Genomic DNA, 57,671 nt, shown 5'->3' with positions numbered 1-57,671 from the left:
AACTGGTGACACTGCTGCACAGCGTCGATGAGGCCGTGGCGCACATCAACCAGTTCTACGGCAACTTCCACTCCAGCCGCTGGCTCAAGCATCAGTTCCTGATTCGCATGCATCACGCCCTCAGCGACCAGGCGATCGAACACATGCAAACGGCATTCGCCGACCTGTGCCTGAGTGGTCACTTTCATCAGCACGCCTACAGTGACGAAGACCATGAGGAAGCCCAGTACAGTCATCTGGTGCGGCTGGTGTTCAACTTCACCGCACGCAACCATGGCCGACTGCGAGAGCTGGTGGACTACATCAATCTGCCGGAAAACTGGGCGCAATCCAGCCCTCAGGTACATCAGCGTATACGGGAACCGTCAAAGGTGACCTGAGGCATAAAAAAACGGCCCGCTATCGAAATAGCGGGCCGTTTTTTTTAATCGTCCATCCCTCGACCGCTGAACAAGCGATTGATCATCTCCATGGAATACCCTCGATACGCCAGGAACCGGCCTTGCTTGGCGCGTTCACGAATATCGGTGGGCAATTGCCCGGAGAATTTGCGCTGCCAGGTATCCGCCAACTGCTCCTGCCAGTCGATCCCGCTTTCACGCAAGGCAAGTTCGATATCGCCCCGCTGCAAACCACGTTGGCTCAACTCTTCACGAATACGCAAAGGGCCATAGCCGGAACGGGCGCGGTAGGAGACGAAACTTTCGAGGTAGCGGGTTTCGGATAACAGGCCCTCTTCCGTCAAGCGGTCGAGCGCTGTTTCGATCATTTCAGGGGGGGCGCCGCGCTGACGCAGTTTACGCGTCAGCTCGACTCGACCGTGCTCGCGTCGCGCGAGCAGGTCCATTGCGGTTCGCCGCACCGCGACGAGTGTATCGAGTACGGCGGTCATTGGAGCAATCAGATATCAGCGTCAGCCAGGTCGTCTTCGGTCTCTTTGACCGCAGAGGCTTTGGCGTCGGCTACCGACGCTGGCGACAGCAGTTTGTCACGCAGTTGCTTCTCGAGCTTCGCCGCAACTTCCGGGTTGTCTGCCAGGAACTTGGCCGAGTTGGCCTTGCCCTGACCGATCTTGGTGCCTTCATAGGCGTACCAGGCACCGGACTTCTCAACGAAACCGTGCAGAACACCCAGGTCGATCATCTCACCGTTGAGGTAGATGCCCTTGCCGTAAAGGATCTGGAACTCGGCCTGACGGAACGGCGAAGCCACCTTGTTCTTCACAACCTTGACGCGGGTTTCGCTGCCGACGACTTCATCACCTTCTTTCACCGCGCCAGTACGACGGATGTCCAGACGAACCGACGCATAGAACTTCAGCGCGTTACCACCGGTGGTGGTTTCCGGGCTGCCGAACATCACGCCGATCTTCATACGGATCTGGTTGATGAAGATCACCAGGCAGTTGGCGTTCTTGATGTTACCGGTGATTTTACGCAGCGCCTGGGACATCAGACGGGCTTGCAGGCCCACGTGCATGTCACCCATTTCGCCTTCGATTTCAGCCTTTGGCACCAGGGCGGCCACGGAGTCGACGATGATCACGTCGACCGCGTTGGAACGCACCAGCATGTCGGTGATTTCCAGGGCCTGCTCGCCGGTGTCCGGCTGGGACACCAGCAGGTCGTCGACATTGACGCCCAGCTTGCCGGCGTACTCAGGGTCGAGGGCGTGTTCGGCGTCGACGAAAGCACAGGTCGCGCCAGCCTTCTGGGCCTGAGCGATCACGGACAGCGTCAGTGTGGTTTTACCGGAGGATTCAGGACCGTAGATTTCAACGATACGGCCTTTTGGCAGACCGCCGATGCCCAGCGCGATGTCCAGACCCAGAGAGCCCGTCGAGATGGCCGGGATCGCCTGACGGTCCTGATCGCCCATACGCATTACGGCACCCTTGCCGAATTGACGTTCGATCTGACCCAGGGCCGCAGCCAAGGCTTTCTTCTTGTTGTCGTCCATTAAAGTCCTCACGTAATCAATAAGGCCTGACGGCCAACACCTGTATAAGTAGACAGTATTATTCCACAGCGATTCCGGATCGCCTACCCCTGATTTGAGATTTCTGCCGCGGCATAGCGCAGCAGCCCCTCTAGCGCGGCCTTCACCGTTTGTCGGCGGACCTCATCGCGGTTACCGGGGAAGTGCTGGCGCTCGCTGAACACCTGATCGCCGACGCCCCAGGCCAGCCAAACGGTACCCACCGGTTTACCCGGCGTACCGCCATCGGGCCCGGCAATACCGCTGACTGCCACGGAGAAATACGCACGGTTTTTCTCCTGGGCGCCCCTGACCATCGCCTCGACCACCTCGCGACTGACCGCACCCACCGAGGTGAACAATTCGACCGGAACATTCAGTTGCAGGTTTTTCTGGCGGTTGGAATAGGTGACATAACCCGCCTCGAACCAGGCCGAACTCCCGGGAATACGGGTGATGGCCTCGGCGATACCGCCACCGGTACAGGACTCGGCAGTGGTGACATGGGCATTGAGAAGCTGCAGGCGTCTACCAAGTTCAGCGGCAAGCTGGGTGATATCGTTCACGGTCATCTCCTGATCGGGCGGAATGGGTTAACCGTACACGAGCAGGTGCCACTTGCAAGTGACAGCCTCGATCAGGATGTGAGTGCGCAAGTGCTCTGACATGGGCCTGACAGGCCCATCACCGGACGGGCTCATTATGGGTCAGGATGAGAATCCCGCGATGGCACCTCACAAATCCCTATCCGTTTCGCAGCCCAGCGCTCATAGAGCCCGATGGCCACATCCGCTCCGGCCATTGCCGTGAGGCAGCCCAGAGCCCCGGCGACCCAGATCGACAGGCCGGCGGCATACAACAGCATGATTGCCGAGAACCCGCAGACCACACTGGCGCCAGAGCGCAGAAGCAGGCGCCGCAGCAGCGACCATCCGCGAGCGCCGTCCTTGTCCGCACGCCACATTTCACCGGACACCCCGCCCAGCAAGGCGAGGACGATAACGAACCAGGCCGGGATGTCCAGCAACGCTTGTTGCCCATCTGTCATGTCACGCCTCCTGCGGTACTGGATGAATAGCGGGTATCCGGTTCAACGCAATTCAGTGGGGGGAGGAGCTCAATAGCTCTGTCTTCGAGTTGTCCCGTCGAGCGGATAAAGGCAGATTATGCATCTATGCATATTTTATCAATGCAAAAATGCATTAAATACTTTGCTCATCTTGTATCGAGACAGGGTTTGGCGACCGAAAAAAACCCGCTCAAAGGCGGGTTTTATCGGAACGGGGGAGGATTAGCGCGCGTACATGCCCCACCAGAAGACGTGACCGAGGATGACAATCTGCTCTTCCTGCATACCCTGGAAACTGTAATCCTCATCGGGATGCTCATCACGATTGAAGCTGCGCAGGCGAATACCGGTCGGCAGGCGATAGAGTTGCTTCACCCGCAATTGACCGTTGTGATTGATCGCATAAAGGTCGCCGTCGATGATGTCGCCAATCGCGCATTTGCCAGCATTGACGCCGACCGTGGCGCCGTCGCGTAGCACCGGCAACATGCTGTTGCCGCGCACCGTCACGCATTTGGCCTGGTCGAACTGCACGCCGTTATGGCGCAGGCTGCGCTTGCCGAAGCGCAGGCTGGCGCGCTCGCTCTCTTCGATGACGAATCTTCCTGATCCTGCGGCCAATTCAACCTCGCGAAGAAAGGGCACTGACACCTCGTCGTCATCGACGGGGGTGTCGTCGTCCCACAGACTTATGTCCTTGAGTTCCGAATGCACAGGCGCACGCCCGGCACCGGCGGCAGGCGCGATATCCGCGCGGCCACGCAACTGGTCGGTGCTCACGGAAAAGTAGTCGGCGATCTTCGAGATGTGTTTATCCGAAGGATCGACGATCTTCCCCGCGAGAATGCGCGAGAGTGTGGATTGCGGCACGCCGGTACGACGGTGAAGCTCCGTGGGGGAGATCCCGTGCTGATCGAGCAGTGCTCTTAAGACGGTAGATACGTTGCGTTTTTGCATAACGTGCATAGTGCTGGTTCTTTTCGCGGAAAACAAATGCTGATTCGCATAAACAGCGCATAAACCAGAAGAACGGGACCACATGGCGTTCCTGCCTGCGTGGCACAGACCGCCCGTGTTAATCTTGCGCCCATTGCGGCAACCCCGGGCCATGTCCCCTCTTTTGCCTCACACTTTTTGACGAGTTCTCCGATCCCCGATGAATAAAGCCCTCTCCGACCTGTCCTCCCACACGCCGATGATGCAGCAGTACTGGCGTCTGAAAAACCAGCACCCTGATCAGTTGATGTTCTACCGCATGGGTGACTTCTACGAGATCTTCTATGAGGACGCGAAGAAGGCCGCCAAGCTGCTGGACATTACCCTGACCGCTCGCGGGCAGTCGGCCGGCCAGGCAATTCCGATGTGTGGCATTCCTTACCACGCTGCCGAAGGTTACCTGGCAAAACTGGTGAAGCTTGGCGAGTCGGTGGTGATCTGTGAGCAGGTTGGCGATCCGGCCACCAGTAAAGGCCCGGTGGAACGTCAGGTGGTTCGGATCATCACGCCGGGGACGGTGAGTGATGAGGCCTTGCTGGATGAGCGTCGCGACAACCTGATCGCGGCCGTGCTGGGTGACGAGCGCCTGTTCGGCCTGGCGGTGCTGGACATCACCAGCGGTAATTTCAGCGTGCTGGAAATCAAGGGCTGGGAAAACCTGCTGGCAGAGCTGGAGCGGGTCAATCCGGTTGAACTGTTGATTCCTGACGATTGGCCCAAGGACCTGCCGGCAGAAAAGCGTCGCGGTGTGCGTCGCCGCGCACCATGGGATTTCGAACGCGATTCGGCGCTGAAAAGCCTGTGCCAGCAGTTCTCGACCCAGGACCTCAAGGGTTTCGGCTGCGAGAACCTGACGCTGGCCATCGGTGCCGCCGGTTGCCTGCTGGCCTACGCCAAGGAAACCCAGCGCACCGCCCTGCCCCACTTGCGCAGCCTGCGTCACGAGCGCCTGGACGACACCGTGGTGCTCGACGGCGCCAGTCGTCGCAACCTGGAACTGGATACCAACCTGGCCGGCGGGCGCGACAACACCCTGCAATCGGTGGTCGACCGTTGCCAGACCGCCATGGGCAGCCGCCTGCTGACCCGCTGGCTGAACCGTCCATTGCGCGATCTCACCGTATTGCTGGCACGCCAGACCTCGATTACTTGCCTGCTCGATCGCTACCGCTTCGAAAAGCTGCAGCCGCAGCTCAAGGAGATTGGCGACATCGAGCGGATCCTGGCGCGTATCGGCCTGCGTAACGCCCGCCCCCGCGACCTTGCCCGTTTGCGCGACGCCCTTGGCGCACTGCCTGAGCTGCAAGCGGCCATGACCGAGCTCGAAGCGCCGCACCTTCAGCAACTGGCCACCACCACCAGCACCTACCCAGAACTGGCGGCACTGCTGGAAAAAGCCATCATCGACAACCCGCCAGCGGTGATCCGTGATGGCGGCGTATTGAAGACCGGTTATGACAGCGAACTCGACGAGCTGCAATCGCTGAGCGAGAACGCCGGGCAATTCCTCATCGACCTCGAGGCACGGGAAAAGGCCCGTACCGGTCTGTCGCACTTGAAGGTCGGTTACAACCGCATCCACGGCTATTTCATCGAGCTACCGAGCAAGCAGGCAGAATCGGCGCCTGCGGACTATATCCGCCGGCAAACCCTCAAGGGCGCCGAGCGCTTCATCACGCCGGAGCTCAAGGCCTTCGAAGACAAGGCGCTGTCGGCGAAGAGCCGCGCCCTGGCTCGGGAGAAGATGCTCTACGAAGCGCTGCTCGAAGACCTGATCGCCCAGTTGCCACCGTTGCAGGACACTGCCGGAGCCCTGGCCGAACTCGACGTACTGAGCAACCTGGCCGAACGTGCATTGAACCTCGACCTGAATTGCCCGAGCTTCGTCAGCGAGCCATGCATGCGCATCAGCCAGGGGCGTCACCCGGTGGTCGAACAGGTACTGACCACGCCGTTCGTGGCCAACGACCTGAATCTGGACGACAACACCCGCATGCTGGTGATTACCGGTCCGAACATGGGCGGTAAATCCACCTACATGCGCCAGACCGCGTTGATTGTCCTGCTGGCGCACATCGGCAGCTTTGTGCCGGCCGCCAGTTGCGAACTGTCGCTGGTCGACCGGATCTTCACCCGGATCGGTTCCAGCGATGACCTGGCCGGCGGCCGCTCGACCTTCATGGTGGAAATGAGCGAAACCGCGAACATCCTGCACAACGCCACCGAGCGCAGCCTGGTGCTGATGGACGAAGTCGGTCGCGGCACCAGTACCTTCGACGGCCTGTCCCTGGCCTGGGCGGCGGCCGAACGACTGGCGCATTTGCGTGCCTACACCCTGTTCGCCACCCACTATTTCGAACTGACCGTGTTGCCGGAGGCCCAACCGCTGGTGGCCAACGTGCACCTCAATGCCACCGAGCACAACGAACGCATCGTGTTCCTGCACCACGTGCTGCCGGGTCCGGCCAGCCAGAGTTACGGCCTGGCGGTTGCGCAGCTGGCCGGGGTGCCGAGCGAAGTCATCGTGCGTGCCCGGGAGCATTTGAGCCGTCTGGAAGACACCGCGCTGCCCCATGAGGCACCGAAGCCTGCCAAAGGCAAACCGGCGGCGCCGCAACAAAGCGACATGTTCGCCAGCCTGCCCCATCCAGTACTGGATGAGCTGGCCAAACTGGATCTGGACGACATGACACCTCGTCGTGCACTCGAAATGCTCTATACACTAAAGACACGGATCTAACGCGGCGGCTTGCAAGCTGTTAGAATCTCGCGCGGTTTGGGATGCTGCCGGCTTTTAGCCTGACCGGCAGACTATCGCTCCCGAACCATGCGACCCCCACGTGAAGGGGCGCAGCAAGCCGCGCCTGAGGAGAAAATTAGAAATGACCTTCGTCGTCACCGACAACTGCATCAAGTGCAAGTACACCGACTGCGTAGAAGTCTGTCCGGTGGACTGCTTTTACGAAGGCCCGAATTTCCTGGTGATTCACCCGGATGAGTGCATCGACTGCGCACTGTGCGAACCTGAATGCCCGGCTGTGGCCATCTTCTCCGAAGATGAAATCCCGGCTGGCATGGAAAACTTCATTCAGTTGAACGTAGAGCTGGCGGAAATCTGGCCGAACATCACTGAACGCAAGGATCCATTGCCTAACGCAGAAGAGTTCGATCGCGAGAAAGGCGCTGCTGTGGGCAGCAGCAAGCTGGAACACCTGGAACGCTGATCACCCCCGCGCTCCCGAAAAAGGCCCCAAAAGGGCCTTTTTGCTTTTCTGCAGGCAAAAAAAAGGGGCGGTGTGACCCGCCCACATTTTTTCCCTATTCCCTGTGTTCCTTTTCATCGTCCTGATGAATCGCATCCCGCGATATCCCTTTCCTTCATCCTTGAAGGCTGTGTCTGTCCGTCGACACACCCTGGATACTAGAGGGTTCTACGGCAGGTTCAATCGCTCACTCGTGCGATGGCGATGGGGTTAAAGACTGAAAAGAACAAAAAATAATCTTATGAATCATCAAGATAGAACAACCAGGTGATTTACATAGCCGACTGCCGGGGTGTAAAAATTCCGAACACTTACGCAAGAGTAAGCCAAGGCTTACAACGCGAGACTGAAAAACGAGAACACTGCCAGCGATTTCTCAGGCCATAAAAAAACCCCGAACCAGTCGGGGTTTTTCTTTGGCTTTTGCGAGAATCACTTATTGAAACAGCGACTCGCTCGACAGGCCATTCTTCTCAAGGATTTCACGCAACCGCTTCAAGCCTTCCACCTGGATCTGCCTGACGCGTTCCCGGGTCAGGCCAATTTCCAGGCCTACATCTTCCAGTGTGCTGCTCTCATGACCGCGCAGGCCGAAGCGGCGTATCACCACCTCACGTTGCTTGTCGGTCAGTTCCGAGAGCCATTGATCGATGCTTTGCGACAGGTCATCGTCCTGAAGCAGCTCGCAGGGATCGGTTGGACGATCATCAGTGAGGGTGTCGAGCAGGGTCTTGTCAGAGTCCGGACCCAGCGAGACGTCGACCGAAGAAACCCGCTCGTTCAGGCCCAGCATGCGCTTGACCTCTCCCACCGGTTTTTCCAGCAGGTTGGCGATCTCTTCGGGTGAGGGTTCATGGTCGAGTTTTTGCGTCAGCTCCCGTGCGGCCCGCAGGTACACGTTCAGCTCCTTGACCACATGGATCGGCAACCGGATGGTCCGGGTCTGATTCATGATGGCGCGTTCGATGGTCTGACGGATCCACCAGGTCGCGTAGGTCGAAAAGCGAAAGCCGCGCTCCGGATCGAACTTCTCCACGGCCCGGATCAGCCCGAGGTTGCCCTCTTCGATCAGGTCGAGCAGCGACAAGCCACGATTGACGTAGCGCCGGGCGATCTTGACGACCAGCCGCAGGTTACTTTCAATCATGCGTTTGCGCCCGGCCGGATCTCCACTTTGCGACAGGCGCGCAAAATGAACTTCTTCTTCGGGTGACAGGAGGGGAGAAAAGCCGATTTCATTGAGATACAGCTGCGTGGCATCTAGCGCCCGCGTGTAATCAATGTATTTGTGTTGCTTCAACGAAGCGGAGTGTTTGGATTTGGCACGAACGGAAGGTGGAGCCGCCCCTTCATCATTCGACATCGAATCCGAATCGATGCCGGTCTCCATCAGGAGAACCTCATCGTCGATGTCAAACTCCGGCACTTCTTTACTGAGAGCCATTGTTATAGTCCTTTGGTGAGTTCGACCTCAAGCTCAAGCGGCGCCTTTATCCTTGGCAACGCTGGAGCCTGTCCCCTCTACGTGACGGAACAGGCTGGTAAGCGATCAACGACGCGGCAGGAATTGCAGCGGATCCACAGGTTTACCTTGTCGGCGAATCTCAAAATGCAGTTTCACCCGGTCTGTACCCGTTGACCCCATTTCGGCAATTGTCTGTCCGACCTTGACCTGCTGCCCCTCCCGAACCAACAGCCTGCGGTTGTGACCGTAGGCACTGACGTAGGTTTCGCTGTGTTTGATGATGACTAATTCGCCGTAGCCCCTTAAGCCACTCCCGGCGTAAACCACCGTCCCATCAGACGCAGCTAAAACAGGCTGTCCCAAATCTCCGGCGATATCAATTCCTTTATTCAAACTACCGTTTGAAGAGAATTTTCCAATGAGAATGCCATTAGATGGCCATCCCCAGCCCGTCGGGGCCGGGCCCGGAGGCGGTAAAGGCGCCGGCGCAGGCTTGTTGGCGACGGACGGTGCAACCGCAGTTGTACCGGAATTTGTGCCGTTGACCGGACGACGGATCACCGTGGTTTTACTGGAAGACGAAGGCGAGGAACTGGACGAACTGACCACTGAACTCGACGTTGAATCACCCCGCCCGTCAAAGCGAATCGTCTGACCCGGACGGATGGTGTAAGGCTCGGAAATGTTGTTGCGCGCCGCCAGGGCCTTGTAGTCCCAGCCGTAGCGAAAGGCGATGGAAAACAGCGTGTCCTTGGGCCGAACGACGTATTGCCCGGTTGTCACCGCTTGGCGCTGAGGTGCGGCATTGTTGCGATCGACCACACGTACATCGCTGGATTTATTACTGGAGCAACCGACCAGCAAGGTGCTCAAGACAAGGCCAGTCACCAGGCGCTGAAAGCTCGTTGTACTCATACGCTGCGCAATGACTGTGAGACTCACCCGCCGCTCCCTTTGTGGTGGCTGAAAATGTGAAATGCCGAATCACGGCGTGAAATGTCGCAAGTATAACGGGCGATGCCGGCTTTACCCTGAACGAAGCAAAATGGCTGAGCGCACACGTTTGCCTCCTGATAAAACATCCCGTTTAAAACTTCGACGCCGCTGTAAGACAGAGGCAATCGACGAGAATTCAGCACGTTGAAACAAATGCTCAGGCCAGTGGCCCATTGAGCAAAGGCACGAAGCGTACTGCCCCCAGAACACGCCTGGAAAAACCCTGTTCCTCGCGAATGATCAGCATCAATTGCTGAACTTCGCCGGAGCCCACCGGAATCACCAATCGCCCCCCAGGTGCCAATTGATCCAGCAAGGCCTGAGGTACGTCAGTCGCCACCGCGGTCACGATGATGCCGTTGTACGGCGCCAGTGCCGGCCAGCCCTCCCAGCCGTCGCCCCAGCGAAATACCACGTTGCGCAGGTTCAGTTCGACCAGGCGCTCCTTGGCCCGATCCTGCAGGACCTTGATGCGCTCGACCGAGAACACCCGCTCGACCAGTTGCGACAGGATCGCGGTCTGGTAACCGGAACCGGTGCCGATCTCCATCACCTTGTCCAGCGGGCCGGCCTCCAGCAGCAGTTCGCTCATGCGAGCGACCATGTACGGCTGGGAAATGGTCTGGTTGTTGCCGATCGGCAGCGCCGTGTCTTCGTAGGCACGATGGGCCAATGCCTCATCCACGAACAGGTGGCGCGGCGTGCTGCGAATGGCTTCCAGCACCCGCGTGTTGGAAATGCCTTCTTCGTACAAGCGCTGGATGAGACGTTCACGAGTCCGCTGGGAGGTCATGCCGATGCCGCGACGCAGCATGTCGTCTTGTTCACGCCGCATCAGCGCAAGCCCTCCAGCCAGCCATCAAGACTTCTGAAGGCATCGTTGAAGGTGCGGTCCAGTTGCAGCGGCGTGATCGAAACATAACCCTGCATCACCGCGTGGAAATCGGTACCCGGGCCACCGTCTTCGGCATCCCCCGCCGCCGCGATCCAGTAGCCGGAGCGTCCGCGCGGATCGACCACCTTGACCGGCGCCGCCGCGCGGGCACGATGGCCAAGTCGGGTCAACTGAATCCCGCGGATACGCTCCAGGGGCAAGTTTGGAATGTTCACGTTCAGCACCGTACGGGGCGGAAGATCCAGCTCGCCATGGGCCTCGACCAGTTTGCGCGCGAAGTAGGCCGCTGTAGGAAGATGCTCGACCTGACGTGAGACCAAGGAAAAGGCGAACGAAGGACAGGCCAGGAAACGCCCTTCGAGGGCCGCCGCCACGGTACCGGAATACAACACGTCGTCCCCCAGGTTGGCGCCCAGGTTGATGCCGGACACCACCATGTCGACGTCCCGTTCCAGCAGGCCGTTAAGGCCCAGGTGCACGCAGTCGGTCGGTGTGCCATTGACGCTGATAAAGCCATTGGCCAGGGTGTGCGGGTGCAACGGACGGTCGAGCGTCAGCGAGCTGCTGGCGCCGCTTTTGTCCTGGTCCGGGGCGATAACCACGCATTCGGTGTAATCCGCCAGCGCAGCATGAAGCGCGGCGAGACCGGGTGCGGTTACCCCATCGTCGTTTGAAATCAGAATACGCATGGGCTGTCCGTCTGCCCCACCGGCACCAGATCGACAAGCTCGCGCACCAATACAGTGGCGAAGCATCCGGCCGGCAGGACGAATTCCAATTGCAGAATGTCAGGATCGGGATAATGCCACGTCAACCCGCCAATGGGCAGCCGCAGGATGCGGCGTTCGTGGCTCATACCGGCATTGATCAACCAGTCACGCAGATCCGCCTCGCGTGCAGCGATGGCCTGCTCCAGTTCATGGACAACCCCCGAGGCCGGCGAGTCACCTTCGCCCCACTGCGGGCCGGTCGGGTGCAGGTCGAGGATCGCCAGGCGCGGATCGCTGCATTCGGCTTCGCCCGCCGGGAAAAAGCTGCGACTGTCGGTGAACGCCAGCAAATCCCCAACTTGTGCGCGTTGCCAGCTGCCGTCGGTGACACGCGCCGCCAACACTTGGTTGAAGAGAAAACTGCGCGCTGTAGACAGCAACCGGGAACGCACGTTGCGCTGTTCCGGGAGTGCCTTGCGCGCAGCCCAGGTGCGCGCATCGACGACGTTGCCGCCGTCGAAACCAAAGCGCTGGGCACCAAAGTAATTGGGAATGCCTTGTTGGGCGATCAACTGCAGACGCGCTTCGATCGCGGGTTTATCGCCGGCAAACTGCGTTAAACGCAAAGTGAAACCGTTGGCCGAATGGGCACCCCGTTGCAGCTTGCGCTTGTGGCGGGCGGTCTTGAGGATTTTCAACGTGTCGTTTTCCGCCGCCGACAAATCAGGATCGGCCTTGCCCGGCAACTGCACGCTGAACCATTGGCGTGTCAGCGCCTGACGATCCTTGAGCCCCGCGTAACTGACGGTACGCAGTGACACACCGGCCGCCTTGGCAATCCGCCGCGCCGCTTCTTCGGTGTTCAGGCCGCGTTTCTCCACCCAGATCCACAGGTGTTCGCCGTCGCCGGTCAGGGGAATGTCGAGGACTTCGTCGACCTGAAAATCTTCAGCCGTGGCTTTCAGCACCGCTGTGCCGAGGGCTTCACCGTAGGCGCGCGGGCCGAGCAGTTGCAGTTCGTTCATGCGCGCAACAACAAGGCAACGGAATGCACGGCAATACCTTCTTCGCGTCCGACAAAGCCAAGCTTTTCGGTGGTGGTGGCTTTCACGTTCACTTGATCCAACTCAACTTGAAGATCCGCGGCAATCAGCGCGCGCATCGATTCGATATGCGGGGCCATTTTCGGCGCCTGGGCAACGATGGTGTTATCGACGTTGCCGACTTTCCAGCCTTTGGCGTGGATCAGCGAGACGACATGACGCAGCAGCACACGACTGTCAGCGCCTTTGAATTGCGGGTCGGTGTCCGGAAAATGCTTGCCGATATCGCCCAGCGCGGCGGCGCCGAGCAAGGCATCGCTCAAGGCGTGCAGCAGGACGTCGCCGTCGGAGTGCGCGAGCAGACCGAAGCCGTGCGCAATACGCACGCCGCCCAGAGTGATGAAATCGCCTTCAGCGAAACGGTGCACATCATAGCCGTGGCCAATACGCATAAAAAAACGCCCCGAATTTTGTCAGGGCGTGATTCTACCTGCATTAGCTACCCAGAGCATGTGCGTGATGCCGCAAGTGCTCATCGATAAAACTGGCGATGAAGAAATAGCTGTGGTCATAGCCCGGTTGCAGGCGCAAGGTCAGCGGGTGAGCGGCGAGCTTGGCGGCCTGCTGCAGCGCTTCAGGCTTGAGCTGAGTGGCGAGGAAATCATCCCGGTCACCCTGATCGACCAGCAGTGGCAGCTTTTCGTCCGCCTCGGCGATCAGGGCACAGGCATCCCACTCCCGCCATTTCGAACGGTCCTCGCCGAGGTAACGGGAGAAGGCCTTCTGGCCCCACGGGCAATCCATCGGGTTGTTGATCGGCGAAAAGGCCGACACCGACAGGTAACGCCCCGGATTGCGCAATGCGCAGACCAGCGCGCCATGACCGCCCATGGAGTGGCCACTGATGCCGCGTTTATCCGAAGCCGGGAAATGGGCTTCGACCAATGCCGGCAATTCCTGCACGACATAGTCATGCATCCGATAGTGGCGGGACCAGGGTTCCTGCGTGGCGTTGAGGTAAAAGCCGGCGCCAAGGCCGAAGTCCCACGCCCCGTCCGGATCGCCGGGCACATCGGGACCGCGCGGACTGGTGTCCGGCGCAACAATGATCAGCCCCAACTCGGCGGCCATGCGCATGGCGCCGGCCTTCTGCATGAAGTTCTCATCGGTGCAGGTCAGACCGGACAGCCAGTACAGCACCGGCAGCTTGCCGCCCTGCTCCGCCTGTGGCGGCAGGTACACGGCGAATACCATGTCGCAGCCGAGCACTTCCGAGCGATGGCGATAACGTTTGTGCCAGCCGCCGAAGCTTTTCTGGCAGGAAATATTTTCCAAAGTCATTGGAGGCCTCCCAGCTTCAAGTGACAAGCCTCAAGCTGCAAGAGAAGCGCGACGCGAACGCTCTTGCAGCTTGTGGATTGCAGCTTGCCGCTGCTCTTAGAAATGAATGACCGAACGGATGCTCTTGCCTTCATGCATCAGGTCAAACGCCTTGTTGATATCCTCCAGCCCCATGGTGTGGGTGATGAAGGTATCCAGAGGGATTTCGCCGGTTTCGGCCATTTCCACGTAGCTTGGCAGCTCGGTACGACCACGCACGCCACCGAAGGCCGAACCGCGCCAGACGCGACCGGTAACGAGTTGGAACGGACGGGTCGCGATTTCCTGACCGGCACCGGCCACGCCGATGATCACCGACTCGCCCCAGCCCTTGTGGCAGCACTCCAGCGCGGCGCGCATCAGTTGCACATTGCCGATGCACTCGAAGGAAAAGTCGACGCCACCGTCAGTCATATCGACGATGACTTCCTGGATCGGACGGTCGAAGTCTTTCGGGTTTACACAATCGGTTGCGCCCAGTTGCTTGGCGATCTCGAACTTGGCCGGATTGATGTCGATGGCGATGATCCGCGCAGCCTTGGCTTTGACCGCGCCGATAACGGCCGACAAACCGATGCCGCCGAGGCCGAAGATGGCCACGGTGTCACCAGGTTTCACCTTGGCGGTATTGAGCACCGCACCGATGCCGGTGGTGACGCCACAGCCGAGCAGGCAGACTTTTTCCAGAGGGGCTTCCTTGGCGATCTTCGCCACGGAAATTTCCGGCAATACGGTGTACTCGGAAAAGGTCGAAGTCCCCATATAGTGGAAAATTTCTTTGCCGTTGTAGGAAAAGCGAGTGGTGCCGTCGGGCATCAGGCCTTTGCCCTGGGTCGCCCGGATGGCCTGGCAGAGGTTGGTTTTGCCGGACAGGCAGAATTTGCACTGGCGGCATTCCGGGGTGTACAGCGGAATCACGTGATCACCGACGGCCACGGAGGTCACGCCCGCACCAATGGCTTCAACAATCGCTCCGCCTTCGTGGCCGAGGATCGACGGGAAAATCCCCTCCGGATCAGCACCCGACAGGGTATAGGCATCGGTATGGCAGACACCCGAGGCCACCACGCGCAGCAACACTTCACCCGCCTTGGGCATGGCGACATCGACTTCAACGATTTCCAGCGGCTTTTTGGCCTCGAAAGCAACGGCGGCGCGCGACTTGATCATGATGACTCTCCAGTGAATAAAAACGTGACGGTCAGTGTATTACAGCGCCAGAAAGGGAATAATCCAGGCAAAAGCAAAACATTATTGCCACACAGGGATAATCTTCAATGTCCGAAAACCGCTGGGAAGGAATTGACGAGTTTGTCGCGGTCGCCGAATGCAACCAGTTCACCGCAGCGGCGGAACGCCTGGGGGTTTCTTCTTCACACATCAGTCGACAGATCGCCCGACTTGAAGAGCGCCTGCAAACCCGTCTGCTCTATCGCAGCACGCGGCGTGTAGCGCTGACCGAGGCGGGCCAGACCTTCCTGCAGCACTGCCAGCGCCTGCAGGACGGTCGTGAAGAAGCCTTGCGCGCGGTGGGTGATCTGGCCAGTGAACCTAAAGGCATGCTGCGCATGACCTGCGCGGTGGCCTACGGTGAGCGATTCATCGTGCCCTTGGTGACGCGGTTCATGGGCCTGTATCCACAACTGCGGATCGACATTGAACTGACCAATCGCCAACTCGACCTGGTGCATGAGGGCCTTGACCTGGCGATCCGCCTGGGTCGCCTGCAGGATTCGCGGCTGGTGGCCACCCGCCTGGCCCCACGACGCATGTACCTGTGCGCGTCACCTTCCTACCTGGAGCGTTATGGTCGGCCACACAGCCTGTCGGAACTGAACCGCCACAACTGCCTGATCGGCAGCTCCGATCTGTGGCAACTGCAACAGAACGGGCGGGAATTTTCCCAGCGGGTCCAAGGAAACTGGCGCTGCAACAGTGGGCAAGCGGTGCTGGACGCGGCGCTACAGGGCGTCGGGTTGTGCCAGTTGCCGGATTATTACGTGCTGGAACATCTGCGCAGCGGTGCACTGATTTCACTGCTTGAAGCGCATCAACCACCCAATACGGCGGTTTGGGCGTTGTATCCACAGCAGCGGCACCTGTCGCCCAAGGTGCGCAAATTGGTGGATTACTTGAAGGAAGGGTTGGCCGAGCGGCCGGAATATCGGAGTTAGATTGAGCGTGGCAATGCCGCTAAAAGTAGGCTGACTGGACTATCGCCATCGCGAGCAAGCTCGCTCCCACAGTATCCGGTGCAGATTACAAATCTTGTGAACGCCATTGAACCCTGTGGGAGCGAGCTTGCTCGCGATCGGGGCAACCCGGATTCATGTCAATCAGCGACGATTAGACCAACGCTGCCGCAACCACTCCAGATCTTCCGGACGGGTCACCTTGAGGTTATCCGATCGCCCCTCAATCAAGCGCGGCGCCAGACCGGCCCACTCCATGGCTGACGCCTCATCGGTCACCAGTGCATCGGCGACCAGACTGTCCGCCAATGCCCGATGCAAGGCACCGAGGCGGAACATCTGCGGTGTGTAGGCCTGCCAGATCACGCTGCGATCAACGGTTTCAACAACTCGGCCGTGTTTATCAACTCGCTTGAGTGTGTCCCGCGCTGGGATTGCCAGCAGCCCGCCGACGGGATCATCCGCCAGCTCCGCGAGCAACTTGTCCAGATCGTCACGACTCAGATTCGGCCGTGCGGCATCGTGAACCAACACCCAATCCTCATCATCGGCACCTTGCGCATGCAAATGCAGCAGCGCATTGAGCACCGAACCGGAACGCTCGCTGCCACCCTCGACCCGCGCTATACGCGAATCATCGGCACAGGCCAGGTTCGGCCAATAAGGATCATCAACGGCAAGACTGACCACCAGCCCCTTGAGGCACGGGTGATCGAGGAAACAGCCAAGGCTGTGTTCGAGAATAGTGCGCCCGCCCAGTTGCAAGTACTGCTTGGGACGGTCCGCGGCCATACGGGCACCGACGCCCGCGGCAGGAATTACGGCCCAGAAGGCCGGCAAGTTCGAATTCATTGGGCCAACTGGTAAAGGGTTTCACCGTCCTTGACCATGCCCAACTCATGGCGAGCCCGTTCTTCAACGGTTTCCATGCCTTTTTTCAGTTCGCTGACTTCGGCGTCCATCACCCGGTTGCGCTCCAGCAGTGCCTCGTTCTCGGCATGCTGATCGGCAATTTGCTGAGTCAACTCGGCCACTTGCGCGAGGCTGCCATTACCCACCCACAGGCGGTACTGCAAGCCAGCCAGCAGCAGGAGCAAGATGAGGAACAACCAATTGGGACTGCGCATCGAATATCGGGTATCCAGTGAAAAAAGACAGCCATGCCAAAACGTGAAGCTTTTATAGCACGAAGCCTGGCTGAACCAGGCTTGTGCTTGTAAGGCATCAGATTAGTGGCAAAAACGTCGCTGTAGCGATTTTTCCGACACAATCCGCTGACTTTTTACCATTTAGCAATCAGCCGCGGAACTCGCCACGACCGTTGTACTTGGCCTTGCCGTTCAACTGCTCTTCGATACGCAGCAGTTGGTTGTACTTGGAAACGCGGTCGGAACGGCACAGGGAGCCGGTCTTGATCTGGCCAGCCGAGGTGCCCACGGCCAGGTCGGCAATGGTCGAATCTTCGGTTTCGCCGGAGCGGTGCGAGATCACGGCGGTGTAACCGGCGGCCTTGGCCATCTGGATGGCTTCCAGGGTTTCGGTCAGGGTGCCGATCTGGTTGAACTTGATCAGGATCGAGTTGGCGATCTTCTTGTCGATGCCTTCTTTCAGGATCTTGGTGTTGGTCACGAACAGGTCGTCGCCTACCAGTTGGGTCTTCTCGCCAATCTTGTCGGTGAGGATCTTCCAGCCAGCCCAGTCGGACTCGTCCAGGCCATCTTCGATGGAGATGATCGGGTAACGCTCGGTCAGGCCTTTGAGGTAGTCAGCAAAGCCTTCAGCGGTGAACACCTGGCCTTCGCCGGACAGGTTGTACTTGCCGTCTTCGTAGAATTCGCTGGCCGCGCAGTCCAGAGCCAGGGTCACGTCGGTGCCCAGCTTGTAACCAGCGTTGGCCACGGCTTCGGAAATCACTTTCAGCGCGTCTTCGTTGGACGCCAGGTTCGGTGCGAAACCACCTTCGTCACCGACGGCAGTGCTCAGGCCACGGGCCTTCAGCACGGCTTTGAGGTGATGGAAAATCTCGGTGCCCATGCGCAGGCCTTCCGAGAAAGACTTGGCGCCAACCGGCTGCACCATGAATTCCTGGATGTCGACGTTGTTATCGGCGTGCTCACCACCGTTGATGATGTTCATCATCGGCACCGGCATAGAGTAGACACCCGGGGTGCCGTTCAGGTTGGCAATGTGCGCGTACAGAGGCAGGTCCTGGTCTTGAGCTGCTGCCTTGGCCGCGGCCAGGGAAACGGCGAGGATGGCGTTAGCGCCCAGGGAACCTTTGTTTTCGGTACCGTCGAGCTTGATCATCGCCAGGTCGAGCGCTTTCTGATCGCTTGGGTCCATGCCTTTCAGCAGGTCCTTGATCGGACCGTTGATGTTGGCTACGGCCTTCAGAACACCCTTGCCCAGGTAACGGCTCTTGTCGCCATCACGCAGCTCGAGCGCTTCACGCGAGCCAGTGGAAGCACCGGACGGCGCGCAGGCGCTGCCGATGATGCCGTTGTCGAGAAGCACGTCCGCTTCCACGGTGGGATTGCCACGGGAGTCGAGAACTTCACGACCTTTGATGTCGACGATTTTAGCCATTGTTGTAAACACTCCAAAGTTGACGAAAACGACGCAGCTGTAGGAAATCTTGAGTCGTCGGCAAGCGAGGTGCAGCAGGCAGTCTTGCAGACGACAAGGCTCAGGCCCGAGGGCCTGAGCGTTAAATCGTGCGGTACTTTACCGGAGAATTGAGGATTACGCGGTTTCTACCGTCGGAAAACTCTTCACCAGTTCGTCCAGGGCTTTGAGCTGGGCCAGGAATGGCTCCAGTTTGTCCAGACGCAAGGCGCAAGGGCCGTCGCATTTGGCGTTGTCCGGGTCCGGGTGGGCTTCCAGGAACAGGCCGGCCAGCGACTGGCTCATCCCGGCTTTCGCCAGATCGAGAACCTGAGCGCGGCGACCACCGGCCGAATCAGCGCGACCGCCAGGCATTTGCAGCGCGTGGGTCACGTCGAAGAATACCGGGTATTCGAACTGCTTCATGATGCCGAAGCCGAGCATGTCCACCACCAGGTTGTTGTAGCCGAAACTCGAACCACGCTCGCAGAGGATCAATTGATCGTTACCCGCTTCCACGCACTTGTTCAGGATGTGTTTCATTTCCTGAGGCGCGAGGAACTGGGCTTTCTTGATGTTGATCACGGCACCGGTCCTGGCCATCGCGACCACGAGATCGGTCTGGCGCGACAGGAAGGCCGGCAACTGGATGATGTCGCAGACCTCAGCGACGACCGCGGCCTGGTCAGGCTCGTGGACGTCGGTGATGATCGGCACGCCGAAGGCTTGCTTGATGTCCTGGAAGATGCGCATGCCCTCTTCCAGGCCAGGACCACGATAGGAGGTCACAGAAGACCGGTTGGCCTTGTCGAAACTGGCCTTGAACACGTAAGGGATACCGAGTTTTTCGGTGACCTTCACATACTCTTCGCAAACCTGCATGGCCATGTCGCGGCTTTCCAGCACGTTCATGCCGCCGAACAGCACCATGGGTTTGTCGTTGGCAATCTCGATGTCGCCGACGCGGATGATCTTCTGTGCCATCGGGGTTACGCCTTCTTCTGGTGTTGAGCCAACGCTGCCTTGACGAAACCGCTGAACAGCGGGTGGCCGTCGCGTGGCGTCGAGGTGAACTCTGGGTGGAACTGGCAAGCGACGAACCATGGGTGATCCGGAGCTTCAACCACTTCAACCAGTGCGCCGTCGCCGGAACGACCGGAGATTTTCAGACCGGCCTCCATGATTTGCGGCAGCAGGTTGTTGTTCACTTCGTAGCGGTGACGGTGTCGCTCGACAATCACGTCCTTGCCGTAGCAACCGTGAACCAGCGAACCCGGCTCCAGCAGGCAGTCCTGCGCGCCGAGGCGCATGGTACCGCCCAGGTCGGACGCTTCGGTACGGGTTTCGACAGCACCGGTGGCGTCTTCCCACTCGGTGATCAGGCCCACGACCGGGTGACCGCTGGCGCGATCGAACTCGGTGGAGTTGGCGTCTTTCCAGCCCATCACGTTACGGGCGAACTCGATGACTGCCACTTGCATGCCCAGGCAGATACCCAGGTACGGCACCTTGTTTTCGCGAGCGTACTGAACGGCAGTGATCTTGCCTTCCACACCACGCAGACCGAAGCCGCCGGGTACCAGGATGGCGTCAACGCCTTCGAGCAGCGCGGTGCCCTGGTTCTCGATGTCTTCGGAATCGATGTAGCGCAGGTTGACCTTGGTACGGTTGCTGATGCCGGCGTGACTCATCGCTTCGATCAGCGATTTGTAGGCGTCCAGCAGCTCCATGTACTTGCCGACCATGGCGATGGTGACTTCGTGCTCAGGGTTGAGCTTGGCGTCCACCACGGCTTCCCACTCGGACAAATCAGCACCGCCGCATTGCAGGCCAAAACGCTCGACGACGAAATCGTCCAGACCCTGGGAGTGCAGGATGCCCGGGATCTTGTAGATGGTGTCGGCGTCTTCCAGGCCAATCACCGCACGCTCTTCAACGTTGGTGAACTGGGCGATCTTGCGACGCGACGAAATGTCGATCGGGTGATCGGAGCGGCACACCAGTACGTCTGGCTGCAGGCCGATGGAACGCAGTTCCTTGACCGAGTGCTGGGTTGGCTTGGTCTTGGTTTCGCCGGCCGTGGCGATGTACGGCACCAGAGTCAGGTGCATCAGCATCGCGCGCTTGGCGCCGACTTCGAAACGCAGTTGACGGATGGCCTCGAGGAACGGTTGCGACTCGATGTCACCCACGGTGCCACCGATTTCGACCATCGCCACGTCAGCGTCACCGGCACCTTTGATGATGCGGCGCTTGATTTCGTCGGTGATGTGCGGAATCACCTGGATGGTTGCACCCAGGTAGTCACCACGGCGCTCTTTGCGCAGCACGTGCTCGTAGACACGGCCGGTGGTGAAGTTGTTGTTCTGGGTCATGGTCGTGCGGATGAACCGCTCGTAGTGGCCCAGGTCCAGGTCGGTCTCGGCGCCGTCGTGGGTGACGAACACTTCACCGTGCTGGAACGGGCTCATGGTGCCCGGGTCGACGTTGATGTACGGGTCCAGCTTCAGCATGGTGACCTTAAGTCCCCGCGCCTCCAGGATGGCCGCCAATGATGCCGATGCAATGCCTTTCCCCAATGAAGAAACAACACCGCCCGTGACGAATATGTAGCGCGTCATGAAAAACCCTAGAAGTCTGCGTTAAAGCGGTCCGAGCCGCCGGGGAAAGCGAAGGAAGGCCGAAGCCCCCGATCACCTGCATTAATCACAGTGCACCTTTCAAAAAAACCGCCGCGTTGGGACAGACCGGCAGGTGAAACACCGGTACGTTGCTCGCTACACATTTTTTGGAATCGCCCAGCAAAGACTGCTTGGTAATCGGCAACTCCTGCAATTCAGGCGAATCCACAGAAGTTGTATCAAGAAGGGAGCGTAGTCTACCGGAAAGCCCCTTTCATCTCAAACCTTGATCCGCGATCGGTGGTTGCCAATGCAAACGCCAGCCTTCACTGGCACAGCCATCGAGCCCTGCCAGGTTCGCCACTGCCAGCAATTGCCCGTCTCTGAACAGCAGCGGCAATCTGCCGCGCACGAAGGACGGTACACCGCTTTCATTGAGCAATCGTTTCAAGTCGCGATGACCACGGCCCGGCAACATCATGACCTCTCCCCCTTCACGATAGCGGATCTGTAACGGGCCATAGGGGATTTGCCCGCTCAGCGTCAGCACGCCATTGCCCGGCAGTTTCAGCGCAGAAGCCGGGTCCGGCCAAGTGCCGGCCGCAGAAAAAGGCCGCAGCCATTGGCCAGACAACCACCAGATTCGACCGCCTGCCCGGCGCAGTTCGCCATCGGCCAGTCGCCACACCGGGCTTGCATCACCGACGGCATGGCGCAGGCTCTCCCAGCCCGACCAATGGTCAGTGTCCGGCAGACGGGTCAGGGGTTCGAGCCAGTGACTCAGTGCATTGCGCTGACGAGCGCAGGACAAGCTTGTCAGTGGCGCCATTGCCAATGAGGGCAGGCCAAGCCAGTGGAACTCGCCGGGCTTGTCAGCTGACGCCAGATCAATCTGCGCCAGCTCATCGAGCAGCCCCTGCGCCTCACGCAAATGTGCCGCGCTGCGAGCCATGCTCGCCTGTGCCTGCGGCCAGCGCTCGGTCAACCGGGGCAGCACCTGATGGCGCAGGTAGTTACGGGAGAATTGCCGATCCTGATTTGAGGGGTCCTCGATCCAGTTCAACTGATGCGCCCGGGCGTAGGCTTCAAGCTCGGCACGGGTGACGTCCAGCAATGGTCGCACCAGCATGCCCTGCCCCAAAGGCCGCTGTGCCGGCATCGCCGAAAGCCCGCGAACGCCGGCACCGCGCACCAGGCGAAACAAGAGTGTTTCCGCCTGGTCATCGCGGTGCTGCCCGGTCAGCAGCACGCCATCGGCCTGGGTTAGCGAGGCGAACGCCGCATATCGTGCCTCCCGCGCCGCCCGCTCAAGACTGGCACCGGGCTGCACCGTGACTCGAACGACCTGCAAGGGAACGCCCAGCGCATCGCAAACCGCCTGACAATGCTGCGGCCACGCATCGGCGGCGGACTGGAGGCCATGGTGAACGTGGATGGCACTCAGCGCTGGCAGGGATTCGGTTTTTGCGAGATGTGCAAGGAGATGCAGCAGGACAGTAGAGTCGAGACCGCCAGAGAAAGCGATACCCCAGGCCGGAGCATTGCGCCACGGCTGCAGATTCAGCAAAAGCCTGGAAGGCAGATCAATCACGGGCCGATCCATTTCTTTCCCTTTGCACAAATCAAATGTGGGAGCGAGCTTGCTCGCGACAGCGGATTAACATTCAACTCATTCGTCGACTGTAATACCGCCTTCGCGAGCAAGCTCGCTCCCACATGGGTACAGCGTCTTGCTCAGATCAGAGACCGTAGCTCATCAGTCGATCATAACGACGCTTCAACAGTGCTTCGTTATCGAACTTGTTGAGCATGGCCAGTTGCGAGCTCAGTTCGGCACGGATCGAGGCTGCCGCAGCAGCTGGATCGCGGTGTGCGCCGCCCAGAGGTTCGCCGATCACCTTGTCGACGATGCCCAGACCTTTCAGACGCTCAGCAGTGATGCCCATGGCTTCTGCTGCGTCAGGTGCTTTCTCGGCGGTTTTCCACAGAATCGACGCGCAGCCTTCCGGCGAAATCACCGCGTAGGTGGAATACTGCAGCATGTTCAACTGATCGCACACACCAATCGCTAACGCACCACCGGAACCACCCTCACCGATCACGGTGGCGATGATTGGCGTTTTCAGGCGCGACATCACACGCAGGTTCCAGGCGATGGCTTCGCTCTGGTTGCGCTCTTCGGCGTCGATACCCGGATAGGCGCCCGGGGTGTCGATGAAGGTCAGGATCGGCATCTTGAAGCGCTCGGCCATCTCCATCAGGCGGCAGGCCTTGCGGTAGCCTTCCGGACGCGGCATGCCGAAGTTGCGGCGAACTTTCTCGCGCACTTCACGGCCTTTCTGATGGCCGATGACCATCACCGGTTTGTCTTCCAGACGGGCGATACCACCAACAATGGCGGCGTCGTCAGAGAAGTGGCGGTCACCGTGCAGTTCGTCGAACTCGGTGAAGATGTGTTCGATGTAGTCCAGGGTGTAAGGACGTTTCGGGTGACGTGCCAGACGAGCGATCTGCCAGCTGGTCAGCTTGCCGAAAATGTCTTCGGTCAGCGTCTTGCTCTTGTCCTGCAGGCGGGAAATCTCATCGCCGATATTCAGCGAATTGTCATTACCGACCAAGCGCAACTCTTCGATCTTGGCTTGCAGGTCGGCGATCGGCTGTTCGAAATCTAGAAAATTCGGGTTCATAGGCGTCCGTCTTGGGTCGAGTCCCAAGTGATCTTGGGCCGGCCGGTTGTCTATTCGCGCCCTACCTTAAGGGACAGGCGCGTTGAGGTCGAGATTAAAAATTCTGGTCAAGCTCAGGGCGCGTGATGGCACCCTGACCGTTAACGGTATTGGAGGAAGACGTTGTCTCGCCCGAACTGGTCACGCAGGGCTTGAATCAACGCATCCGCTGGATCGATTCGCCAGCCTTCGCCGAACTGCAACAACGCCTTGGCGTCAGGGCTTGTGTAGTCCATGGTGATCGGGCACGCACCGCGATGGCGCTTCAACAGCTCACCGAGCCAGCGTAGCTGATCCCCCTTGAGATCCTTGGCGTGCAGCTTCAGGCGCAGGCTTTCGGCCAGGTTGGTCCGCGCATCTTCCATGCTCATCACGCGCTTGACCCGCAGTTTCAGGCCGCCGGAGAAGTCGTCATTACTGACCTCGCCTTCGACCACCACCATCGCGTCGGTCTGCAACAGCGACTGCGCAGCATGGAATGCCTCGGAAAACAGCGACGCCTCGATCCGCCCGGAGCGGTCATCCAGGGTGATGAAGCCCATCTTGTCGCCCTTTTTGTTCTTCATCACCCGCAGCGCGATGATCATACCGGCAACAGTCTGGGTGTCGCGCGCAGGCTTCAGGTCAATGATGCGCTGACGGGCGAAACGCCGAATTTCGCCTTCGTACTCGTCAATCGGGTGACCGGTCAGGTACAGGCCCAGGGTGTCTTTCTCGCCCTTCAGGCGTTCCTTGAGGGTCAGTTCCTTGGCCTTGCGATGGTTAGCGTAGACATCCGCGTCCTCGTCGACGAAGAGCCCGCCAAACAGATCAGCATGACCACTGTCCTGAGTGCGCGCAGTTTGCTCGGCCGCCTTGATCGCCTCCTCCATGGCCGCCAGCAATACCGCGCGATTGCGGTCGATGTTGGCCTGGTAGGCTTTCTGCTCGTCATGGAAGTACGGGCCAAGACGATCCAGCGCACCACTGCGAATCAGACCGTCGAGGGTGCGCTTGTTGATGCGCTTGAGGTCGACCCGCGCGCAGAAATCGAACAGATCCTTGAACGGACCGGCCAGACGCGCTTCGGTAATCGCCTCGACCGGCGCTTCGCCCACGCCCTTGATGGCGCCCAGCCCGTAGATAATCCGGCCTTCGTCATTCACCGTGAACTTGAACTCGGAAGCGTTCACGTCCGGCGCGTCGAGGCGCAGCTTCATGGTCCGCACTTCTTCGATCAAGGTCACGACCTTGTCGGTGTTGTGCATATCCGCGGACAGTACCGCGGCCATGAACGGCGCCGGGTAATGCGCCTTCAGCCATGCGGTCTGGTACGACACCAGGCCGTAGGCGGCGGAGTGGGATTTGTTGAAGCCGTAACCGGCGAACTTCTCCACCAGGTCGAAAATGTTACCGGCAAGGTCCGCGTCGATGTTGTTGGTGGCGCAGCCCTCAATGAAGCCGCCGCGCTGCTTGGCCATTTCTTCGGGCTTTTTCTTACCCATGGCGCGACGCAGCATGTCCGCACCGCCGAGGGTGTAACCAGCCATGACCTGGGCAATCTGCATCACCTGTTCCTGATACAGGATGATGCCGTAGGTCGGTGCCAGTACCGGCTTGAGGCCTTCGTACTGGTAGTCCGAATGCGGGTACGCCAATTCGGCGCGACCGTGCTTACGGTTGATGAAGTCGTCCACCATGCCCGATTGCAGCGGGCCGGGACGGAACAGTGCCACCAGTGCAATCAGGTCTTCCAGGCAGTCGGGCTTGAGCTTCTTGATCAGCTCCTTCATGCCGCGGGATTCGAGCTGGAACACCGCTGTGGTTTCGGCTTTTTGCAGCAGCGTGTAGGTCGGTTTGTCGTCCAGCGGGATAAAAGCGATATCCAGCGGCGGCTCGTTGACCTTGGCGCGGTCGCGGTTGATGGTTTTCAGCGCCCAGTCGATGATCGTCAGGGTCCGCAGGCCGAGGAAGTCGAACTTCACCAGACCGGCCGCCTCAACGTCGTCTTTGTCGAACTGGGTCACCAGGCCATCACCGGCCTCGTCGCAATAGATCGGCGAGAAGTCAGTCAACTTGGTCGGTGCGATGACCACACCACCGGCGTGCTTGCCGACGTTACGCACCACGCCCTCGAGCTTGCGCGCCATCTCCCAGATTTCCGCCGCTTCTTCATCGACCTTGATGAAGTCACGGAGGATTTCTTCCTGCTCGTAGGCCTTCTCCAGGGTCATGCCGACTTCGAACGGAATCATCTTCGACAGGCGGTCCGCCAGGCCAAACGACTTGCCCTGCGCCCGCGCCACGTCGCGCACCACCGCCTTGGCAGCCATGGAACCGAAGGTGATGATCTGGCTTACGGCGTTGCGGCCGTACTTCTCGGCCACATAATCGATGACCCGGTCGCGGCCATCCATGCAGAAGTCGACGTCGAAGTCGGGCATCGAGACCCGTTCCGGGTTGAGAAAACGTTCGAACAGCAGGTCGTATTCCAGCGGATCGAGGTCGGTGATCTTCTGTACGTAGGCCACCAGCGAGCCGGCACCCGACCCACGGCCTGGACCTACGGGCACGCCGTTGTTCTTGGCCCACTGGATGAAATCCATCACGATCAGGAAGTAACCGGGGAAGCCCATCTGGATGATGATATCCAGCTCGAAATTCAGCCGGTCGACGTAGACCTGGCGCTTGGCCTCGTAGTCTTCGGTGGTGTCCCTGGGCAACAGGACCGCCAGGCGTTCCTCCAGACCGTCGAAGGACACCTTGCGGAAGTACTCGTCGATGGTCATGCCATCGGGGATCGGGAAGTTGGGCAGGAAGTGCGTGCCCAGCTTTACTTCGATGTTGCAGCGCTTGGCAATCTCGACGGTGTTTTCCAGCGCTTCGGGAATGTCGCTGAACAGCTCGGCCATTTCCTCGGCGCTTTTGAGGTATTGCTGATCGCTGTAGTTTTTCGAACGACGCGGATCGTCGAGGGCACGGCCCTCACCGATGCAAACACGGGTTTCGTGGGCAGCGAAGTCTTCCTGCTTGATGAAGCGCACATCGTTGGTCGCCACCAGCGGCGCACCGAGCTTCTCGGCCAGGGCCACGGCGCCGTGCAGTTGTTCTTCATCGTTGGGGCGGTTGGTGCGCTGGATTTCCAGATAGAAACGGTCCGGAAACACCGCCATCCACTCACGGGCCAGGGTCTCCGCCTCTGCCGGGTTGCCACTGAGCATGGCCTGGCCGATCTCGCCCTCTTTGGCCGCCGACAGCATGATCAAGCCTTCGTTGGCTTCGGCCACCCACTCGCGCTCGATAATGATCGAGCCGTTGCGCTGACCGTCGATAAAACCACGGGAAATCAGTTCGGTAAGGTTGCGATAGCCTTGGGCGTTCATCACCAGCAGGCTGATCCGGCTCAGCGGGTTATCCGGATCCTTGTTCGACAGCCACAGGTCGGCGCCGCAGATCGGCTTGATCCCGGCACCCATGGCGTTTTTATAGAACTTGACCAGGGAACACATGTTGTTCTGATCAGTGACCGCGACGGCGGGCATGTTCATGCCGACCAGGGTCTTGACCAGCGGCTTGATCCGCACCAGACCGTCGACCAGGGAATATTCAGTGTGCAGGCGTAGGTGAACGAATGAAGCCGGCATAGTGATCCTGTGAGCTCGAAAACAACAAGGCCCGGATTGTACCGGGCCTTGGCAGAAAAAATCAGCCTTGCGACTAACTCTCGATAAGACTTTCCCGCGCCTCGTAAGCCAGGCGTACCGGAGCAAACGAGCGTCGGTGAATCGGTGTCGGCCCCAGACGGGCGAGCGCTTCCAGATGAACGGGAGTCGGGTAGCCTTTGTGGCCACCGATGCCGTAGCCCGGGTAAATCAATTCGAAAGCAGACATTTCACGATCCCGGCTGACTTTGGCCAGGATCGAGGCTGCCGCAATCGCCGGCACTTTGCTATCGCCCTTGACCACCGCCTCGGAACGCATCGGCAGTTTCGGGCAGCGATTGCCGTCGATCATCGCCAGCTTCGGCTGGACATGCAGCCCGGCCACGGCACGCTGCATGGCCAGCATGGTCGCGTGGAGAATGTTCAGTTCGTCGATTTCTTCGACTTCTGCACGGGCGATGCACCAGCTCAAGGCCTTTTCGCAGATCTCGTCGTAGAGCTTTTCACGACGTGCTTCCGTGAGTTTCTTCGAATCGTTGAGACCCAGGATCGGGCGGTTCGGATCGAGGATCACGGCAGCAGTCACCACCGCGCCGCAGAGTGGGCCACGCCCTACTTCATCGACACCGGCAACCAGCTCTTCTACTTCAGCGACCAAGGTAAAATCCAGGCCCAGCTGCGGGTTTGCTTTTTTGCTCATTGTGCTTGGCCGATCAGGTTCAGTACCGCGTCAGCCGCCTGATTGGAGGCATCCCGACGCAAGGTACGGTGGATTTCGTCGAAGCCGCGGGTCTGTTCTTCGCCACCTTCGATCAATGGCGACAAGGTTTGTGCCAGCGCCTCAACCGTCGCGTCGTCCTGCAACAGTTCTGGCACCAGCAATCGTTGAGCCAGCAGGTTCGGCAAGGATACGTAAGGACTCTTCACCATGCGTTTGAGAATCCAGAACGTCAGCGGCGCAAGACGATAGGCGACCACCATCGGCCGCTTGTATAGCAGGGCCTCAAGGGTTGCCGTGCCTGAGGCGATCAACACCGCATCGCAGGCGGCCAGCGCCAGGTGCGATTTGCCATCGAGCAAGGTCACCGGCAGATCGCGCCCTGCCAGCAATTGTTCCAGCTGGGCTCGACGCTCGGGATTAGCGCAAGGTATGACGAATCGAATGCCAGGGCGCATCGCCCGCAGACGCTGGGCGGTATCAAGAAACAGCCCGCCCAGGCGACTGACTTCACCGCCGCGACTGCCAGGCATCAATGCGACCAGCGGCCCGTCCGGCAAGCCCAGCTCAGCGCGCGCGGCAGATCGATCGGCTTCCAGCGGAATGGTATCGGCCAGGGTATGACCGACAAAGCGCACCGGCACGCCCTTTTCTTCGTAGAACTTCGCTTCGAAAGGAAGCAGCGTCAGCATCAGGTCGCAACCTTCGCGAATCTTCAGCACCCGCTTCTGCCGCCACGCCCAGACCGACGGGCTGACGTAGTGCACGGTCTTGATCCCGGCCTGACGCAGCTTGAGTTCGATATTGAGGTTGAAGTCCGGGGCATCGATGCCGATGAACACATCGGGTTTCGCGGCAATCAGGTCGGCGACCAGTTTCTTGCGCCGAGCCAGCAGTTCACGCAAGCGACCCAGCACTTCCACCAGACCCATGACCGACAGGCGCTCCATGGGAAAGTATGACGTCAGGCCTTCAGCCTGCATCAGCGGACCGCCGACACCGATGAACTCGACCGCAGGGTGACGAGCCTTGAGTGCGCGCATCAAACCGGCACCCAGAATGTCACCGGAAGCCTCACCCGCTACCAGCGCAATACGCAGATTGGCCATGATTAGCGGGTGATGCCGCGAGTCGAGGACTGGATGGAATCACGGAACACCGCAACTTCCGGGAACTGCGCCGAGGGCTCGGCCAATTCGGCCAGTGCCTGCTCCACGGTCAGACCCTGGCGGTAAACCACCTTGTAGGCACGACGCAGTGCGTGGATGGCATCCTCGCTGAAACCACGACGGCGCATGCCTTCGAAGTTCATGCTGCGCGCTTCCGCCGGGTTACCGAACACCGTGACGTAGGCCGGAACATCCTTGCCGATAGCCGTGCCCATGCCGGAAAAGCTGTGGGCACCGATGTGGCAGTACTGGTGAACCAGAGTGAAGCCCGACAGGATCGCCCAGTCTTCAACATGAACGTGACCGGCCAATGCGGTGTTGTTCACCAGGATGCAGTGATTGCCGATGACACTGTCGTGACCGATGTGGGCATAGGCCATGATCAGGTTGTGATCACCCAGGGTCGTTTCGGAACGATCCTGAACGGTGCCACGGTGAATGGTCACGCCCTCACGGATGACGTTGTGATCACCAATCACCAGGCGGGTCTCCTCGCCTTTGTACTTCAAGTCAGGTGTGTCTTCACCTACCGAAGAAAACTGGTAGATGCGATTGTGCTTGCCGATGCGGGTCGGGCCTTTGAGGACAACGTGCGGCCCGATGACTGTTCCCTCGCCGATTTCCACACCTGCGCCGATGATCGACCACGGGCCGACCTCGACACCGTCAGCCAGTACAGCTGTCGGATCGATGATTGCACGAGGGTCAATCAAACTCATAGCTTGCGTTCCGCGCAGATGATTTCAGCCGAGCAGACAGGCTTGCCATCGACCGACGCCTGGCATTCGAACTTCCAGATCTGGCGCTTGCAGCTGATGAACTTGGCTTCAAGGATCAGTTGGTCGCCCGGCAATACCGGCTGGCGGAAGCGCAGCTTGTCGGAACCGACGAAGTAGTAAAGCGTGCCATCGGCAGGCTTCACGTCGAGCATTTTGAAACCAAGGATCCCGGCAGCCTGAGCCATGGCTTCGATGATCAGTACGCCCGGCATGATTGGATGCGCAGGAAAGTGACCATTGAAGAACGGCTCGTTGATGCTGACATTCTTGTAGGCGCGAATGCGCTTGCCTTCAACATCCAGCTCCACTACCCGGTCCACCAGCAGGAACGGGTAACGGTGAGGCAGGTATTCGCGAATCTCGTTGATGTCCATCATTTCGGGGGGAAGCCTATGTAAAGATTGGGAGCGCGCGACGGACGCGCACTCCGCTAGCAAATCAAGGAAGCACGCTAGCGGCTGTGCACACTTGATATGGAAATGGTATCAGCCATCTGATGAAGCATTACCGTCAGGGGTCACTTCCCCAACCTGCTTTTCCAGTTGGCGCAGACGTCGCGCGATGTCATCGAGCTGACGAAGGCGGGCCGCGCTTTTGCGCCACTCGGCTGCCGGCTGCATTGCCGTACCGGACGAATAGGCACCCGGCTCGGTAATCGAGTGGGTCACCATGGTCATGCCGGTGATGAAAACGTTATCGCAAACTTCGATATGCCCCACCAGGCCGACACCACCGGCGAGCATGCAATGCTTGCCGATCTTGGTGCTGCCGGAGATACCCACGCACGCGGCCATGGCGGTGTGATCACCGACCTGGACGTTGTGCGCGATCTGAATCTGGTTATCCAGCTTCACGCCGTTGCCAAGGATGGTATCGGCCAACGCGCCGCGGTCAACGGCGGTGTTCACGCCAATCTCCACATCGTCGCCGATCAACACACCGCCGACCTGGGCAATTTTCTGCCAGGTGCCTTTCACGTTGGCAAAACCGAAGCCTTCACCCCCGAGCACGGCACCGGACTGGATCACTACCCGCTTGCCGATGCGCACATCGTGGTACAGCGTAACCCGAGGTGCGAGCCAGCCACCTTCGCCGATCACACTGCGCGCGCCGATGAAGCAGTGCGCGCCCACGGTGGTGCCAGCAGCGATGTGCGCGCCACTTTCGATCACTGCAAAGGCACCGACATTGGCTGCTGGATCGACAAACGCATCCGCCGCAATCACCGCCGTTGGATGAATACCGGCAACCGCCACGGGCTTGGGATCGAACAGGTGGGACACCCGCGCATAGGCCGCGTACGGATCAGGCACCAGCAGCGCATCCCCGGCAAATCCTTCGGCATCGGCAGGCTTCAGCAACAAGGCTGCGGCCTGACTGCTCGCCAGGTATTTACGGTATTGGGGGTTTGCCAGAAAGCTCAACTGAGCTGGGCCAGCCTCCTGCAAGGTGGCTAGCCCAGTAATGTCTTTCTCGGGGTCGCCACGTAGCGTGGCGCCGAGGAACTCGGCCAACTGGCCGAGCTTAATGGTCACTGTCATGGATTACTTCAGCTGATTCATGCGCTCGATAACCTGGCGCGTGATGTCGTACTGAGGCTTGACGTCAATCACTGCACCACGCTCGAAGACCAGGTCAAAAGCACCTTTCTTGATGACTTCTTCCACAGCGCTGTCCAGTTTCGGCTTCAGCTGCTTCAGCATTTCACGGTCGGCAACGGCTTTGGCTTCGTTCAGCTCCTTGGACTGGAACTGGAAGTCACGGGCCTTTTGCTTGAATTCCAGTTCGAGACGCTCACGCTCGCCCTGTTGCATCTTGTCGCCGCCAGCCATCAGACGATCCTGAATGCCCTTTGCGCTGCTTTCGAGGGTTTTCAGCTTGGTCAGTTGCGGACCGAACTTCTTCTCGGCATCTACAGCGTATTTCTTGGCTGCATCAGACTCCAGCAACGCCATCTGATAGTTCAGAACCGCGATCTTCATGTCGGCAAACGCCGGGCCTGCTACCAGTACGGAAGCCAGGAGAACCAATTGAGTCAACTTACGCACGATGCACTCCTACAAAATCCATTGTCGTTATCTTGGGTCAGACGCTTAGAACGTCTGGCCGAGGGAAAATTGGAACACTTGAGTTTCAGCTTCGTCCGGTTTCTTGACTGGCATGGCCAGCGCAAAACTCAAAGGACCCAACGCGGTAACCCAGGTCACGCCTACACCGACAGAGCTGGCCATGTTGCTCAGGCTGATGTCGTTGCACTGCGTGTTGGACTTCGAGCCATCGGCGTTGGTGATGTCTTTGCACTTGGAATCGAACACGTTACCCACATCCCAGAATACCGAGGTACGCAGGGAGCGCTGATCTTTAACGAACGGCAGCGGGAACAGAACCTCGACACCACCCTGGATCAGGACGTTACCACCGAACGGCAGCGGATCCTGGTCCGGGTCAAATTGTGTACCGGCGTTACCCGTGATCGCCTGACCACGACTCGGCGTACTGCGAGGACCCAGGGTGCTGTCCTTGAAGCCACGAACCGAGTTGAAACCACCAGCATAGTAGTTTTCATAGAAAGGCAAGCCATCGGTCGAACCATAACCATCGCCATAACCGAGTTCGGTATGCAGGCGCATGGTGTAGTTCTCGCTCAGCGGCTGGAACAACTGGCCACGGTAGTCGAGCTTGAAGAACGACAGGTCACTGCCAGGCGTCGTGGTTTCCAGCACCAGGCTTTGCGAGTGGCCACGGGTTGCCAGTACGCCCTTGTTCAGGGTCGACTCGGACCAGCCGGCCGAAGCCTTGAAGTTGAGGTACTGGTCGCCTTCCTTGTTAACGAAGTCGAAGATTTCGTCGACGGTGTAAACGCCGGTCTTGATCTTGTCCTGTTGCGCAGTCAAACCGAAGGTCAGGCGCGAAGTCTCGCTGATCGGGTAGCCGACGCTGACGCCCGCACCCAGGCTGTCCACCGCATAGCTGGCTACGTCGACGTCGAGGTCTTTGTAGTCAGTGGTGCGATAGAACGCGTTGTAACCCAGGCTCACGCCATCAGCCGTCCAGTAGGGGTCTACGTAACCGAAGTTGTAGCGGCTCTGGTACTGGCTGCGAGTCAGGCCGATGCTGACCTTGTTACCGGTACCGAGGAAGTTGTTCTGGGTGATCGAACCACCGAGGATCAGACCGGCACTCTGGGCGAAACCGACGCTGGCGGTAATCGAACCGGAAGCCTGCTCTTCCACGCTGTAGTTCACGTCAACCTGGTCGTCGACGCCCGGTACGGCCGGCGTTTCAACGTTGACTTCCTTGAAGAAGCCCAGGCGTTCCAGACGGGTCTTGGACTGGTCGATCAGGTAGGTCGAAGCCCAGCCACCTTCCATCTGACGCATTTCACGACGCAATACTTCGTCTTCCGACTTGGTGTTGCCACGGAAGTTGATACGGTTCACGTAGGCACGCTTGCCTGGATCGACGGCGAACAGGATGTCTACGGTGTGATCTTCGTCGTGCGGCTGAGGCACGCCGTTGACGTTGGCGAAGGTGTAACCCTCGTTACCCAGACGACGGGTGATCAGCTCGGAAGTAGTGGTCATCAGCTTGCGCGAGAACACTTGGCCTTTCTGCACCAGCAACAGCGACTTGACCTGGTCTTCAGGGACTTTCAGGTCACCGCTGAGCTTGACGTCACGAACGGTGTACTTCTCGCCTTCGTTGACGTTGACAGTGATGTAGACGTGCTTCTTGTCCGGAGTGATGGACACCTGGGTCGAAGCGATATCCATGTTGATATAGCCACGGTCCAGGTAGTAGGAACGCAGACGCTCCAGGTCACCGGACAGTTTTTCGCGGGCATACTTGTCGTCGTTCTTGAAGAACGACAACCAGTTGGTGGTCTTGAGTTCGAACAGGTCGATCAGGTCTTCATCAGGGAATACGGTGTTGCCCACCACGTTGATGTGCTGGATGGCCGCGACCGTGCCTTCGTTGATGTTGACCTTCAGGCCCACGCGGTTGCGCGGCTGCGGAATGACCTCGGTGTCAACGGTGGCCGAGTAACGACCCTGGGCAACGTACTGGCGTTGCAACTCGTTACGCACACCTTCCAGCGTTGCGCGCTGGAAGATTTCGCCTTCGGCCAGACCGGACTGCTTGAGGCCTTTCATCAGGTCTTCAGTAGAGATCGCCTTGTTGCCTTCGATCTCGATACTCGCGACCGACGGGCGCTCGACTACCGTGATGACCAGGACGTTGCCATCGCGGCCCAGTTGGATATCTTGAAAGAAACCGGTTTTGAACAACGCACGAGTGGACTCCACCAGGCGCCGATCATCCGCCTGTTCACCGACGTTCAACGGCAAAGCACCAAAGACACTACCCGCGGAGACCCGCTGGAGGCCATTGACGCGAATATCAGAGATAGTGAAGGACTCGGCGTGAACTTCGGCGATCATCAATACGGTGAGAACCGCAGTTAGCAGCAGACGTTTCATGAAGTCCTTTCTTATTCCAACTGGCAATAAACAAACTGCCGCAAAATGCGGCAGATTCGCAATTCAACGAAGCGTTACAGTCGACCCAGATCATTGACCAGAGCAAGCAACATCACCCCGACCACCAAACTGATACCGATCTGTATCCCCCAACTTTGCACCCGATCCGACAAGGGACGACCACGCGCCCACTCGATCAGATAAAACAACAAGTGTCCCCCATCCAGCACAGGAATGGGCAACAAATTCAGAACCCCCAGGCTAATACTCAGATAAGCAAGGAAATTCAGGAAATCAGCAACACCCGACTGGGCCGAAGCGCCCGCCACTTTAGCAATGGTTATCGGTCCACTCAAGTTTTTTACCGAGAGCTCACCGAACAACATTTTCTTCAGCGAATCGAGGGTCAGCACGCTCATGGTCCAGGTGCGTCGAGCGCCTTCGCCAATCGCCGCCAACGGCCCGTAACTGACTTCGCGGATCATTTCCGGCGGCCAGTCGACAGCCCTCACGCCGGCCCCCAGATATCCACTCGGCGCCTTGCTTTCACCACGGGACGCCAGGGTCACAGGGACGTCGATTTGAGCACCGTCGCGCTCGACCCGCAGCAGAATTTTGGTATCAGGGTGCATACGAACGGTGTCGACGACCTGCTGCCAATCATCCAGCGCGCGACCATCCAGCGCCAGCAGACGGTCGCCAGTCTTCAACCCGGCAGCCTGTGCCGGGCCCTTTGGATCGAGTTCTGCCAACACCGGCGGCAATGCGGGACGCCACGGGCGGATACCCAGCGAACGAATCGGATCAGGTTCGTCTGCACCCTTGAGCCATTTATCCAGCGCCAGCTCACGAGGGGTATCGACCGTCGAACCCTGATCGCGCACCATGACTTTCAGTGAACCACTTTCACCCAGGCGACGGACCAGCTGCAAATTCACGGCAGCCCAGCCGGTAGTGACTTCGCCGTCGATGGCGACGATTTCCTGCCCCGGGCTCAGACCGGCCTTCTCCGCGATACTGCCGGACTCGACCGCGCCGATCACCGGACGCACCTGCTCGCTGCCGAGCATCGCCAGCACCCAGAAAAACACCAGGGCCAGTAAAAAGTTGGCAATCGGACCCGCGGCCACAATCGCAATGCGCTGACGCACCGATTTACGATTGAAGGATTGATCGAGCTGATCGAGCGGTACTTCGCCTTCGCGCTCGTCGAGCATCCTCACGTAGCCACCCAGCGGGATGGCGGCCACCACGAATTCAGTGCCCTGCTTGTCGTGCCAGCGCAACAACGGCATGCCGAAGCCCACGGAGAAGCGCAGCACCTTGACCCCACAGCGACGCGCGACCCAAAAGTGGCCGAACTCGTGGAAGGTAACCAGCACACCCAAAGCGACCAGGGTGCCGACAATCATATAGAGCGCGCTCATCTACTTTCTCCGCATTCCTATCTGTCGTCACAAAGGCCTGTGTTTCGACAGCATTTATCGCCCGTGGCGACTCAGCCATTGTTCGGCGAGCAATCGCGCTTTCGCGTCTGCCGTGAATACCGCGTCGAGATCATCGACCGGCACCACAGGCTCAAGATTCAATACTTCCTCGATGATACTCGCGATTTCCGGGTATCGAACCCGCTCGTCGAGAAATGCCGCTACCGCTACTTCGTTCGCTGCATTGAGCATGGCCGGCGCACTGTTTCCAGCTTCCGCAGCTTGCCGCGCCAAGCGCAGGCAAGGGAAGCGGTCTTCATCCGGCGCTTCAAAGTCCAGACGCGCCACCGCAAACAGATCCAGAGGCGCCACGCCGGAGTCGATTCGCTCCGGCCAAGCGAGCGCATTGGCGATGGGCGTGCGCATATCCGGATTGCCCAACTGGGCCAGAACGGACCCGTCTACGTAATCGACCAAGGAGTGAATCACGCTTTGTGGGTGAATCACCACCTCAACCTGCGATGGCCTGGCATCGAACAACCAACAGGCTTCGATCAACTCGAGCCCTTTGTTCATCATGCTGGCCGAATCCACGGAGATCTTGCGACCCATGGACCAGTTGGGATGAGCGCAGGCTTGCGCGGGGGAAACATGCGCCAGTTCCGCCATCGGCGTCTGTCGGAACGGACCGCCGGAAGCCGTCAGCAAAATCCGCCGAACACCGACCGCCTCAAGGCCCTGGGCAAAATTGCCGGGCATGCACTGGAAAATCGCGTTGTGTTCACTGTCGATCGGCAGCAATACCGAGCCGCTCTTGCGCACCGCCTGCATGAACAGGGCGCCGGACATCACCAGCGCTTCCTTGTTGGCCAGGAGGATTTTCTTGCCGGCCTCGACTGCCGCCAGCGTCGGACGCAGCCCTGCCGCACCGACGATCGCCGCCATCACTGCATCGACCGCAGGATCGGAGGCAATCCGGCACAGGCCCTCCTCGCCCACCAGCACCCGCGTCGAAAGACCGGCTGCACGCAGATCATCCTGCAAACGGCGAGCAGGCTCGACTTCGGGTACCACGACAAACTGCGGGGAATGACGAACGCAGAGTGCAAGCAGCTCAGCCAAGCGGCTGTAGCCACTGAGGGCAAACACTTGGTAACGCTCAGGGTGACGCGCGATGACGTCGAGGGTGCTCAGACCGATCGAACCGGTCGCCCCGAGGACGGTAATCTGTTGCGGACGGCTCATGGAGCAGCCATCCATAGCAATACGGCAAACACCGGAATCGCCGCGGTCAGGCTGTCGATCCGATCAAGCACGCCGCCGTGTCCCGGCAGCAGGTTGCTGCTGTCCTTGATCCCGGACTGGCGCTTGAACATGCTTTCGGTCAGGTCACCGACCACCGAGATAAACACGATCAACGCGGCGCCGATCAACGCCATGAGAATCTGGGTAAAACCCCAGCCACGGGAAATGCCGACGATCGCAGTGATCACCAGGCTCAGCAACAACCCGCCATACACGCCCTCCCAGCTCTTGCCGGGACTGACTTGAGGTGCCAGCTTGCGCTTGCCAAAGGCTTTGCCAGAAAAGTACGCGCCAATATCGGCACCCCAGACCAGCACCATCACCGCCATGATCAACCAGTTGCCCAAAGGCTCCTGCTTGATCTGAATCAGGCCCTGCCAGGCAGGCAGCAGAATCAACAGGCCGATGACCAGCTTGCAGGCAGCGCTGGCCCAGATTTCAGCGCTACGTGGATAAGTCAGCACCAGGTACGTCGCCACAGCCCACCACAGCACCGAAGCGCCGAGCACCCAGGGCGCAAGCCCCGGCACGATGTACATAACGAACAGCATCAACGCAACGATTGCGGCAAAGGCCACCCGGATCGACTGTGCGGTGAAACCTGCCAGGCGCGCCCACTCCCAGGCACCCAAGGTGACAACCAGGCCGATGAACAGGGCAAAACCCGACCCTTCGAGCAGGAAAAACCCGCACAAGGCGATCGGCAGCAGGATCAGTGCAGTGATGATTCGTTGTTTAAGCATTAAACCCGGGCTCCAGCCTCGACCTGCTCGCTCGTTTTACCGAAACGGCGCTGGCGGGAAGCGAAATCGGCCAGCGCTTTGCGCATGGCATCGTGTTTGAAGTCCGGCCAGAACAGGTCGGAGAAGTACAGCTCGGCATAAGCGAGCTGCCAGAGCAGGAAGTTGCTGATGCGGTGTTCACCACCGGTGCGAATGCACAGATCAGGCAACGGCAGATCGCCCGTAGCCAGGCAGGTCTGCAGCAAATCAGGCGTGATGTCTTCCGGACGCAGATGCCCGGCCTGAACCTCGCGCGCCAGACGTTGCGCCGCTTGCGCGATATCCCATTGACCGCCGTAGTTGGCAGCGATTTGCAGGATAAAGCGATTGGCACCCACGGTCATCGCCTCGGCTTCACGCATCGCCGCCTGAAGCTCTGGATGAAAACGCGAGCGATCGCCGATGATGCGCAAACTGATGTTGTTGTCGTTGAGGCGCTTGGCCTCACGACGCAGCGCCTTGAAGAACAGGTCCATCAAGGCGCTGACTTCATCGACCGGGCGTTGCCAGTTTTCACTGGAAAAGGCGAACAGCGTCAGCACCTCGACCTTTGCCTCGGCGCACACCTCAATCACCGCGCGAACCGCGTCCACTCCCGCCTTATGCCCGGCGACACCCGGCATAAAGCGTTTTTTGGCCCAGCGATTGTTACCATCCATGATAATCGCGACATGGCGCGGCACCGCAGAGGGTGCAGCCAACTTGTTCTTTTCCATGAAAACGCGACTCTTATACGGCCATCAGGTCTTTTTCTTTCTCTGCCAGCTTCGCGTCGATTTCAGCCACGAATTTCTTGGTCAGATCGTCGATCTCGCCAGTGGCGCGACGCTCTTCGTCTTCGCTGATTTCCTTTTCCTTGACCAGATCCTTCAGCGAGCTGTTGGCATCACGACGAATGTTGCGCACGGCCACACGGGCGTCTTCGGCAACATCGCGGGCCTGCTTGGTGAAGCCGCGACGGGTTTCTTCGGTCAGGGCCGGCATGCTGATCAACAGCAGCTCACCGAGGTTGGTCGGGTTCAGGTTCAGGCCGGCGCTGCCGATGGCCTTGTCGACTGCACCGAGCATGTTGCGCTCGAAGGCGACGACTTGCAGGGTACGGGCGTCCTTAACGGTGATGTTGGCAACCTGCTTGATCGGGGTGTCGGCACCGTAGTACGGCACCATCACGCCTTCCAGGATGCTCGGGTGCGCCTGACCGGTACGAATGCGGCCGAAGTTGTGCGCCAGCGATTCCACGGACTTCTGCATGCGCTCTTTAGCGTCTTTCTTGATTTCGTTGATCATTGTTGGCCTTCCTCGATCAGAGTTCCTTCAGCGCCGCCGTGCACGATGTTCAGCAGGGCGCCGGGCTTGTTCATGTTAAATACGCGCAGCGGCATCTTGTGGTCGCGGCACAGGCAAATCGCCGTCAGGTCCATTACACCCAGCTTGCGATCCAGCACTTCATCGTAGGTCAGATGATCGAACTTCTCGGCATGCGGGTCTTTGAATGGATCTGCGGTGTACACACCATCAACCTTGGTCGCCTTGAGCACGACATCGGCGTCGATTTCGATTGCACGCAGGCAAGCAGCCGAATCCGTCGTGAAGAACGGGTTACCGGTACCGGCAGCGAAAATCACCACGTCCTTGGAGTTCAAGTGACGCATGGCTTTGCGGCGATCATAGTGATCGGTTACGCCAACCATGGAAATGGCCGACATGACGATGGCCGAGATATTGGCACGTTCAAGCGCGTCGCGCATGGCCAGGGCGTTCATCACAGTGGCCAGCATGCCCATGTGGTCGCCGGTTACGCGGTCCATGCCAGCCTTGCTCAGGGCTTCGCCACGGAACAGGTTGCCACCGCCGATAACCAGACCGACCTGAACACCGATGCCGACCAGCTGGCCCACTTCCAGCGCCATGCGATCGAGAACCTTCGGGTCGATCCCGAACTCTTCCGAGCCCATCAGGGCCTCGCCGCTAAGCTTGAGTAGAATGCGTTTATAGCGAGCCTGATAACCACTGCCCTGCTGAGCCATTGCGAATCTCTCCTGCGGCGTATTTAAAAATTCTTTGCGAGCTGTTTGCAGCTGCGCTCACTCTAGCGTGGCGCTGCTTCAGCGCCATCGGAACATGGCTTTGTAAGCCAGTTCCAAACGGAAACCAATTAAAAATTGGCTCCCCATCTGAAAAGAGGCTGCGCGCGTGAGCGGGCAGCCTCTTCAGGGCGACAGTTTGAGAAACTGTCTTATTGCTTGGCGGCAGCCAGCTGGGCAGCAACTTCTTCAGCGAAGTTGTCGACCGGCTTCTCGATGCCTTCGCCTACTTTGAAGTAGGTGAAGGAAACGATTTCAGCGCCAGCTTTCTTGGCCAGTGCACCCACGGTGATTTCCGGGTTCATGACGAAAGCTTGTTCTACCAGGCTGGCTTCAGCCAGGAACTTGGTGATACGGCCAGCAATCATCTTCTCGACGATTTCAGCAGGCTTGCCTTTCATCTTGTCTTCGTTCAGCTGCAGGAATACAGCCTTCTCGCGCTCGATGGCTTCGGCGGAAACCTGCGATGGCAGCAGGAACTCAGGGTTGCTTGCAGCCACGTGCATGGCGATTTCTTTGGCCAGCTGAACATCGCCGCCCTTCAGAACAACAGCAACACCGATCTTGTTACCGTGCAGGTAGGTGCCGACTACGTCGCCTTCTACGCGCACCAGGCGACGGATGTTGACGTTTTCGCCAACTTTGGCCACCAGGGCTTCACGAGCGGATTCGCGAGAAGCGATCAGTGGAGCAGCGTCGGTCAGCTTCTCGGCGAAGGCTTGTTCAACGCTTTCAGCAACGAAGTTCTTGAAGTCGTCTTGCAGGGCCAGGAAGTCGGTCTGCGAGTTCACTTCCAGCAGCACGGCTGCCTTGTCGTCGGCCTTGATGGCGATAGCGCCTTCAGCGGCAACGTTGCCAGCTTTCTTGGCAGCCTTGATGGCGCCCGAAGCACGCATGTCATCAATGGCTTTCTCGATGTCGCCGCCAGCCTTGGTCAAGGCTTTTTTGCAGTCCATCATGCCTTCGCCGGTACGCTCGCGCAGTTCTTTGACCAACGCTGCAGTAATCTCTGCCATTTCAAAATCCTCTTGGATAGGTTTTCAACCATTCCACCCGATCGAACGGGCGTTCAATTCTTCCCGAACCACCCTTGTTAGCTGCCGTACATTACAAAAAGAGCAGTGGGCGCCGACAAATGGTTTTCGAGGTGGCAAAAAGGGGGCCAAGCCCCCTTTTTGCTTACTGAGTCAACGCCAGGGCGTCAATTACTCAGCTGCAGCCTGAGTTTCTTCAGCTGCGAACTCTACGGTGCCACCGGCAACGTTGTTGCGACCACGGATAACAGCGTCAGCCATCGAACCCATGTACAGCTGGATAGCGCGGATTGCGTCATCGTTGCCTGGGATGATGTAGTCAACGCCTTCCGGGCTGCTGTTGGTATCGACTACGCCGATAACCGGGATGCCCAGCTTGTTGGCTTCGGTGATCGCGATGCGCTCGTGATCAACGTCGATAACGAACAGAGCGTCTGGCAGACCGCCCATGTCCTTGATACCACCCAGGGAACGATCCAGCTTTTCCAGGTCACGGGAGCGCATCAGCGCTTCTTTCTTGGTCAGCTTGGCGAAAGTACCGTCTTCGGCTTGTACTTCAAGGTCACGCAGACGCTTGATGGAAGCACGGATGGTTTTGAAGTTGGTCAGCATGCCGCCCAACCAGCGGTGATCGACGTACGGCGAACCGCAACGTGCTGCTTCTTCAGCAACGATCTTGCCAGCGGAACGCTTGGTGCCGACGAACAGAATCTTGTTTTTGCCCTGGGCCAGACGCTCTACGAAAGTCAGAGCTTCGTTGAACATTGGCAGGGTTTTTTCAAGGTTGATAATGTGAATCTTGTTGCGCGCGCCGAAAATGTATTTACCCATTTTCGGGTTCCAGTAACGGGTCTGGTGACCGAAGTGCACACCGGCCTTCAGCATATCGCGCATGTTGACTTGGGACATGATAGTTCCTTAATAAGTCGGGTTTGGCCTCCACGTATCCCAATGACCAACCAGCAGCTTTCAGGCTTCCGGCACCCAGGTCATCGTGTCGACACGTGTGTGGATTTAAGCTTTTCGGGACATCCCCGGAAAGCGGCGCATTTTATATCACAAGGCAGCAAAAAACGGAACCCGGATTCTGAAATCCGCCCGCTTGCTTTGAGTCACCCCTTGGAATCGGGCCAGAATGCACCATTCTATAGAGAGAAGCGATGCACTCGGGCGCTGAATTGCGCTGATCGTCTGATAGAATCGCATTTTTCAGGGGCTGCACAGGTTAAACGCGCAAGCCCCCTTCCGTTTAGAAAGCGCCGTCGGGCGCAGAGAGAGCCTGTATGACCGTCACCCTCAAAACTCCCGAGGACATCGCAAAAATGCGTGTCGCCGGCAAACTGGCCGCCGATGTGCTGGAAATGATTGCCGAGTATGTCAAGCCGGGCGTCACCACCGATCAGTTGAACCAGATCTGCCATGACTACATCGTCAACGAGCAGAAGGCCATCCCTGCCCCGCTCAACTACAAGGGCTACCCGAAGTCGATCTGCACCTCGATCAACCACGTGGTCTGCCACGGCATTCCGAATGACAAGCCGTTGAAAGATGGCGACACCCTGAACATCGACGTGACCGTCATCAAGGACGGCTACCACGGCGATACCAGCCGCATGTTCCACGTCGGCACCGTGCCGGTCTGGGCCGAGCGCCTGTCCCAGGTGACCCAGGAATGCATGTACAAGGCGATTGAAATCGTCAAACCCGGCTGCCGCCTGGGCGACATCGGTGAAATCATCCAGAAGCACGCGGAAAAGAACGGTTTCTCGGTGGTCCGCGAGTTCTGTGGTCACGGCATCGGCAAGGTCTTCCACGAAGAGCCGCAGATCCTGCACTACGGCCGCGCCGGCACCGGCATGGAACTCAAGGCCGGCATGACCTTCACCATCGAGCCGATGATCAACCAGGGCCGTGCCGACACCAAGGTACTGGGCGACGGCTGGACCGCCATCACCAAGGACCGCAAGCTGTCGGCACAGTGGGAACATACCCTGCTGGTGACCGAGACCGGCTACGAGATCTTCACCCTGCGCAGCGATGACACCATCCCTCGCGTTTCGGCCTGATCCCGCCATCGCACTTCGCCTACAGGGCCTATAGAAAGGAAAGCCAATCGATGCCGCAGGTGGATCCCGAACTCTTCGACCGCGGCCAGTTCCAGGCTGAACTGGCGCTGAAGGCCAGCCCCATCTCGGCCTTCAAGAAGGCGATCCGCCAGGCTCGCGAGGTGCTCGACACGCGTTTTCGCAACGGCCGGGACATTCGCCGGCTGATCGAGGATCGCGCCTGGTTCGTCGACAACATCCTGCAAAAGGCCTGGGATCAGTTCAACTGGAGCGAGGATGCCGACATTGCGCTGGTCGCAGTTGGCGGCTACGGTCGAGGCGAACTGCACCCCTATTCGGACATCGACCTGCTGATCCTGTTGGACAGCGCCGACCATGAAGTTTTCCGCGATTCAATCGAGCGTTTTCTGACGTTGTTGTGGGACATCGGCCTGGAGGTCGGCCAGAGCGTTCGCTCTGTCGAGGAGTGCGCCGTCGAGGCGCGTGCCGACCTGACCGTCGTCACCAACCTGATGGAAAGCCGCACCATCACCGGCCCCGAACACCTGCGCCAGCGCATGCTGGATGTCACCAGCACCGCGCACATGTGGCCGAGCAAGGACTTTTTCCTGGCCAAGCGCGCCGAACAGAAGGCCCGCCACCACAAATACAACGACACCGAATACAACCTGGAACCCAACGTCAAAGGCTCGCCCGGTGGCTTGCGGGATATCCAGACGATTCTGTGGGTGGCCCGTCGCCAATACGGCACGCTGAACCTACGCGCCCTGGCCGGTGAAGGCTTTCTGGTCGAGAGCGAAAACGCGCTGCTGGCGTCCTCCCAGGAATTTCTCTGGAAGGTGCGTTATGCCCTGCACATGCTCGCCGGCCGCGCCGAAGATCGACTGCTGTTCGATCACCAGCGCACCATCGCCGGGTTGCTCGGTTTCGTCGGTGACGACGTCAAGCAAGCCATCGAAAACTTCATGCAGCAGTACTACCGGGTGGTCATGAGCATCGCCCAGCTCAGCGACCTGATCATCCAGCACTTCGAAGAAGTCATCCTGGCACCGGAAGACGAAGCTGCGCCGCAACCGATCAATTCGCGTTTCCAGTTGCACGACGGCTACATCGAAGCGCGCAATGACAACGTGTTCCGGCGTACGCCATTCGCCATGCTGGAAATCTTCGTGCTGATGGCCCAGCAACCGGAAATCAAGGGCGTGCGCGCTGACACCATTCGTCTGCTGCGGGAAAACCGCCACCTGATCGACGACGAGTTCCGCAACGACATCCGCAACACCAGCCTGTTCATCGAACTGTTCAAGTGCAAGATCGGCATCCATCGCAACCTGCGCCGGATGAACCGCTACGGCATTCTCGGGCGCTACTTGCCAGAGTTCGGCTTCATCGTCGGGCAGATGCAGCACGACCTGTTCCACATCTATACGGTGGACGCCCACACCCTGAACCTGATCAAACACCTGCGTAAGCTGCAGTACACCCAGGTGTCGGAAAAATTCCCGCTGGCCGCCAAGCTCATGGCCAAGCTGCCCAAGCCCGAGCTGATCTACATGGCCGGGCTGTACCACGACATCGGCAAAGGCCGGCACGGCGATCACTCGGAAGTCGGCGCCGTCGACGCCGAGGCGTTTTGCCAGCGCCATCAGCTGCCAGTGTGGGACAGCCGCCTGATCGTGTGGCTGGTGCAGAACCACCTGGTGATGTCGACCACCGCCCAGCGCAAGGACTTGTCCGACCCGCAGGTGATCCATGACTTCGCGCAAACCGTCGGTGACGAAACCCGTCTCGACTACCTCTACGTACTGACCGTCGCCGACATCAACGCCACCAACCCGACCCTGTGGAATTCCTGGCGCGCCAGCCTGCTGCGCCAGCTCTACACCGAGACCAAGCGTGCGTTGCGCCGTGGCCTGGAGAACCCGGTGGATCGTGAAGAGCAGATCCGCCAGACCCAGAGCGCCGCTCTGGACATCCTGGTGCGCGGCGGTACGGACCCGGACGATGTCGAGCAGTTGTGGGCGCAGTTGGGCGATGACTACTTCCTGCGTCACACCGCCGGCGATGTCGCCTGGCACAGTGATGCGATCCTCCAGCAACCCGCCGATGGTGGCCCGCTGGTGTTGATCAAGGAAACCACCCAGCGTGAATTCGAAGGCGGCACGCAGATCTTCATCTATGCGCCGGACCAGCATGACTTCTTCGCCGTGACCGTGGCCGCGATGGACCAGCTCAACCTGAACATTCACGATGCCCGGGTCATCACCTCCAGCAGCCAGTTCACCCTCGACACCTATATCGTGCTCGACACCGACGGCGACTCCATCGGCGACAACCCGGCCCGGGTCAAACAGATCCGCGACGGCCTGACCGAAGCCCTGCGCAATCCGGACGACTACCCGACCATCATCCAGCGCCGGGTGCCGCGCCAGCTCAAGCATTTCGCCTTCGCGCCGCAGGTGACGATCCACAACGATGCCCAGCGTCCGGTCACCGTGCTGGAGCTGACCGCTCCCGACCGCCCGGGCCTGCTGGCACGCATCGGCACGATCTTCCTGGAGTTCGACCTGTCCTTGCAGAACGCCAAGATTGCCACGCTCGGCGAGCGGGTGGAGGACGTGTTCTTCATCACCGACGCGCACAACCAACCGTTGTCCGACCCGCTGCTGTGCAGCCGATTGCAGGATGCGATCGTCGAGCAACTGAGCGTCAATCACGAACCCGATATCAAGCTTTCACGCATCAGTATCTGAATCAACAACGGCCCGCTCTTTGTAGGAGCGAGCATGCTCGCGATGATCTCAAATGCGCCGCATTGCTCCTGCAAGCGCGCGTTATCGTTGACGACCATCGCGAGCAAGCTCGCTCCTACAGGGGCAAGCGCCCACCGAACGAGATCCACCCATGAACAACGCTCTGAACCAGCTCCAGCCCTACCCCTTCGAAAAGCTCCGCGCACTGCTCGGCAGCGTGACGCCGAACCCGGACAAGCGCCCGATCGCGCTGTCCATCGGTGAGCCGAAACACCGTTCGCCTAGCTTTGTCGCCGAAGCGCTGGCCGGCAACCTGGATCAGATGGCGGTGTACCCGACCACTCTCGGCATCCCGGTCCTGCGCGAAGCCATCGCCGCTTGGTGCGAGCGTCGTTTCAACGTGCCTAAAGGCTGGATCGACCCGGCGCGTAACGTGCTGCCGGTCAACGGCACACGCGAAGCCCTGTTCGCCTTCACTCAGACCGTGGTCAACCGTGGCGACGATGCACTGGTGGTCAGCCCGAATCCGTTCTACCAGATCTACGAAGGCGCTGCGTTCCTCGCCGGCGCCCAGCCGCACTACCTGCCGTGCCTGGATGAAAATGGCTTCAACCCGGATTTCGACGCTGTTTCCGTAGACATCTGGAAGCGTTGCCAGATCCTGTTCCTCTGCTCGCCGGGCAACCCGACCGGCGCGCTGATCCCGGTGGAAACCCTGAAGAAGCTGATTGCCCTGGCCGACGAGCACGACTTCGTGATCGCCGCCGACGAGTGCTACAGCGAACTGTACTTCGACGAACAGACACCACCGCCGGGCCTGCTCAGCGCCTGCGTGGAACTGGGCCGCAAGGACTTCAAGCGCTGCGTGGTATTCCACAGCCTGTCCAAGCGCTCCAACCTGCCGGGCCTGCGTTCGGGCTTCGTCGCCGGTGATGCGGACATCCTCAAGGGCTTCCTGCTGTACCGCACCTACCACGGCTGCGCGATGCCGGTTCAGACCCAGCTGGCCAGCGTTGCTGCCTGGAATGATGAAGTGCATGTACGCGCCAACCGTGCGCTGTACCGCGAGAAGTTTGATGCTGTGCTGGAGATCCTCAGCCCGGTACTGGATGTGCAACGTCCGGATGGCAGCTTTTACCTGTGGCCCAATGTGGCCGGTGATGACGCCGCCTTCTGCCGCGACCTGTTCGAGCAGGAGCATGTGACCGTGGTGCCGGGTTCTTACCTGTCCCGGGACGTCGACGGTGTCAACCCGGGTGCCGGTCGTGTGCGCATGGCCCTGGTTGCGCCATTGGCAGAGTGCGTCGAGGCTGCCGAGCGGATTCGTGATTTCATCCAACGCCGCCAGTAACCACCGCCCTCCCCTGTAGGAGCAAGCTCGCTCCTACAGGGGCCGGATGTCATTTCACCGGGCCAAGCTTGGCCTCGCTCAAATCCAGCTCCCCCAGCACCTCACGCAGCACATCATCGGCAATCTGGTGATGACGGCTGAGGCTGTACAGTTCCAGACGTTGTGCCCGCAGCGCCTTCAAGCGCAGACGCCGCTCCAGCAAATCCATCTGAAACGCCAGCGCCTGGGCTTCGGCCGAGTCGTTGAACACCTCCAGTTGATGCCGGTACTCGGACATGATCCGCGCCTTGAGTTCTGCAGCCAGAGCGGCTTCAGCAGCGTCCTGCGGGCTCGCCTCTTCGGTTTCCAGCGCATGAATCGCCGCCTCGGCGGTTTTGCGCCAGGCTTCGCGAACTTCGCTACGTCGCCTCTCGTCAGGGCTGATATCGACCCCGCGCAACAGCAACGGCAAGGCAATGCTGGCGGCAACCAGCGATAACAAAATCACCCCGGCTGCGATGAATATCAGCAGGTCGCGCTCCGGGAACAGTTCACCACCCATCAACAGCGGCACCGACATCACGCCCGCCAGCGTCACCGCCCCGCGGACGCCCCCCACTGTCAGCAACCAGCAGGAGCGCGCCGTCGGCACCTGGGTCATGTCGCCCTTGCCGCGCAAGCGTCGCAACAGCACCGACAAGCGCCAGATGCTCTGCACCCAGACAAACCGAAGCACCACCAGCACCAGAAAAATCGCCACCACGTCCAGTGCGCGATACAGCAGGGTCGGCCACAACGAGGTCTCGTGACTGGCCACGGCCTTGATGATGTCCGGCAACTGCAATCCCAGCAGCAGGAAGATCAGGCCGTTGAAGGCAAACTCCAGCAGTGACCAGACGCTGCGATTAAGCAAGCGCGTATTGGTCTGCCGCGGCAGCAGGTCGAGCCAGCTCTGCATCATCCCCGCCGCCACCGCCGAGAGGATGCCCGATACCCCGACTCGCTCGGCCAAAACATAGGCGGCAAACGGCAGCAGCAACATGAACACTACGTGAGTGGCCGGATCATCCCAGCCACGGGCGATCATCCACGCGCGCAGGCGCCCGACCAGCCAGCTCAACGCCACCCCGACCGCCAGCCCGCCGACCGCCACCAGTACGAATGTCAGGCTGGCGTTGGCCAGCGAGAACACACCGGTGATCGACGCCACCAGGGCGAACTTGAAGGTCACCAGGCCCGAGGCATCGTTCATCAACGCCTCGCCCTGCAATATATGCATCAGGGGCGTCGGCAGGCGATTACGGGCAATGGCCGACACCGCCACCGCGTCCGTCGGCGACAGCACGGCCGCCAGGGCGAACGCAACAGCCAGGGGCACGCCGGGCAGCAGCCAGTGGATGAAATACCCGGCACCGACCACGGTAAACAGTACCAACCCCACCGCCAAAGTCAGGATCGGCCCGCGTAAATGCCAGAATTCGCGTTTGGGCATGCGCCAGCCGTCGGAGAACAGCAGCGGCGGCAGGAACAGAAAGAGGAACAGTTCCGGGTCAAGGGCGACGTGCAGGCCCAGTGTCGGCCAGGCCAGCAAGGCCCCCGCGGCAATCTGCACCAGGGGTAGCGGCAGCGGGATCACCCGTCCGATCAGCCGTGAAACGCTGACCAGCATCAGCAGGATCAGGACGGTATAAGCGGTTTGCATAAAGCCAAGGTCTCGAACAATCGACAGCGTTGAAGTGCCATATTAGCTGCTTAGACTGTGTCTGGCCGTTGCACCTATGTCGCACCCGCCATCAGCGCAATACCTGGCGGGGCGAACGGGCTCGCAATGTCGTTGATTCAGCCAATACACATGTTGAATTTCAAAACGCCATCGCTTGCAAGCTCGCGCCCACAGAATTCGCGCTTCCATGGCATAATCCTTCACCTTTTACCCACGGCACCTGCAAAGGGGGCAATTCCTTGACCGTTTCAAGCAAAACGTTGCACCTTTTCGGCATCAAGGCCTGCGACACCATGAAAAAGGCGCGCACCTGGCTCGATGAACACGCAGTCAGCTATGACTTCCATGATTACAAGAGCGCCGGCATCGACCGTGAACACCTGACCCAGTGGTGCGACGAGCACGGCTGGCAAACCGTGTTGAACCGTGCAGGCACCACCTTTCGCAAGCTCGATGACGAACGCAAAGCCGATCTCGACCAGTCGAAAGCCATTGAACTGATGCTCGCACAACCCTCGATGATCAAGCGCCCGGTGCTCGATCTCGGTGACCGAACCCTGATTGGCTTCAAGCCAGATATCTACGCGGCCGCTCTCAAGTAAGCAGCCCGTTCCAATTTGTTAGAGGTATCAACATGTCCAATACCCTGTTCAGCCTGGCCTTCGGCGTCGGCACCCAAAATCGTCAAGGCGCGTGGCTGGAAGTGTTCTACGCCGCCCCTCTGCTCAAGCCATCGGCAGAAATCGTCGCTGCCATCGCGCCGATCCTCGGTTACAGCGAAGGCAACCAGGCCATCGCGTTCAGCACAGCCCAGGCTTCGCAACTGGCTGAAGCCCTGAAAGGCGTCGACGCTGCCCAGGCTGCCCTGCTGACCCGTCTGGCCGAAAGCCACAAGCCGCTGGTCGCGACCCTGCTGGCCGAGGACGCCCAGTTGTCGTCGACCCCGGAGGCGTACCTCAAGCTGCACCTGCTCAGCCATCGCCTGGTCAAGCCGCACGGCCTGAACCTGGCCGGCATCTTCCCGCTGCTGCCAAACGTGGCCTGGACCAGCCAGGGCGCGATCGATCTGGCCGAACTGGCCGAGCATCAACTCGAAGCCCGTCTGCGTGGCGAGCTGCTGGAAGTGTTCTCGGTGGACAAGTTCCCGAAAATGACCGACTACGTGGTACCGGCCGGCGTGCGTATCGCTGATGCCTCGCGTATCCGCCTGGGCGCTTATGTCGGCGAAGGCACCACCGTGATGCACGAAGGTTTCGTCAACTTCAACGCTGGCACCGAAGGCCCGGGCATGATCGAAGGCCGCGTATCAGCCGGCGTGTTCGTCGGCAAGGGTTCGGACCTGGGCGGCGGTTGCTCGACCATGGGCACCCTGTCGGGTGGCGGCAACATCGTGATCAAGGTCGGCGAAGGCTGCCTGATCGGCGCCAACGCCGGCATCGGCATTCCATTGGGGGACCGCAACACCGTGGAGTCGGGCCTGTACGTGACCGCCGGTACCAAAGTGGCCCTGCTGGACGAGAACAACCAACTGGTCAAGGTGGTGAAGGCCCGTGACCTGGCCGGTCAATCCGACCTGCTGTTCCGTCGCAATTCGCAGACCGGCGCCGTGGAATGCAAGACCCACAAGTCGGCCATCGAACTGAACGAAGCGCTGCACGCTCACAACTAAGTGCCGCAGGCACCTGTAGGAGCGAGTTTGCTCGCGATGCTTTCTGGCGGCCTTACGGACGCCATCGCGAGCAAGCTCGCTCCCACATGGTCCGGTGTGCATCCGCCCAAGTTCACAGGGCTGAACACATGATGATTGCCTCCCCCTGGCGCGCCGATTTTCCGGCCATCGCCGCCCTGCAACGGCAAGACCAGACCTATCTGGACAACGCCGCCACCACGCAAAAACCCCAAGCCCTGCTCGATGCCCTGACGCATTACTACGCCAATGGCGCAGCCAATGTGCATCGTGCGCAGCACTTGCCCGGTGCCCACGCCACCCAGGCGTTCGAGGACAGCCGGCGTAAAGCCGCGCAATGGCTCAACACGGGTGACTGCGGGCAGATCATCTTTACCCACGGCGCGACCTCCGCGCTGAACCTCCTGGCCTATGGCCTGGAGCATCTATTCAACCCGGGCGACGAGATTGTCATCAGCGCCCTGGAGCATCACGCCAACTTGTTGCCGTGGCAACAACTGGCCCAGCGTCACGACCTGAAACTGCTGATCCTGCCCCTGGATGCCGACGGCGTCATCGATCTGGTGGCTGCCAACGACTTGATCGGTCCGCGCACGCGCCTGCTGGCGGTCAGCCAGTTGTCCAACGTACTGGGCGTATGGCAGCCGCTGCCGGATCTGCTGGCGCTGGCCAGAGCCCACAATGCGCTGACGGTGATCGACGGCGCGCAAGGCGTGGTCCATGGTCGTCACGATGTGCAAGCGCTGGGCTGCGACTTCTACGTATTTTCCAGCCACAAGCTCTATGGTCCCGACGGCCTGGGGGTGTTGTTTGGCCGGAACGAAGCGCTGCAACAACTGCGTCCGTGGCAATTCGGCGGTGAGATGGTGCTGGACGCCAATTACCACGACGCCCGCTTTCGCCCTGCGCCGCTCGGTTTCGAGGCAGGAACGCCACCGATTGCCAGCGTGATCGGTCTGGGGGCAACGCTCGACTACCTGAACGGGCTCGATCAGGAGGCCGTGTCCGCCCACGAAGCCGCGTTGCACGACTATCTGCTCAAGGGCCTGCAGGCACGCAACGGCATTCGCCTGTTGGGCAAGCCGCAACTGGCGCTGGTCAGCTTCACCGTCGATGGTGTGCATAACTCGGATCTGGCGCATCTGCTGACAGAACAGGGGATCGCGGTGCGTGCCGGGCATCATTGCGCCATGCCGCTGCTCAAGCGCTTCGAACTGGCCGGCGCGATTCGTGTGTCATTGGCGCTGTACAACGACTCCGAAGATCTGGAGCGTTTTTTTGAAGCATTGGATCAAGCACTGGAGCTGCTGCGATGAACCTGCCCGCTGAAGCCGTGAACGTACTGCAAGCCTTTCAGGATCTGCCGGGCTGGGAACAACGGGCACGCCTGTTGATGCAGTGGGGCGAGCGCCTGCCGCCCTTGGCTGATGAGCAGATGTGCGAGGCCAACCGCGTGCACGGCTGCGAAAGCCAGGTATGGCTGGTGGGTGAGTTGCGCGAGGGTCATTGGCAGTTCAGCGCCAACAGTGATGCGCGCTTGATTCGCGGCCTGGTGGCGTTGCTGCTGGCGCGGGTCAATGGCTTGTCAGCGGCCGAATTGCTGCAGGTGGATCTGGCGGGCTGGTTCAATCAGTTGGGTTTGGCGCGGCAGTTATCGTCGTCCCGTAGCAACGGACTGAATGCGGTGTTGCAACGAATGCGCGAACTGGCGGGTTGAGCCCTGCCCCATTACAGCAGGAACAGGGTTTTTCGGTGTAACACATACCCATCACAAATGCGTCACGCCCGGCCATCCTTTTGAAGACGGTAAATCGTCAAAAAGTTATCGGCCAAGGAGATCAAGGCCGCCTGCTCATCGATGTCGGAGTTTCCGTCTTCATTTAGATCGGCCCGCAGCCTTAAGACCGTGCGTCCGTCTTCGTCGTGATCAACAGCTATCGTGCTGTAATTGGGTTCGTCTTCAACATTATGTCGAAACTCAATGACAACCGCGTCCGGGTAGCCATTTTTATCGAAGTCGTTTGCTGTCAAAAGAATCTGGTGAATCGCCATTTATCATTTCCTGCATGGTTTGATGTGAGCCACCAAGTTAAATGAAGCAGTACGTCAGTCGATGCAGGAAATGCTTGTGCGCAAAGTGGGAGTTTTCAGTTATCAACGAAGGATTCAGAGGTAACTGGATTTGTGTGCCATTAAACAAGAGACAAGCTCACCGGGACAATCTGGACGGCACGACAAAGTTGCAAGGCGTCCTGCGATAAGGCAAGTCTAGGCAACCCTATAAAGCTGGCTTGAGTTTTTCCGCCGGCCGCCGCACACCCGCGACTATCTTGTCCACAGCCTTGGTCGCCGCGACCATGCCGAAGGTCGCCGTCACCATCATCACCGCGCCAAAACCGCCGGCGCAGTCGAGCTTCACGCCATCCCCGACAAAACTCTTCTGCAGGCAGATGCTGCCATCCGGCTTCGGGTAACGCAGTTGCTCGGTGGAAAACACGCACGGCACGCTGTAGTGACGGGTCACGGTGCGAGAGAAGCCATAGTCGCGACGCAAGGTTGAGCGCACTTTCGAAGCCAGTGGATCGTTGAAGGTACGGTTCAGGTCGCAGACCTGAATCAGCGTCGGGTCGATCTGACCACCCGCGCCGCCGGTGGTAATGATCTGGATCTTGCGGCGCTTGCACCAAGCGATCAGCGCAGCCTTGGCGTTCACGCTGTCGATGCAGTCGATCACGCAATCGATGTTCGGCGTGATGTACTCGGCCATGGTCTCGCGCGTCACGAAGTCCGGCACCGCATGCACCGTGCAATCGGGATTGATCCCGCGCAAGCGCTCAGCCATCACCTCGACCTTGGGCTTGCCGACCGTGCTGTCCAGCGCATGCAACTGACGGTTGGCGTTGCTGACGCAGACATCGTCCAGGTCAAACAGGGAAATCTCGCCCACGCCGCATCGGGCGATGGCTTCCGCCGCCCACGACCCCACGCCACCGACGCCCACGATCGCCACATGTGCCGCGCGCAAGCGCTCCAGACCTTCAATGCCATACAAACGGGCGATGCCGGCAAACCGTGGATCTTCTGTACTCATGACCATCACCTCAAAAACCGGCGCGCATTATGGACGACCCCGTCGCAAGTTTTAAGCATCAAGCTACAAGTGTAAGAACTTATGCGAAAGTAAACTGCCCAATGTCCGGCAATTCTCTGTCTGCTGTACGACCAGAGAATGCCCAGTGTAGGATGCGCGCCCCCTGCCCCTGTGGCGGCCAGCCGCCGACCGCCCCTTAGTTCCACAGCCTTTGGAACCCGAAATAGCCATGTCATCGCGTAAATTTGGACTCAACCTGGTGGTGGTGCTCGCCATCGCTGCCTTGTTTACCGGCTTCTGGGCGCTGATCAACCGCCCGGTCTCCGCACCGAACTGGCCGGAGCAGATCTCCGGCTTCTCCTACTCGCCCTTCCAGCAGGGCCAGTATCCACAGAAAGACCAGTACCCGACGGATGATCAGATGCGTCGCGACCTGGAAATCATGAGCAAGCTGACGGACAACATCCGCATCTACTCGGTTGACGGTACGTTGCAGGACATTCCGAAACTGGCAGAAGAATTTGGCCTGCGCGTCACCCTGGGGATCTGGATCAGCCCCGATCAGGAACGCAACGAACGGGAAATCCAGCGCGCCATCGAGCTGGCCAATACCACCCGCAGTGTGGTGCGTGTGGTGGTCGGCAACGAGGCGATCTTCCGCAAGGAAATCACCGCCGCCGACCTGAGCGTGATGCTCGACCGCGTCCGCGCTGCCGTAAAGGTGCCGGTGACCACGTCCGAGCAGTGGCACGTCTGGGAAGAACACCCGGAACTGGCCAAGCACGTCGACCTGATCGCCGCGCACGTGCTGCCTTACTGGGAATTCATCCCGGTGGACAAGGCCGGTCAGTTCGTTCTCGACCGCGCCCGCGACCTGAAAAAGCTGTTCCCGAAAAAACCGCTGCTGCTGTCCGAAGTGGGCTGGCCGAGCAACGGTCGCATGCGCGGTGGCGCCGATGCCTCGCCCGCCGACCAGGCGATTTACTTGCGTACCCTGGTCAACAAGCTCAATCGCCAGGGCTTCAACTACTTCGTGATCGAAGCCTTCGACCAGCCATGGAAAGCCAGCGACGAAGGCTCCGTGGGCGCCTACTGGGGCGTGTTCAACGCCGCACGTCAGCAGAAATTCAACTTTGAAGGCCCGGTTGTCGCCATTCCGCAATGGCGCGTGCTGGCCATCGGTTCGGTGGTCCTGGCCCTGCTGTCCCTGACCCTGCTGATGATCGACGGCTCGGCCCTGCGCCAGCGTGGCCGCACCTTTCTGACCTTCATCGCCTTCCTCTGCGGTTCGGTGCTGGTGTGGATCGGCTACGACTACAGCCAGCAGTACAGCACCTGGTTCAGCCTGACGGTGGGCTTCCTGCTCGCCCTCGGTGCACTCGGGGTGTTCATCGTGCTGCTGACCGAGGCCCATGAACTGGCCGAAGCGGTGTGGACCCACAAGCGTCGACGTGAATTCCTACCTGTGGTGGGGGATTCGGACTACAGACCGAAAGTCTCGATCCACGTGCCCTGCTACAACGAGCCGCCGGAGATGGTCAAACAGACCCTCAATGCCCTGGCCAACCTCGATTACCCGGACTTCGAAGTCCTGATCATCGACAACAACACCAAGGACCCGGCGGTCTGGGAACCGGTGCGCGACTACTGCGCAACCCTCGGCCCGCGCTTCAAGTTCTTCCACGTCGCGCCTTTGGCCGGCTTCAAGGGCGGCGCGCTGAACTACCTGATTCCGCACACCGCCAAGGATGCCGAAGTGATCGCGGTGATCGACTCCGACTACTGCGTGCACCCCAACTGGCTCAAGCACATGGTGCCGCACTTCGCCGATCCGAAGATCGCCGTGGTGCAGTCGCCGCAGGATTATCGCGACCAGAACGAAAGCACCTTCAAGAAGCTCTGCTATGCGGAATACAAAGGCTTCTTCCACATCGGCATGGTCACTCGCAACGACCGCGATGCGATCATCCAGCACGGCACCATGACCATGACCCGCCGCTCAGTGCTCGAGGAACTGGGCTGGGCCGACTGGTGCATCTGTGAAGACGCCGAGCTGGGCCTGCGCGTGTTCGAGAAAGGCCTGTCGGCGGCGTACTACCACGACAGCTACGGCAAGGGCCTGATGCCCGATACCTTCATCGACTTCAAGAAACAGCGTTTCCGCTGGGCCTACGGGGCGATTCAGATCATCAAGCGTCACACCGCCAGCCTGCTGCGCGGCAAGGACACCCAACTGACCCGTGGCCAGCGTTATCACTTCCTCGCCGGCTGGCTGCCATGGGTGGCCGATGGCATGAACATCTTCTTCACCGTTGGCGCCCTGTTGTGGTCGGCAGCGATGATCATCGTGCCGCAACGGGTCGATCCGCCGCTGTTGATTTTCGCGATCCCGCCCTTGGCGCTGTTCGTGTTCAAGGTCGCCAAGATCCTTTTCCTCTACCGTCGTGCGGTCGGGGTCAATCTCAAGGACGCCTTCTGCGCGGCGCTGGCCGGGCTGGCGCTGTCGCATACCATCGCCAAAGCGGTGCTGTACGGTTTCTTCACCAGCAGTATTCCGTTCTTCCGCACCCCGAAAAACGCCGACAACCACGGCTTCTGGGTGGCGATCTCGGAAGCCCGTGAGGAGATGTTCATCATGTTGCTGTTGTGGGGCGCGGCGCTGGGGATCTTCCTGGTGCAGGGCCTGCCGAGCAACGACATGCGCTTCTGGGTCACCATGTTGCTGGTGCAGTCGCTGCCATACGTCGCAGCGCTGATCATGGCGTTCCTCTCGTCGCTGCCGAAACCGGCCGTCGAGTCGCAAACGGCGCCTGCGGTGTAAATCTTCGCGGATGCACTAAACGGCGGCCAATGGTCGCCGTTTTGCTTTAAGATAACCGCCATTTTGCGGGGCTTGGCGTGTCGCGGTTTACCGATCGAAGCCAATTCCTGTGGGAGCGAGCCTGCTCGCGATAGCGGTGTAACAATCAAAGATTATGTTGACCGACTCAACGCCATCGCGAGCAAGCTCGCTCCCACAGTAGCTCGTGCCCAATTTCACGCTTCCGGAGTTTCCCATGACGGCCTACGCCGACCTTTCGCCGACCCTTCAACTCGCCATCGATCTGATCCGCCGTCCGTCGGTGACGCCGGTCGACGCCGATTGCCAGAAGCAGATGATGCAGCGCCTGGGCGATGCCGGTTTCATGCTCGAACCGATGCGCATCGAAGATGTGGATAACTTCTGGGCCACCCACGGCCAGGACGACGGCCCGGTGCTGTGCTTCGCCGGCCATACCGACGTGGTCCCGACCGGCCCGGTGACGGCCTGGCAGATCGAACCCTTCAATGCGCTGATCGACGAACACGGCATGCTCTGCGGCCGTGGCGCCGCGGACATGAAAGGCAGCCTGGCGGCCATGACCGTCGCCTCCGAGCGTTTCGTCGCCGACTACCCGAATCACAAGGGCAAGGTCGCCTTCCTGATCACCAGCGACGAAGAAGGCCCGGCCCACCACGGCACCAAGGCCGTGGTCGAGCGCCTCGCCGCACGCAAGGAGCGCCTGGACTGGTGCATCGTCGGCGAGCCGTCGAGCACAACCCTGGTCGGTGACGTGGTGAAGAACGGTCGTCGCGGCTCCCTCGGCGCCAAACTGACCGTACGCGGCATTCAGGGCCACGTGGC

Annotated in this window: 52 protein-coding genes (2 of these 52 running past the window's edge); 13 read left to right on the top strand and 39 right to left on the bottom strand. The window is 59.7% G+C overall.

The window, feature by feature from the left end; genetic code table 11:
* A protein-coding gene (locus EIY72_RS25495; protein ID WP_093214996.1) for an LOG family protein crosses the window boundary here: on the top strand, positions 1-380 show its final stretch. It extends 739 nt beyond the left edge of the window; the window shows 380 of its 1,119 coding nt (coding positions 740-1,119); its start codon lies off the left edge, out of view; its stop codon occupies positions 378-380.
* Between the two features lie 44 nt (positions 381-424).
* Here EIY72_RS25495 and recX read toward each other — a convergent pair whose 3' ends face one another.
* The 5 genes from recX to EIY72_RS25470 form a co-directional block, all read right to left on the bottom strand.
* A complete protein-coding gene (gene recX / locus EIY72_RS25490) occupies positions 425-892 on the bottom strand; it encodes a recombination regulator RecX (protein WP_093214993.1) in 468 nt (155 codons plus the stop codon).
* A gap of 8 nt (positions 893-900) precedes the next feature.
* On the bottom strand, positions 901-1,959 hold the full coding sequence (gene recA / locus EIY72_RS25485; protein ID WP_007996915.1) for a recombinase RecA: 1,059 nt from the start codon (positions 1,957-1,959) through the stop codon (positions 901-903).
* An 83-nt stretch (positions 1,960-2,042) separates the two neighbouring features.
* Positions 2,043-2,549 (bottom strand): CinA family protein, encoded by a 507-nt coding sequence (locus tag EIY72_RS25480; RefSeq protein WP_371315380.1) that lies wholly within the window; start codon positions 2,547-2,549, stop codon positions 2,043-2,045.
* A 128-nt stretch (positions 2,550-2,677) separates the two neighbouring features.
* Positions 2,678-3,025 carry a phage holin family protein gene (locus EIY72_RS25475; RefSeq protein ID WP_093214990.1) on the bottom strand — a complete coding sequence of 116 codons (348 nt, stop codon included), beginning with the start codon at positions 3,023-3,025 and terminating at the stop codon, positions 2,678-2,680.
* A 243-nt stretch (positions 3,026-3,268) separates the two neighbouring features.
* A complete protein-coding gene (locus EIY72_RS25470) occupies positions 3,269-4,012 on the bottom strand; it encodes a LexA family transcriptional regulator (RefSeq protein ID WP_093214987.1) in 744 nt (247 codons plus the stop codon).
* Between the two features lie 190 nt (positions 4,013-4,202).
* Between EIY72_RS25470 and mutS the strand changes: the two genes are divergently transcribed.
* Complete coding sequence (mutS, locus tag EIY72_RS25465) at positions 4,203-6,782, top strand: DNA mismatch repair protein MutS (RefSeq protein ID WP_093214981.1); 2,580 nt, start codon at positions 4,203-4,205, stop codon at positions 6,780-6,782.
* A 142-nt stretch (positions 6,783-6,924) separates the two neighbouring features.
* Entirely contained in the window at positions 6,925-7,266 is a 342-nt protein-coding gene (gene fdxA / locus EIY72_RS25460; protein WP_093214976.1) for a ferredoxin FdxA, read from the top strand.
* A gap of 475 nt (positions 7,267-7,741) precedes the next feature.
* Here fdxA and rpoS read toward each other — a convergent pair whose 3' ends face one another.
* From rpoS to EIY72_RS25420, 8 genes are all read right to left on the bottom strand, one after another.
* Entirely contained in the window at positions 7,742-8,749 is a 1,008-nt protein-coding gene (rpoS, locus tag EIY72_RS25455) for an RNA polymerase sigma factor RpoS (RefSeq protein ID WP_093214972.1), read from the bottom strand.
* 105 nt (positions 8,750-8,854) lie between these two features.
* Positions 8,855-9,712, bottom strand: a complete 858-nt coding sequence (locus EIY72_RS25450; protein ID WP_093214968.1) for a peptidoglycan DD-metalloendopeptidase family protein — start codon at positions 9,710-9,712, stop codon at positions 8,855-8,857.
* A 211-nt stretch (positions 9,713-9,923) separates the two neighbouring features.
* Positions 9,924-10,559 (bottom strand): protein-L-isoaspartate(D-aspartate) O-methyltransferase, encoded by a 636-nt coding sequence (locus tag EIY72_RS25445; RefSeq protein WP_197678848.1) that lies wholly within the window; start codon positions 10,557-10,559, stop codon positions 9,924-9,926.
* Between the two features lie 41 nt (positions 10,560-10,600).
* Positions 10,601-11,350, bottom strand: coding sequence for a 5'/3'-nucleotidase SurE (surE, locus tag EIY72_RS25440; protein WP_093214960.1), 750 nt, complete (start codon positions 11,348-11,350; stop codon positions 10,601-10,603).
* Positions 11,338-12,396 (bottom strand): tRNA pseudouridine(13) synthase TruD, encoded by a 1,059-nt coding sequence (gene truD, locus EIY72_RS25435; RefSeq protein WP_093214956.1) that lies wholly within the window; start codon positions 12,394-12,396, stop codon positions 11,338-11,340. Before truD ends, surE begins: the two co-directional genes overlap by 13 nt.
* Positions 12,393-12,866 carry a 2-C-methyl-D-erythritol 2,4-cyclodiphosphate synthase gene (gene ispF / locus EIY72_RS25430; RefSeq protein ID WP_007954821.1) on the bottom strand — a complete coding sequence of 158 codons (474 nt, stop codon included), beginning with the start codon at positions 12,864-12,866 and terminating at the stop codon, positions 12,393-12,395. Before ispF ends, truD begins: the two co-directional genes overlap by 4 nt.
* A 43-nt stretch (positions 12,867-12,909) precedes the next feature.
* On the bottom strand, positions 12,910-13,755 hold the full coding sequence (gene fghA / locus EIY72_RS25425) for an S-formylglutathione hydrolase (protein WP_093214953.1): 846 nt from the start codon (positions 13,753-13,755) through the stop codon (positions 12,910-12,912).
* A gap of 96 nt (positions 13,756-13,851) precedes the next feature.
* Entirely contained in the window at positions 13,852-14,964 is a 1,113-nt protein-coding gene (locus tag EIY72_RS25420) for an S-(hydroxymethyl)glutathione dehydrogenase/class III alcohol dehydrogenase (RefSeq protein WP_093214949.1), read from the bottom strand.
* A 107-nt stretch (positions 14,965-15,071) separates the two neighbouring features.
* Between EIY72_RS25420 and EIY72_RS25415 the strand changes: the two genes are divergently transcribed.
* On the top strand, positions 15,072-15,968 hold the full coding sequence (locus tag EIY72_RS25415) for a LysR family transcriptional regulator (protein ID WP_093214946.1): 897 nt from the start codon (positions 15,072-15,074) through the stop codon (positions 15,966-15,968).
* 162 nt (positions 15,969-16,130) lie between these two features.
* Here EIY72_RS25415 and ispD read toward each other — a convergent pair whose 3' ends face one another.
* The 23 genes from ispD to rpsB all read right to left on the bottom strand — a co-directional run bounded on the left by ispD (position 16,131) and on the right by rpsB (position 42,266).
* On the bottom strand, positions 16,131-16,838 hold the full coding sequence (gene ispD, locus EIY72_RS25410; protein WP_093214942.1) for a 2-C-methyl-D-erythritol 4-phosphate cytidylyltransferase: 708 nt from the start codon (positions 16,836-16,838) through the stop codon (positions 16,131-16,133).
* The gene (gene ftsB / locus EIY72_RS25405) at positions 16,835-17,113 is read right to left on the bottom strand and encodes a cell division protein FtsB (protein WP_093214938.1); all 279 of its coding nucleotides are present in this window, start codon (positions 17,111-17,113) and stop codon (positions 16,835-16,837) included. The genes ispD and ftsB overlap by 4 nt, the downstream gene beginning before the upstream one ends.
* Before the next feature lie 169 nt (positions 17,114-17,282).
* The gene (gene eno / locus EIY72_RS25400; protein ID WP_015093774.1) at positions 17,283-18,572 is read right to left on the bottom strand and encodes a phosphopyruvate hydratase; all 1,290 of its coding nucleotides are present in this window, start codon (positions 18,570-18,572) and stop codon (positions 17,283-17,285) included.
* A 156-nt stretch (positions 18,573-18,728) separates the two neighbouring features.
* The gene (gene kdsA, locus EIY72_RS25395) at positions 18,729-19,574 is read right to left on the bottom strand and encodes a 3-deoxy-8-phosphooctulonate synthase (protein WP_093214934.1); all 846 of its coding nucleotides are present in this window, start codon (positions 19,572-19,574) and stop codon (positions 18,729-18,731) included.
* A 5-nt stretch (positions 19,575-19,579) separates the two neighbouring features.
* Positions 19,580-21,211 carry a CTP synthase gene (locus EIY72_RS25390; RefSeq protein ID WP_093214930.1) on the bottom strand — a complete coding sequence of 544 codons (1,632 nt, stop codon included), beginning with the start codon at positions 21,209-21,211 and terminating at the stop codon, positions 19,580-19,582.
* 274 nt (positions 21,212-21,485) lie between these two features.
* Positions 21,486-22,814 (bottom strand): tRNA lysidine(34) synthetase TilS, encoded by a 1,329-nt coding sequence (tilS, locus tag EIY72_RS25385; RefSeq protein WP_093214925.1) that lies wholly within the window; start codon positions 22,812-22,814, stop codon positions 21,486-21,488.
* A gap of 136 nt (positions 22,815-22,950) precedes the next feature.
* Positions 22,951-23,898, bottom strand: coding sequence for an acetyl-CoA carboxylase carboxyltransferase subunit alpha (locus EIY72_RS25380; RefSeq protein WP_093214922.1), 948 nt, complete (start codon positions 23,896-23,898; stop codon positions 22,951-22,953).
* Positions 23,899-24,038: 140 nt separating this feature from the next.
* On the bottom strand, positions 24,039-27,560 hold the full coding sequence (gene dnaE / locus EIY72_RS25375) for a DNA polymerase III subunit alpha (RefSeq protein ID WP_093214918.1): 3,522 nt from the start codon (positions 27,558-27,560) through the stop codon (positions 24,039-24,041).
* A gap of 73 nt (positions 27,561-27,633) precedes the next feature.
* Positions 27,634-28,278 (bottom strand): ribonuclease HII, encoded by a 645-nt coding sequence (gene rnhB, locus EIY72_RS25370; RefSeq protein ID WP_093214915.1) that lies wholly within the window; start codon positions 28,276-28,278, stop codon positions 27,634-27,636.
* The gene (lpxB, locus tag EIY72_RS25365; protein ID WP_093214912.1) at positions 28,275-29,405 is read right to left on the bottom strand and encodes a lipid-A-disaccharide synthase; all 1,131 of its coding nucleotides are present in this window, start codon (positions 29,403-29,405) and stop codon (positions 28,275-28,277) included. Before lpxB ends, rnhB begins: the two co-directional genes overlap by 4 nt.
* Before the next feature lie 2 nt (positions 29,406-29,407).
* A complete protein-coding gene (gene lpxA / locus EIY72_RS25360) occupies positions 29,408-30,184 on the bottom strand; it encodes an acyl-ACP--UDP-N-acetylglucosamine O-acyltransferase (RefSeq protein ID WP_093214909.1) in 777 nt (258 codons plus the stop codon).
* The gene (gene fabZ, locus EIY72_RS25355; RefSeq protein WP_007978374.1) at positions 30,181-30,621 is read right to left on the bottom strand and encodes a 3-hydroxyacyl-ACP dehydratase FabZ; all 441 of its coding nucleotides are present in this window, start codon (positions 30,619-30,621) and stop codon (positions 30,181-30,183) included. Before fabZ ends, lpxA begins: the two co-directional genes overlap by 4 nt.
* A 108-nt stretch (positions 30,622-30,729) precedes the next feature.
* Complete coding sequence (gene lpxD, locus EIY72_RS25350) at positions 30,730-31,785, bottom strand: UDP-3-O-(3-hydroxymyristoyl)glucosamine N-acyltransferase (RefSeq protein WP_093214901.1); 1,056 nt, start codon at positions 31,783-31,785, stop codon at positions 30,730-30,732.
* Positions 31,786-31,788: 3 nt separating this feature from the next.
* Entirely contained in the window at positions 31,789-32,292 is a 504-nt protein-coding gene (locus EIY72_RS25345) for an OmpH/Skp family outer membrane protein (RefSeq protein WP_007990260.1), read from the bottom strand.
* Positions 32,293-32,337: 45 nt separating this feature from the next.
* Positions 32,338-34,725, bottom strand: a complete 2,388-nt coding sequence (gene bamA, locus EIY72_RS25340) for an outer membrane protein assembly factor BamA (RefSeq protein WP_093214898.1) — start codon at positions 34,723-34,725, stop codon at positions 32,338-32,340.
* A 74-nt stretch (positions 34,726-34,799) separates the two neighbouring features.
* Positions 34,800-36,152, bottom strand: a complete 1,353-nt coding sequence (gene rseP, locus EIY72_RS25335) for a sigma E protease regulator RseP (RefSeq protein ID WP_093214894.1) — start codon at positions 36,150-36,152, stop codon at positions 34,800-34,802.
* Between the two features lie 54 nt (positions 36,153-36,206).
* Positions 36,207-37,397 carry a 1-deoxy-D-xylulose-5-phosphate reductoisomerase gene (gene ispC / locus EIY72_RS25330; protein ID WP_093214888.1) on the bottom strand — a complete coding sequence of 397 codons (1,191 nt, stop codon included), beginning with the start codon at positions 37,395-37,397 and terminating at the stop codon, positions 36,207-36,209.
* Positions 37,394-38,200 (bottom strand): phosphatidate cytidylyltransferase, encoded by an 807-nt coding sequence (locus EIY72_RS25325; RefSeq protein WP_093214884.1) that lies wholly within the window; start codon positions 38,198-38,200, stop codon positions 37,394-37,396. The genes ispC and EIY72_RS25325 overlap by 4 nt, the downstream gene beginning before the upstream one ends.
* Positions 38,200-38,955, bottom strand: a complete 756-nt coding sequence (gene uppS / locus EIY72_RS25320; RefSeq protein ID WP_093214881.1) for a polyprenyl diphosphate synthase — start codon at positions 38,953-38,955, stop codon at positions 38,200-38,202. Before uppS ends, EIY72_RS25325 begins: the two co-directional genes overlap by 1 nt.
* 13 nt (positions 38,956-38,968) lie before the next feature.
* On the bottom strand, positions 38,969-39,526 hold the full coding sequence (gene frr, locus EIY72_RS25315; RefSeq protein WP_007940501.1) for a ribosome recycling factor: 558 nt from the start codon (positions 39,524-39,526) through the stop codon (positions 38,969-38,971).
* On the bottom strand, positions 39,523-40,266 hold the full coding sequence (gene pyrH, locus EIY72_RS25310) for a UMP kinase (RefSeq protein WP_003222124.1): 744 nt from the start codon (positions 40,264-40,266) through the stop codon (positions 39,523-39,525). Before pyrH ends, frr begins: the two co-directional genes overlap by 4 nt.
* A gap of 209 nt (positions 40,267-40,475) precedes the next feature.
* A complete protein-coding gene (gene tsf, locus EIY72_RS25305; protein ID WP_093214879.1) occupies positions 40,476-41,339 on the bottom strand; it encodes a translation elongation factor Ts in 864 nt (287 codons plus the stop codon).
* Positions 41,340-41,528: 189 nt separating this feature from the next.
* Positions 41,529-42,266, bottom strand: coding sequence for a 30S ribosomal protein S2 (rpsB, locus tag EIY72_RS25300; protein ID WP_003222119.1), 738 nt, complete (start codon positions 42,264-42,266; stop codon positions 41,529-41,531).
* A 374-nt stretch (positions 42,267-42,640) separates the two neighbouring features.
* On the opposite strand from rpsB, the gene map reads away from it, so the two are divergent.
* The 3 genes from map to dapC all read left to right on the top strand — a co-directional run bounded on the left by map (position 42,641) and on the right by dapC (position 47,527).
* Positions 42,641-43,423 (top strand): type I methionyl aminopeptidase, encoded by a 783-nt coding sequence (gene map / locus EIY72_RS25295; protein ID WP_093214873.1) that lies wholly within the window; start codon positions 42,641-42,643, stop codon positions 43,421-43,423.
* A 50-nt stretch (positions 43,424-43,473) separates the two neighbouring features.
* Complete coding sequence (locus EIY72_RS25290) at positions 43,474-46,176, top strand: [protein-PII] uridylyltransferase (RefSeq protein WP_093214868.1); 2,703 nt, start codon at positions 43,474-43,476, stop codon at positions 46,174-46,176.
* 151 nt (positions 46,177-46,327) lie between these two features.
* Positions 46,328-47,527 (top strand): succinyldiaminopimelate transaminase, encoded by a 1,200-nt coding sequence (dapC, locus tag EIY72_RS25285; protein WP_093214863.1) that lies wholly within the window; start codon positions 46,328-46,330, stop codon positions 47,525-47,527.
* 49 nt (positions 47,528-47,576) lie between these two features.
* Here the strand turns inward: dapC and EIY72_RS25280 are convergent, their stop codons facing one another.
* The gene (locus EIY72_RS25280) at positions 47,577-49,208 is read right to left on the bottom strand and encodes a Na+/H+ antiporter (protein WP_093214859.1); all 1,632 of its coding nucleotides are present in this window, start codon (positions 49,206-49,208) and stop codon (positions 47,577-47,579) included.
* Between the two features lie 260 nt (positions 49,209-49,468).
* Here EIY72_RS25280 and EIY72_RS25275 point away from each other — a divergent pair, with 260 nt between their 5' ends.
* The 4 genes from EIY72_RS25275 to EIY72_RS25260 all read left to right on the top strand — a co-directional run bounded on the left by EIY72_RS25275 (position 49,469) and on the right by EIY72_RS25260 (position 52,633).
* A complete protein-coding gene (locus tag EIY72_RS25275; RefSeq protein WP_016985102.1) occupies positions 49,469-49,831 on the top strand; it encodes an ArsC family reductase in 363 nt (120 codons plus the stop codon).
* Between the two features lie 32 nt (positions 49,832-49,863).
* Complete coding sequence (gene dapD, locus EIY72_RS25270; RefSeq protein ID WP_093214855.1) at positions 49,864-50,898, top strand: 2,3,4,5-tetrahydropyridine-2,6-dicarboxylate N-succinyltransferase; 1,035 nt, start codon at positions 49,864-49,866, stop codon at positions 50,896-50,898.
* Between the two features lie 128 nt (positions 50,899-51,026).
* Positions 51,027-52,232, top strand: a complete 1,206-nt coding sequence (locus EIY72_RS25265; RefSeq protein WP_093214850.1) for an aminotransferase class V-fold PLP-dependent enzyme — start codon at positions 51,027-51,029, stop codon at positions 52,230-52,232.
* Positions 52,229-52,633 (top strand): SufE family protein, encoded by a 405-nt coding sequence (locus tag EIY72_RS25260; protein ID WP_093214845.1) that lies wholly within the window; start codon positions 52,229-52,231, stop codon positions 52,631-52,633. The genes EIY72_RS25265 and EIY72_RS25260 overlap by 4 nt, the downstream gene beginning before the upstream one ends.
* Before the next feature lie 62 nt (positions 52,634-52,695).
* Here the strand turns inward: EIY72_RS25260 and EIY72_RS25255 are convergent, their stop codons facing one another.
* Both EIY72_RS25255 and tcdA read right to left on the bottom strand, forming a co-directional pair.
* Positions 52,696-52,968, bottom strand: coding sequence for a hypothetical protein (locus EIY72_RS25255; RefSeq protein WP_093214840.1), 273 nt, complete (start codon positions 52,966-52,968; stop codon positions 52,696-52,698).
* A 226-nt stretch (positions 52,969-53,194) separates the two neighbouring features.
* Positions 53,195-54,007 (bottom strand): tRNA cyclic N6-threonylcarbamoyladenosine(37) synthase TcdA, encoded by an 813-nt coding sequence (gene tcdA / locus EIY72_RS25250; protein WP_371315379.1) that lies wholly within the window; start codon positions 54,005-54,007, stop codon positions 53,195-53,197.
* A gap of 229 nt (positions 54,008-54,236) precedes the next feature.
* Here tcdA and EIY72_RS25245 point away from each other — a divergent pair, with 229 nt between their 5' ends.
* Both EIY72_RS25245 and dapE read left to right on the top strand, forming a co-directional pair.
* Positions 54,237-56,828 (top strand): glycosyltransferase, encoded by a 2,592-nt coding sequence (locus EIY72_RS25245; RefSeq protein ID WP_093214835.1) that lies wholly within the window; start codon positions 54,237-54,239, stop codon positions 56,826-56,828.
* 235 nt (positions 56,829-57,063) lie between these two features.
* A protein-coding gene (gene dapE / locus EIY72_RS25240; protein WP_093214830.1) for a succinyl-diaminopimelate desuccinylase crosses the window boundary here: on the top strand, positions 57,064-57,671 show its 5' portion. The gene runs 544 nt beyond the window's last position; 608 of the gene's 1,152 nt are visible here — the first part of the coding sequence; it begins with the start codon at positions 57,064-57,066; its stop codon lies beyond the right edge, outside the window.

This window comes from Pseudomonas vancouverensis (genome assembly GCF_004348895.1).
Classification (GTDB): Bacteria; Pseudomonadota; Gammaproteobacteria; order Pseudomonadales; family Pseudomonadaceae; genus Aquipseudomonas; species Aquipseudomonas vancouverensis.
Note: the sequence above shows the minus strand (reverse complement) of the source record. Positions and strands in the feature narration are given on the sequence as shown.

Bases quoted from the DNA above. Each gene is read 5' to 3' on its own strand.
- dnaE (WP_093214918.1), bottom strand. From the start codon at position 27,560: ATGCCGGCTTCATTCGTTCACCTACGCCTGCACACTGAATATTCCCTG.
- EIY72_RS25255 (WP_093214840.1), bottom strand. From the start codon at position 52,968: ATGGCGATTCACCAGATTCTTTTGACAGCAAACGACTTCGATAAAAAT.
- lpxD (WP_093214901.1), bottom strand. From the start codon at position 31,785: ATGACAGTGACCATTAAGCTCGGCCAGTTGGCCGAGTTCCTCGGCGCC.
- ftsB (WP_093214938.1), bottom strand. From the start codon at position 17,113: ATGCGCAGTCCCAATTGGTTGTTCCTCATCTTGCTCCTGCTGCTGGCT.
- rnhB (WP_093214915.1), bottom strand. From the start codon at position 28,278: ATGAGCAAAAAAGCAAACCCGCAGCTGGGCCTGGATTTTACCTTGGTC.
- ispC (WP_093214888.1), bottom strand. From the start codon at position 37,397: ATGAGCCGTCCGCAACAGATTACCGTCCTCGGGGCGACCGGTTCGATC.
- EIY72_RS25380 (WP_093214922.1), bottom strand. From the start codon at position 23,898: ATGAACCCGAATTTTCTAGATTTCGAACAGCCGATCGCCGACCTGCAA.
- bamA (WP_093214898.1), bottom strand. From the start codon at position 34,725: ATGAAACGTCTGCTGCTAACTGCGGTTCTCACCGTATTGATGATCGCC.
- ispF (WP_007954821.1), bottom strand. From the start codon at position 12,866: ATGCGTATTGGCCACGGCTATGATGTGCACCGTTTCGCTGAAGGCGAT.
- frr (WP_007940501.1), bottom strand. From the start codon at position 39,526: ATGATCAACGAAATCAAGAAAGACGCTAAAGAGCGCATGCAGAAGTCC.
- EIY72_RS25290 (WP_093214868.1), top strand. From the start codon at position 43,474: ATGCCGCAGGTGGATCCCGAACTCTTCGACCGCGGCCAGTTCCAGGCT.
- mutS (WP_093214981.1), top strand. From the start codon at position 4,203: ATGAATAAAGCCCTCTCCGACCTGTCCTCCCACACGCCGATGATGCAG.
- EIY72_RS25265 (WP_093214850.1), top strand. From the start codon at position 51,027: ATGATGATTGCCTCCCCCTGGCGCGCCGATTTTCCGGCCATCGCCGCC.
- truD (WP_093214956.1), bottom strand. From the start codon at position 12,396: ATGAACGAACTGCAACTGCTCGGCCCGCGCGCCTACGGTGAAGCCCTC.
- ispD (WP_093214942.1), bottom strand. From the start codon at position 16,838: ATGAATTCGAACTTGCCGGCCTTCTGGGCCGTAATTCCTGCCGCGGGC.
- tcdA (WP_371315379.1), bottom strand. From the start codon at position 54,007: ATGAGTACAGAAGATCCACGGTTTGCCGGCATCGCCCGTTTGTATGGC.
- rseP (WP_093214894.1), bottom strand. From the start codon at position 36,152: ATGAGCGCGCTCTATATGATTGTCGGCACCCTGGTCGCTTTGGGTGTG.
- tilS (WP_093214925.1), bottom strand. From the start codon at position 22,814: ATGGATCGGCCCGTGATTGATCTGCCTTCCAGGCTTTTGCTGAATCTG.
- lpxB (WP_093214912.1), bottom strand. From the start codon at position 29,405: ATGGCCAATCTGCGTATTGCGCTGGTAGCGGGTGAGGCTTCCGGTGAC.
- uppS (WP_093214881.1), bottom strand. From the start codon at position 38,955: ATGGAAAAGAACAAGTTGGCTGCACCCTCTGCGGTGCCGCGCCATGTC.
- EIY72_RS25280 (WP_093214859.1), bottom strand. From the start codon at position 49,208: ATGCAAACCGCTTATACCGTCCTGATCCTGCTGATGCTGGTCAGCGTT.
- EIY72_RS25420 (WP_093214949.1), bottom strand. From the start codon at position 14,964: ATGATCAAGTCGCGCGCCGCCGTTGCTTTCGAGGCCAAAAAGCCGCTG.
- rpoS (WP_093214972.1), bottom strand. From the start codon at position 8,749: ATGGCTCTCAGTAAAGAAGTGCCGGAGTTTGACATCGACGATGAGGTT.
- pyrH (WP_003222124.1), bottom strand. From the start codon at position 40,266: ATGGCTCAGCAGGGCAGTGGTTATCAGGCTCGCTATAAACGCATTCTA.
- recA (WP_007996915.1), bottom strand. From the start codon at position 1,959: ATGGACGACAACAAGAAGAAAGCCTTGGCTGCGGCCCTGGGTCAGATC.
- fghA (WP_093214953.1), bottom strand. From the start codon at position 13,755: ATGACTTTGGAAAATATTTCCTGCCAGAAAAGCTTCGGCGGCTGGCAC.
- map (WP_093214873.1), top strand. From the start codon at position 42,641: ATGACCGTCACCCTCAAAACTCCCGAGGACATCGCAAAAATGCGTGTC.
- EIY72_RS25445 (WP_197678848.1), bottom strand. From the start codon at position 10,559: ATGACCTCCCAGCGGACTCGTGAACGTCTCATCCAGCGCTTGTACGAA.
- EIY72_RS25390 (WP_093214930.1), bottom strand. From the start codon at position 21,211: ATGACGCGCTACATATTCGTCACGGGCGGTGTTGTTTCTTCATTGGGG.
- tsf (WP_093214879.1), bottom strand. From the start codon at position 41,339: ATGGCAGAGATTACTGCAGCGTTGGTCAAAGAACTGCGCGAGCGTACC.
- EIY72_RS25245 (WP_093214835.1), top strand. From the start codon at position 54,237: ATGTCATCGCGTAAATTTGGACTCAACCTGGTGGTGGTGCTCGCCATC.
- fdxA (WP_093214976.1), top strand. From the start codon at position 6,925: ATGACCTTCGTCGTCACCGACAACTGCATCAAGTGCAAGTACACCGAC.
- eno (WP_015093774.1), bottom strand. From the start codon at position 18,572: ATGGCTAAAATCGTCGACATCAAAGGTCGTGAAGTTCTCGACTCCCGT.
- dapC (WP_093214863.1), top strand. From the start codon at position 46,328: ATGAACAACGCTCTGAACCAGCTCCAGCCCTACCCCTTCGAAAAGCTC.
- surE (WP_093214960.1), bottom strand. From the start codon at position 11,350: ATGCGTATTCTGATTTCAAACGACGATGGGGTAACCGCACCCGGTCTC.
- EIY72_RS25325 (WP_093214884.1), bottom strand. From the start codon at position 38,200: ATGCTTAAACAACGAATCATCACTGCACTGATCCTGCTGCCGATCGCC.
- EIY72_RS25475 (WP_093214990.1), bottom strand. From the start codon at position 3,025: ATGACAGATGGGCAACAAGCGTTGCTGGACATCCCGGCCTGGTTCGTT.
- fabZ (WP_007978374.1), bottom strand. From the start codon at position 30,621: ATGATGGACATCAACGAGATTCGCGAATACCTGCCTCACCGTTACCCG.
- kdsA (WP_093214934.1), bottom strand. From the start codon at position 19,574: ATGGCACAGAAGATCATCCGCGTCGGCGACATCGAGATTGCCAACGAC.
- EIY72_RS25480 (WP_371315380.1), bottom strand. From the start codon at position 2,549: ATGACCGTGAACGATATCACCCAGCTTGCCGCTGAACTTGGTAGACGC.
- dapD (WP_093214855.1), top strand. From the start codon at position 49,864: ATGTCCAATACCCTGTTCAGCCTGGCCTTCGGCGTCGGCACCCAAAAT.
- EIY72_RS25415 (WP_093214946.1), top strand. From the start codon at position 15,072: ATGTCCGAAAACCGCTGGGAAGGAATTGACGAGTTTGTCGCGGTCGCC.
- rpsB (WP_003222119.1), bottom strand. From the start codon at position 42,266: ATGTCCCAAGTCAACATGCGCGATATGCTGAAGGCCGGTGTGCACTTC.
- EIY72_RS25470 (WP_093214987.1), bottom strand. From the start codon at position 4,012: ATGCACGTTATGCAAAAACGCAACGTATCTACCGTCTTAAGAGCACTG.
- EIY72_RS25260 (WP_093214845.1), top strand. From the start codon at position 52,229: ATGAACCTGCCCGCTGAAGCCGTGAACGTACTGCAAGCCTTTCAGGAT.
- lpxA (WP_093214909.1), bottom strand. From the start codon at position 30,184: ATGAGTTTGATTGACCCTCGTGCAATCATCGATCCGACAGCTGTACTG.
- recX (WP_093214993.1), bottom strand. From the start codon at position 892: ATGACCGCCGTACTCGATACACTCGTCGCGGTGCGGCGAACCGCAATG.